Here is a 56,790-nt window from a genome sequence, read left to right as displayed (position 1 = left end):
CAGCCATGTCACTGGAGACCTGTGTAGAGGCCTGGGATGTCGTCAGAATGTTATGTGCGGCCTGGCCGATGCTGCTGATCATGTTGCGGATGGCCGCCAGGAATTGGTTGAACCAACTGGCCAACTGCGCCGTTTCATCATTGCCGCGGATGTGAAGACTTTGTGTGAGATCGCCATCGCCTTCGGCGATGCCCTGCAAGCCGCTGGCAACGCTGCGGATCGGCCGTACGATCAAGCCTGCGAAGCTCGCGCCAACCAGGGCAAACACCAGCGCCAGCACGCCGGCAATGATCGCAATCACCCATGCCAGGTGGGTCGCCGAGCTCATCACCTCCTGTTGTTTGATCAGGCCAACAAAGCTCCAGCCCAATAGCTCGGAGGGCCAAACGTTAGCCATGTAACGCTCACCGTTGAGCTCAACTTCAAACGCGCCTTTTCCAGACTTGGCCAACTGTTCATAGCCGTTGCCGATCTCCGTCAGGGTCTTGAAGTTATGCGCGGGTTGCTGAGGGTCAACCAAGACCTTGCCGTCGCGCTCGACAAGCATCAGGTAACCGCTCTCGCCGAGTTTGATGTGCTTGATGATTTCGGTGAGTTGCTGCAGTGACACGTCGATACTGATCACGCCGCTGTTGGTACCCAATTGGGTATCGATGCTGCGAACGACGCTGACATACACCGCATCTTTAGGCGCGTAGTAATAAGCATCGGTACGCAGGGTTTTGCCTGGATTGCTCAACGCAGACTTGTACCAAGGCCGCTCGCGAGGATCGTAATTGGCCCGGTTCGGATTGTCGGGCCAAGACACGAAACCGCCGGAGCTGTTACCGAAGATGATATTGGAGTAAGCCGAATGGCTATTGGCCAAGTGCGCATAAAAATCGAAGATCTGCTTATCCAATGCGCCTTGCGCAATGGTCGGGGCGTTGGCACCGCTGTAGTTTTTCAGGCTGCCGTCAGCGTTGCGCAATAACGGCTGAGAAGCGAGGTAGTCGACGTTCTGGCGAATACCTTCGAAATACAACTGCATGGCCGTGTCGACCTGCCTTATTTCGCGGCTGCTGCCTTCGATAAAATCATCGTGCGCATCGCTGCGCAAATCCAGCACGACCAATGTTGCAATCAGGCAGACAGGCAAGCAAGCAAGCGATGACCACAAACGCCCAGGTCAATTTCTGTTTGACGTTCATCTGCACTCCAGAATGGGATCGAGTCATTTTTATAAGAGGTGCGTAGAACGAAGTAGCCCTGGAAAGGAAGCGACATGGTTACGCGAGCATTAGGACAGTAACGGGCACTCGACAATAATAAAAACAATAATATTTACTGTTTTATACAAATAATATTGATCAGAAACTCACATCCAGGGACGTTGAAAATCAGCACTGTACGGATTCGAACATTGCGCTGTCGCACGATAGACAAGGCTTCGCCAGTCAGCGCACCACAGGCTCTTTGTCCCTCGGGTCTAACGCGCGAAGTCCCCGCCTTGTAGGTGCCCATAGCGCTGTAAAAACAGGTGCCCTGCGCGTAAACCTTTTGCGTCATGGTGTTCTCCCGCAGGTCCTCAGGTATTGGCCGTAAAGTACCGTCGAACGCCCACTTCGTACCCCGCCAACATCGACAGCAAATTACTTGACACTAACTGTAGTGATCGCTATAGAATGAATGCAATATGTAGCGACCGTTATTTAAATAGCCGTCTGTGATGCGCTGGACGGGTAGCATCCCGACCGACCGAGAAGAATGGGATAGGCAAAGTGATAGAGCTGGCCGTACACGACATCGCGCAATGGATCGAAATTATTCGCTCGCTCGGCGCCGTCGGGATTGCGCTCTATACCGCCATATTTGTGGTCGCCACTGTCGCGTTTGTGCCTGCCTCGATGCTCACGGCGCTTGCAGGTTTTTTGTATGGCCCGATGTGGGGAACCCTGCTCATCTCGCCCGCTGGCTTGCTATCTGCAACGGTCGCGTTCGCCTTGGGCAGATCGCTTCTGCGCCCTCGGGTCAAACGACACCTGGCTAACAGCCCCAAATCAGCGGCGGTCGACCGCGCTATCGCGTCAGGAGGTTTTCGGATTGTTTTCCTCTTACGCCTGGCGTCCATCGTGCCGTTCGCTCCGCTGAGCTATGGCCTCGGAGCCAGCCGAATCGCCCGCCGAGATTTCATGCTGGCGACTTGGTTCGGCCTGCTTCCTGGAACATTTCTGTACGCGTACCTGGGCTCTCTGGCGGCTGATGTCGCACAGATCATCAGTGGCGAGGTAACAACCAGTCGTTCGACTCAAGTGATGACTTGGGCGGGTTTGGTCGTTGCATTAATCGCACTGCTGACCATCGCTCGATATGCACGCAAAGCAATTAACCAAGCCCTTGTTCAACCCTTTTCAAACCAGGAGTAGCCCCATGAGCAATCCCACTTACGTCGAAGACTACAACGCCATCGTCGCGGTGCTTAACCACTATAACGAAGGTGGCAGGCAAGCCAAAAGCAGCCTCATGAAACCTGCCTTCAGCGAGCAGGCAACCATCTTTGGCGTGGATGGCGAAGGTCAACTGACCGGTGGCCCGATTCAGGGTCTGTTCGACATCATCGACAGCGCCTTCCGCCCTTCACCGGAAGCCAAAGGTGCCATCGTCAACGTCGATATCGTGGGCACCGCTGCCAGCGCACGTATCGATACCAATGACATTTCCGGCTTCTGCTTTACCGACTTCTTCAACCTGCTGAAGGTTGATGGAAAGTGGACTGTCGTCAGCAAGATCTACCACACCCACGTAGCTCCTTAACCCACCCGTTTGAACCGCGCCCCGGTGGCGCCACAAACATGCAAAGGAGTTTGACCATGAGCAAAAACATCAAAGCGGTACCGACCCAGGATTACAACGCAGTTGTCGCCGTGGCCCAGCAATACGCTGACGGCCTGCGTGTTGGCAGCCCGGAAATTCTGGAGCAGGCCTTCCACAAAGAAGCTGTGATGTACGGTTTCACCAACGGTGAATTGTTGGGCGGCCCTATCAGCAACCTGTTCGATTTCGTCCGCACGAATGGCAAGGCCCCGGATATCAGCACACGACTGAACGTGCTGGCGATCACCCCGACCACTGCCGTGGTTCGTGTGGACATGGAAAAGGACGCGATTGGTGCCGACTACAACGATTATCTGACGCTGATCAAAATCGACGGCACCTGGAAGGTAATCGCCAAGGTTTATCACCAGTTCGAAGGCTGATCAGCGCGGTCTGAAAGGTAATGATGTTTCTTAAGGTGGTGAATCATGGCAAAAGTTGAATACAGCGCCGTTGTAGACGGCGGCGCCGAGCGCGTTTGGGATGTACTCAAGCGCTTCGGGAAAATCAGCCAATGGCACCCGGCAATTTCGCAGAGCGTCATTGAAGACAATCAGCCTGACGGACTGGTCGGCTGCATCCGTCGTCTGACCTTGGAGGACGGCGCTATCCTGCGTGAACAGTTGTTGTCGGTGGACGCAGTCAATCTGCAGTTCTCCTACCGTTTCGTTGAGGCGCCGCTGCCCATAGACAACTACGTGTTGAGCGTCCGCCTGATCCCACTGACCGGCGAGCAAAAAACCGTGATTCTGTGGTCTGCGACCTTCGACACGCGCGAGCCTGACCCTCAGGGACAATGGACCTCGACCGTGGAATCGCTCATTGTTGGCGGGCATGAAAGCCTCCAGCTTTACCTGAACCAAACCGCCACGGCATAAATGTGCCCTACCCCGCCCCAGCAATGGGTGCGGGGCTTATTTTTTGGAGATGCGATGCACGACCACATTGCCGAAGTGCCACTTGAAAAAGCCTATCGGCTGATCAACCACGGCCCGACCGTCTTGGTGTCTGCACAACATGATGGGACCCGAAATGTAATGGCTGCCGCATGGGCTTGTGCGCTGGATTTCTCACCTCCCAAAGTCACCGTAGTGCTGGACAAGATCGCCAAGACCCGTGAACTGGTAGAGCGTAATGGCATGTTCGTGATCCAGGTTCCCACAGTGGCACAACTGCAATTGACCCGTGACGTCGGCAGCGTGAGCCTTCGGGAAGATCCCGACAAGCTGGCTCATAGCGGCACTGAGCTGTTCAGTATCAGCGGCTATGACGTGCCGTTCGTGGCAGGCTGCTCGGCCTGGCTGGCGTGCAAGCTGTTGCCCGAACCGCACAACCAGACGACCTACGACCTGTTTATCGGTGAGGTCGTCGGTGCCTGGGCCGACACGCGTGTATTCAGGGACGGACATTGGCACTTCGAGAGTGCTCATCCGGACTTCCGGAGCCTGCACTACATCGCAGGCGGCCACTTTTATGCGATTGGCGAAGCGCTGGACGTCGCTACAAAGAAAGACACGCAATGAACCCGTCTGAAACACGCAGGCTCGACTGATCGGGTGTTGAACTCAGTAACTTCGGCTTGGGCACGGTTCAGAGGGGTTACAACGCCCACATCAATAACGAGCAGACAGCGGCCATCAGCGAGCCTGCGGCCACCCCATGCCACAGCAGTTTCCAGATGTGGCTCAGGTTGGCGTCGATGAGGGTGATATGGGCGGTGCCGCGTTTGCCAAGGGTCTTGCCTAAACGCGCCGTAAGTTCCAGGCCGCCCGCGCCATCGCCGACAATCGAAATACGGTGTGCCATTGAAGGGTCTCATTGCTTTTACAGGGAAGACAGGACGAATCCTGTAGTGCCCAGGCGCACAGCAGTGCGCCAGCGCCTGGGCTTGATGGGTTCAGCGACTATCTGCTTACCAATCCTGACGGGTCGGCGAAATGATCAGGTCGTTGACGGTGACGTTTTCAGGCTGATTCAACGCGTACACCACGGCACGGCCGATATCATCCGGCGAGATCGCGATTTTGTTCAGTTCCTGGGCAGCTTTACGCCCGGCAGGATCGGTCACTTTATCGGCCCAACCGGTGTTGATCACACCTGGGCTGACCGTGTTGACACGGATGCCGTGTTGCACTCCCAGCTCCTTGCGCATCGACTCGGTCATGGCTTGGACGAAGAACTTGGTTGCGCTATAGATACCCGCAGCAGGTCCCACCTGGTGACCTGCAACCGAATCCATATTCAGGATCTGGCCCGACTTCTGTTTCAGCATGAATGGCAGCACGGCGGCGATGCCATGCATGTAGCCTTTGATGTTCACGTTGATCATCTTTTCCCAGTCATCGGTGGCCAGGTCAACCCAGTTGGAAAACAGCATCAGGCCCGCGTTGTTGATCAGGATATCTACCGAACCAAACGAGTCCTGGGCAAATTGCGCCAGCGCCTTCATATCGTCGGGGTTGGTAACGTCGCTGACGCGACCTACTGCTTCACCGCCATTGGCTTTCAACTCGCTGACGATGGCATCCAGACCTTGCTGGTCCAATGCTGCAGCGATAATTCGAACGCCTTTCTCGGACAGGGCACGGGCGGATGCAGCACCCAGGCCAGACGATGCGCCAGTGATGACCGCGGTTTTATTCTGCAGATAGTTCATGGGCGTTCCTCTCGAGAGTGACTGCCCGTCTGTGCGGGCAGTTGTTGGGGTTATCGCGGATATCAGTAGTTGCCGACAGGCCAGTCGGTGTAGCCCTTCGCGCCACCACCGTAATATGACTCGCGCGGTGCGATGGTCAGCTCAGCCCCACGACGCAGACGCTCGACCAGGTCCGGGTTGGAGATGAACAAGCGACCAAAGGCAACGGCGTCGATCTTGCCTTGGGCACGGCGCTCAATGGCCATGTCCAGGTCATAGTTGTTGTTGCCAATGAAGGGGCCTTTGAACTGCGCGCTCAATGCGTCCATGTCGACGCCTTCCGGAACTTCACGCGAGGTGGCAGTAGCGCCTTCGACGAAGTGCAGGTAAGCCAGGTCGAATGCGTTCAGCTGCTGGATCAGGTAGCCATACATCGCCATGACATTGCTGTCGGGCGGCGTATTGCCCGCGTCGGGCGTCACCGGCGACAAGCGGATGCCAACGCGGTCATTGCCCCAGATGTTGACGACCGCATCGGTGACTTCCAGGGTCAGGCGCGCACGGTTTTCGATCGAGCCGCCATATTGGTCGGTGCGGTGGTTAGTCGAGTCTCGCAGGAACTGGTCGAGCAGATAACTGTTGGCCGAGTGCACCTCTACACCGTCGAAACCAGCGCGTTTGGCGTTCTCGGCAGCACGTTTGTACTGCTCGATAATCCCTGGGATCTCATCGGTCTCGAGCGCCCGAGGCATCGACACTGGGACGAAACCGTTGACGGTGTAGGTGTCACCCTCGGCCTTGATGGCAGAAGGCGCGACCGGCGCGGCGCCGCCTGGTTGCAGCTCTACGCTGGAAAACCGCCCCACATGCCACAGCTGGCTGACGATCTTGCCGCCAGCGGCATGCACGGCATCCGTGACTTTCTTCCAACCGGCAACCTGTTCTTCGCTCCAGATGCCTGGTGTGGCGGCGTATCCGCGCCCCTGAGGGGAAATATTCGTGGCTTCGGCAACGATCAACCCGGCAGTGGCGCGCTGGGCGTAATACTCAGCGTGAAGCTCGTTGGGAACGCCATCTTCGGCAAAGCGGCTACGGGTAACGGGGGCCATCAAAATACGGTTGGCGAGTTGCATCGCGCCCAGGTTAATAGGAGTGAATAAGTCAGTACGAGCAGAGTTGTCTGTCATGATAGATCTCGATTAAATAGACCGGTCGTCTAGTTAGTTGGTAAAAAATATAGCTACGATAAAAGTCGCTTTGCCATGGTCAGGGAGTTTTCAAAGGCGTCGTCGCGCTTGCCGATTTTCATCATCAAAGAAGCGCCGAGCCAAACCTGATAGAGCGCTTGCGCAAGCGTCGCACTGGGAACGGTGGACGTGATCGATCCATCGACAAGCCCCTGCTCGATACAACGCTCAAGCTTTGCGTGGATGGCTTGCGTACCTCGATCGAGCACCAGGCGCATGCCCTCCGAGAGATCACACACCTCGGCGCCCAATTTGACGACGAGGCACTTGTCGGTCGGCAGATCGGAGCACTGGGTTTGCGCCCAATACTGGAAGTAACTCAGCAACCGTTGCGCCGCGGGGGCAGATCCCATCAAGAGGGTGTCGACCGTTTCCAGGTAGTCGGAAAAATACTGTTCAAGCAATGCCTGACCAAATTCGTCCTTGGATTTGAAGTAATGGTAGAACGACCCTTTCGGTACGGCCGCAGCAGCCACTACCTCAGCCAAACCGACGCTGGTATAGCCTTTGTGAGTCATCAACATCCTGGCGACATCCAGGATATGTTGGCGTGTTTCCGAATGATGCTTTTTCATAATGCAGTCACCCTAATAAAAACTAGACCGGTCGTCTAGTAAATTTTAGAATGACTTCGTTTTCTACGACCCATGGCAAAAGGTGACGAATGCCCTGCTCAAGGCAAGCAATCAAGCCATCTTATCCCTGCAAAAGAGGCAGGGTATCAATGCGTATCTGCGAGGAGGAAAAACCGGTTGTCAGCCCCCACTCCCACTTCACCGTTCGATACCGAGCCCCTCGCACAATTCAACCTGAATTGCCTGGTAATCTTCGCCGTGCTCTATGAGGAAAAAAGTGTCACTCGGACATCTGAGCGATTGAGTATCGGGCAACCAGCCGTCAGCAACAGCCTGTCCAAGCTCAGACTGAGTTTCCAGGACCCCCTGTTTTTTCGCAGGAACTCAAAGATGGTACCCACCGATGTCGCCGACGATATCGCGAAGCATCTGATACCGCTGTTGAGTGGCATTCGACACGTGCTGGATCGATACAACGTAACGACAACAGTAAACGCCTCACCAGTGAGCTGAGAACCCCAGGTTAGCCAGCATTCATGTCGCGCAACCGAAAATTTCATTTTGTGTATCATTGGAGCAGAACTCTCTTCCAGACGTGCTCGTCTGGCGATACGCCCTAAGGTGATGCGCTCAATGACCGACCCCGCCCCACTCTCTGCTCCACGCGCAAAAGGACGTCCGCGCGCGTTCGACCGCGACCAGGCCCTGCTGCATGCCCTGGCGGTGTTTTGGAAGCGTGGCTACGAGCCAGCCTCCGTGGCGGAGTTGTGTTCAGCGATGGCCATCAGCCCTCCCAGCCTTTACGCGGCTTTCGGCAATAAAGCCAAATTGTTCCTGGAAGCGGTTGCCTATTACGAGGCGACGTTTTGGGATGCTACATGGGAGCGCATGAACAGTGAGCCGGACATCGTGCGCGCCATCAGTGACTTCTTCCATACCTCAGCGTCGATCCTGACGGAGCCTGAGGCCCCGTGTGGATGCATGGTGGTACTCGCTGCAGTCAACGTCTCGGACGATGCAGGAGAAGTCACCGCTACCCTCAAGGCCTTGCGCCAAGAAGGTCGTGACTATTTGCAGCAGCGACTTGACCGCGCGGTCGAGGACGGCCAACTCCGCCACGACACGAATACCCGCCTGCTCGCCTCGGCCTTGAACACATTGCTCGAAGGCATGTCACTGCAAGCACATGACGCCGCCAGCCGCGAAGATCTGCAAGGCATTGGCGCAACAGCCGTATCGATGCTGACCCCTTCCCTCTCAGCTTGACTGGGACGTACTCCGCAAAACCAACCGCTGTGTTACGCGAGCTGTTCACATGCCTCTTTGATGCGTGTGCACGCCAGCTCCAGTAGCGCCGTTGAGGTAGCAAAGGAAATGCGGAAATACCCTTCCAATCCAAATGCGCTCCCCGGCACTACGGCCACTTGGGCGGCCTCAAGCAGGTACTGGCAGACATCCACGTCATTTGTCAGCACCATACCCGCTGGCGTTTTGCGCCCGAACAGTCCCGAGCATGAAGGGAAGAGATAGAAAGCGCCCTCCGGACGGCGACACACCAGACCGGGTGTGGTGTTAAAAGCGTCCAGGCAAAGGTCCCTACGCTGACGTAACACCTCATTCCGCTCAGACAGAAAATCGATAGGCCCATCCAGCGCTGCCACGGCGGCGGCTTGGGATATCGCGCAGGGGTTGCTGGTGGTCTGGGATTGAATGGTGGCCATGGCCGCAATCAACGGCTTGGGCCCGCCCGCATAACCAATGCGCCAGCCTGTCATCGAATAGGCTTTGGAAACGCCATTCACGGTCAACACACGATCGTGCAGGGCCGGAACCTGCGAAGCCATGGTGGAAAACACCCAACCGTCGTAACTCAAGTGCTCGTACATGTCATCCGTCAGCACGTAGACCTGCGGGTGATCCAACAGCACGGCCCCCAACTGTTGGAGCTCCGTCGCGCTATAGCCAGCACCGGTCGGGTTGCTTGGCGAATTCAAAATCAGCCACTTGGTGCGCGGCGTAATCGCCTGCTTGAGTTGCTCGGCCGTGATCCTGAAATGCTGATCTGCCGCGCAAGCAACTTCCACGGGTGTGCCCCCGGCCAGGCGCACCATGTCCGGATAGGAGACCCAATAAGGCGCAGGAATAATGACTTCATCCCCAGGGTTCAGGGTTGCCTGCAGTGCGTTGATCAGCACTTGCTTGCCGCCGGTGCCCACGCTGATTTCGTCGGTCGCGTAAGTGATGCCATTTTCACGCTGAAATTTGCGAACGATCGCTGCCTTGAGTTCAGGAGTGCCGTCCACATCGGTATAGCGGGTCTGGCCTGCATCGATGGCCGCTTTGGCGGCCGCGTTGATATGGTCGGGGGTTGGAAAGTCCGGCTCGCCCGTCGACAAGCTGATGATATCAGCCCCATTGCGGCGCAGCTCTGCCGCTATGCGTGTGATCGCCAGCGTTGGCGAGGGTTTAACCGCTTTCAGCAGATTTCCGAGCAATTGCATGGGACCACCCTTCAGCTTTCGTTGATAGTGCGTGAATGCTAGCGGCCCTAAGAAAACAATTAAAACAATATATAGGCATGCAAAAAATCAATTTTATTTGTTTATTGTTATGCGCTTCTGTTCCCCTGACGCCTTTTTAACTGGAACAAAGTAGCCGAGAGCAACCGCTCCAGACCCTTGACAATTTCTGTAGCGATCAATATAGAATATGGCTCAGCATGCATTCGTCAACAACGTTTGCAGGTTCGCTTGAGCGGGCCATTTTTGAAATATCGCCTGCTCTGGAGGAACCATGCGCTCAGTTTTCATCGTCGGTGGCTCGGGCAAAGTCGCCCGTAGTCTCGCCCAACAACTGGCAGAATGCGGTCACCAGCCACGTTCGTTATACCGTCATGCGGAACAAGCCGAGGGGCTGAAAGCACTCGGCGCCACTCCTGTAGCCGGTAACTTGCTTGAACTCGATACAGAAGCGCTGGCCAAGCTCATGGCGGGCAGTGATACCGTCGTATTCGCGGCCGGTGCCGCAGCGGCAAGGGTGGCGCGCAAATGACCGATGCCATTGATGGTCGCGGGTTGGAGCTGTCTGTGGCAGCGGCTCAACGGGCGGGCATTCGGCGTTTTATTCTGGTCTCGGCGTTTCCAGAGGCATCGCGTGGCAAAGCGGTTTCCGAGACATTCGAAAATTACATGGCCGTGAAAAAACGCGCCGACGTGCACCTGGCCGCAACAGACCTTGACTGGGTCATCCTGCGCCCTGGCACGTTGCTGGACTCGACTGGCACCGGCAAGGTCCACGCCGGCCTTGCCATCCCCTATGGGGACGTGCCTCGCGAAGATGTCGCGGCAGCCTTGTTGCAGATCATTGAGAAGCCGAGGGTGAATCGCGTCATCATCGAACTGACCCAAGGCGTCACGCCGGTCGATGAGGCTATTCAAAATTTTGTCCGGGAGTGCCCTCAGGCATGAACGAGCCAAAAACAGTCAAGCTGCTACTAGTTGGTGCAAGCGGGCTGGTCGGCAGTCATGTATTGGATCTGGCACTGTCGGATTCGCGCATCGGCGTCGTCTATGCGCCCACGCGCAAAGATTTGGCGGCGCACCCGAAACTCGTCGCCACGCTTACCGATTTTGAACGCCTGGATGAACAGGCAGACCTCCGGCAAGTGGATGCAGTGATCTGCACGCTGGGCACTACGCTGAAAACAGCGGGCTCCAGAGCAGCCTTCGAGCGGGTCGACCATACCTACCCATTGGCAGTGGCCAGGCTCGCGCGTGATCACGGAACGTCGACCTATGTGCTCAATTCGGCGATCGGCGCAGATGCCGGGTCTTCGTTTTTCTACAACCAGGTCAAAGGCCGTCTGGAAGAGGATCTGGCGAGGGTGGGGTTTGAATCGCTGACGTATGTGCGGCCCGGTGTCATCGGGGGTAAGCGTGAAGAAGTGCGATATGCCGAGCGCGCACTCATCCTCCTGTTGAAGCTTGCGTCGCCGCTGCTACCTAAACGTTGGCGCCTCAACCCTCCCGCGCTCATTGCTCGAGAGCTGCTGGAAGCCGCGATCAATCAGGCCCCAGGCATTCACGTGGTGACGTCGAGCAGCATGACAAAGCCTGCCGATCGAGATTAGGACAGCAAGCGTCGACTCATCTCAAGCGCCGCGTCAAAAGGCTCGCGCGTTCTGTTGACCTTGACCAGCAACGAGGCGCCCAACCACATCTGGTAGAGCGCTTCAGCCAGTATTGCTGCGTCGACGGACGCCTCGATGGAACCATCCGCTTTGCCTTGCTCAACACAACGAATCATTCGCTCAATGATCAGGGCAGTTCCCTTCTCGAGCACCCCGCGCATGTTTTCGGACAGATCACATACTTCCGCACCCAATTTGACCACCAGGCATTTTTGATCGGTGTGATCAAACGCGTGTGTCTCGGCCCAATAATGTAAATAGCTCAGCAGACGTTCGGCGCCGGAACCCGCACTGGCCAATTGCACATCGACCCTCGTGAGGTACTCTTCAAAGTACTCTTCGAGCAGCGCTTGGCCAAACTCGTCCTTGGAGCGGAAGTAGTGATAGAAAGACCCTTTAGGTACACCCGCGGCCGCGAGCAACTCGGTAAGGCCAACGGCGGTGTAACCTTTCTGGGTCATAAGCGACCTGGCGACATCAATGATGTGCTGGCGCATATCGTGGGCGGGTTTCTTCATAATGCGGCGCATGCTATCAAAAAAAACGATCACGCGTCAGGCGCCCGGCGGAGCAATTAATCCACAAAAATATAAATATATTTCCCATCGAAATATAATTATTATTTGCGCATGATCAAAGAACTTAAAACACTTATCGCGGTGGCGAGGGAAGGCACCTTTGCTGCAGCCGGCAGCAAGATAGGCCTTACCCAAGCAGCCGTCAGTGCCCAGATGCAGCGCCTTGAAGCAGAGCTTGGGGTAGAGTTGTTCGACCGCGAAGGACGTTCGGCCCAACTCAACAAGATGGGGCATCAAGTTCTATTGCAGGGTCAGGAACTGGTGCGCCAGTTTAACAATTTGGGCACAAGCCCGGTGGGCCTTCCGGCCAGTATCTTGGTCACGATCGGAGCGATTGCGTCCGTTCAACGCTCTTATTTGCCGGAAGCGCTCGCTGAATTCCACCAACGCTCTCCGGAATGTCGGACGCGTGTGGTACCCGGCCTTTCAATGGAACTGGTGAATCAGGTCGATTCAGGTGAAATAGACATGGCCGCGATCATCCGTCCACCCTTCTCTCTTCATAGCGATCTGCGATGGACAACGTTGGCGCGCGAGCCATATCGATTGATCGTCCCCGCCGATACGCCGGGAGAAGACTGGGCAGAGTTGATATCAAGCCAGCCCTTTATCCGCTATGACCGCTCATCATTTGGCGGACGCCAGGTTGATAGGTTCTTGCGACAAACCCATATTTCATTGCATGAAGTCTGCGAACTTGATGAGCTGGATGCGATCATCAAGCTCGTTGCAAACGGTGTCGGTGTAGCCTTGGTTCCGGAAACGACCACCCGCAAGGAGTGGCCTGCCGAAGTACGCGCCATCGATCTCAAACAACGTACATTTCATCGCGATATTGGCCTGGTTCATCGTGCACGCCGCAGCCTTACCGAGCCGGTAAAATTGCTGGCTCAACTGATAACCGAGCAGGCCGCGAAGAAACATTAGCATCAGGCACAGGCAGGATATTCGTCTGGCCTAGCCTTCGTATCAAGCCAGACTGATCCATAACGTGTATAGGCAGCAGGAATCTCAATAACTTCTTTCAGATCATCCGCGGCCGTGCGCCCATCGCCATATAGCGTTACCAAACCCGGAGTTTCGTCAACCGCGGGTTAGCGGGAAACAGCTCTGGAATTCGTACCTGACAGCACTTGATGTTGCCGATCGGCAAGAGACCATGTCTTCGAACCAAAAGCGGTGCGGCTGGAGGAGAAAATCGCCAAGCTGAAGACGCAAATGAAGGAGCTTCAGGCGATTGAAATCCAGCTCAAAGAATCGCGTTACTTCGCCAGTAACGTCACGCCTCTCCCCCGCGGGTCTGAAACGGGCTCAGGGACTCGTCCCTCAACCTTGATCGCCTGGACATCACCGTTGAAACCCTGATCAGCCAAGTTATAGCCCTTGGCTTCAAGGTCGGTTGCCAACTGCCCGGAGATAGGGGCATAAGGCTCCCAGAAAATGGTGTTCGCTGGCAGCAACTGGTGATGGAAGCGCATCGTTGAAATCGCATCCTTCAATGGAAGCTGAAAGTCATAGGTATTGCTGACCACCTGAAAGATTGAGGTAAAGATCCGCGACCCTCCGGGTGTACCAATAACGAGCGCGACTTTCCCGTCCTTCAGGAAAATCGTTGGCGTCATCGATGACAAGGGACGCTTCCCGGGCACAATGGCGTTGGTGTCATGGCCCACTACACCCAGTTGATTCGGTACGCCCGCCAGCGCGGAGAAGTCATCCATTACATCGTTAAGCAAAATGCCGGTTTTGCTGGCGACCACCCCTGAACCAAAGAACCCATTGAGCGAGTAAGTATTGGAGACCGCGTTTCCCCACTTGTCCACGATGGAAAAATGCGTGGTCTGCGGTTTTTCCAACGAAGCGATGTCCAAACCAGCGACCACGTTGTTGGTATCCGAGGGTTCTGAAACATTCACCTGGGCTGCGCGGCCGGACAGGTATTTGTCATCCAGCAACTGCTCCACGGGAACCTTGTAGAAGTCGGGATCACCCAGGTACTGAGCGCGATCGGCAAACACACGTTTCTCTATTTCAGCGATCAAATGCATGTAGCTGACGGAGTTGAGCGGCACGCCACGGAAATCTTCATGGCGCAATTCCTTCATCTTTAAAAGTTGAACCAAAGCGATCCCACCGGAACTGGGCGGTGGCGCAGTGACGATACGAAAGCCATTCCAATATGCCTGCAACGGCTCTCGCCAAATGGGCTCGTAGCCCTTTAGATCCGCTTCGCTGATCAAACCGCCATGAGCGCTCATATCCGCAGCGATCAGTTTGGCCGTCTTACCGGTATAAAACCCTCCAGGGCCTTGGGCGGCGATTCGCTTGAGTACCCTCTCCAACTCAGGCTGCTTGAACCTGGCCCCGGCATGCAGCTTGCCGAAATAGTCGGTGAAATTGGTTTTACCGGAGAATCGCTTTTCATTTTCTGTCACCGCCAGATTGGCGAGCGCTTCATCGACGACAAAACCTGCGTGGGCATAGCGAATCGCCGGTTCGATCAGATCTGCCCACTTGAGCTTTCCAAAACGCCGGTGAGCCTCCCACATACCCGCCACCGTGCCGGGCACACCCACAGCGCGGTAACCGACAACACTTCCAGCAGGATTATCGGCAGCGATTACTTGGCCGTTGCTGTCGACAAACATGTCTCGGGTGGCTTTGAGCGGCGCACGCTCGCGGTAATCGAGGAAGTAAGGTTTACCCTCGTGATAAATCGTCATGAACCCGCCACCGCCCAGGTTGCCCGCCTCGGGATAGGTAACGGCCAGCGAAAAAGCAATCGCGACTGCCGCATCAACAGCATTACCGCCTTTGGCAAAAATGGCATTGGCCGTCTCCGCGGCAAAGCGGTCAGGTACGGCGACTGCGGATTGGGCCAACTGAGGCTGCGGGCTCGCTGAGGCTGCTGGATTGACACTCACGATTAGAAACGACACGCACCAGGCATACCGACGCGCCCAGTCGAGTAAAGATTTTTTGCACATAAACCACCTGTCTTTTTATTAAAATTTGGCAGCAGAATTCGACGATTCAAGTTGTGCGCAACCGGAGTTCCAACCGCACAACTCAACACCGAAGAACAAAAATCGAATGTTTTTTATCTCTATTGCATAAACAAAAAAGAGCCTTCGACGCGGATAACATCGAAGGCTCTTTCAAGGTGTTAAACCTGTTGTCCGGTTCTCCCAGCACCTGAAGGTTCTAGGCCAACCTTTTCCCACTTGGCAATGACCAAGGGAGCAATCGCATTACCCAATACGTTCAACGTAGTGGTCCCGCTGTCAATAATCCTGAATATACCCGCGATCAAGGCGACCCCTTCCAGCGGAAGTCCGGCCGACGCCAAGGTGGCAGACAGAATAATGATGGCAAACCCGGGCACTCCAGCAGCGCCCTTCGACGTCAACACCATCGTGACCACCAGCAGTATTTGCTGAGTCAGGGACAGATCAATCCCGTAGAGCTGGGCAACAAAGATCGTCGCGACGCCGAGGAAAATGGATGCACCATCCAGATTGAAGGCATACCCCACCGGAACCACGAAGCTGACGATGCGTTGAGGGACGCCATAGTTTTCCAACTTCTTCATCAACTGCGGCATGACCGCCGCCGAGGCAGCGCTGGAGAACGCCAGAATCAGTTCATCCCTGAAGTACTTGATCAACTTGAAGACGTTTTCGCCAATCAGGTAGCAAATGCCTCCGAGAAAAACCAAGGCAAAGGCTATCAGCGCGAGGTAAACCACGCCAATCAACTTCAGCAACGGCAACAACGAGGCGAAGCCAAAGGTCGCAACGGTCGAGCCGATCATCCCGAATACGCCAATAGGCGCATACGCCATGACAAACGAGACCACCTTGAACATCGCATCCGATAAACCCTGGATAACGGAGATGACCGGTGCGCTTTTTGCTTTTGGCAGGGTGTTCAACGCCAGCCCTAGGAGCACAGCGAAAAACAGCACTGAGAGCAGCTTCCCTTCCGACATCGCCACAATCACATTATCGGGAACAATGTTTTGCAGGATGATCAGCGCACCTTTCGAGGGCTCGATATTGACCGTTGAGGTTCCGTGGGAGATACCCGCAACTTCGGTGCCCGCACCAGGCTCGAAGAAATTGGCAAAGCACAGTCCGAGGACAATGGCCAAACTGGTAATCGCGAAGAAATAAGCCAGCGATTTTGCCCCCATGCGTCCGAAGGACTTGTTATCACCGCCCCCGGCAATACCAAGGATCATGCAGCAGAAAACAATGGGAACAACAACCATCTTCATCATCTTGATGAAAATGTCGCCAAGGGGTTTAAGAATTTCGGTACTGACCCAAACCTGATTGTGTGGATGGGTATTGAAGTACCAACCGACGAGCACGCCAAGCAAAAGCCCAGCAACAATTTGCCAAACCAATGGTATACGTTTCATGTCTAGCCTTTTTGTTGGAATGAAAGGACTGCGTGAACGCAGTAGCTAGATTCATGAGCTTCCAGCTCATTTAAGTTTCTTGGCGCACTCTTTAACGTGCGCCAGATTTTTATTATTTAGCGAAGAGCTGACTCATATCTTTGAACGCTTTGAACTCCAGCGCGTTGCCGCACGGGTCGAACAGGAACATGGTGGCCTGCTCACCGACCTGGCCTTTGAAGCGAATGTAGGGTTCGATCACAAATTGGGTGCCAAAGGATTTCAGACGCTCAGCCAACGCTTCCCACTGAGCCCACTCCAGAATAATCCCGAAGTGCGGAACCGGTACGTCGTGGCCGTCTACCGGGTTGCTGTGCACGCTTTCCTGAGAAGCGGTCTTTGGGTGTTCATGGATGACCAACTGGTGGCCGTAAAAATCGAAATCCACCCACTGGGTGCTGGATCGGCCCTCGGCAAGGCCAAACACTTCACCGTAAAAGGTGCGCGTAGCGGCCAGGTCATACACAGGGATTGCGAGGTGGAAAGGAGAAAGACTCATCAGGACTCCGATAACAATTTTTTATTGGTTTGTGATGCCGGACACCGCGCTCGCTGCCCAGCGGTTTTTTTGAAGGTGGATTTATGCTAAAGCGGAGCCAATCAAAAAAAAATCAATATAATTTTTTCACGAACACAATTTTATTTTGTCAATTGAGCAATGCGTCCACCGCCTCTCTACGGCTCCCATCCCGCCTGAATGGCACGCGTCATTTGATCGACGAACAGGTTGGCGTTACTCAACCAGGTTTCGGCGATGCGCCGGAATCAAGCGCCGTTGGTAAACCTATTGAAAATGACTACCCTCTGCGCGAACAACCACATATGGATCTAGGTTCGACATGATCAGAGAATTGAAGACATTTATCTGCGTTGCGCAAAGGGGCACGTTCGCAGCGGCTGGCCAGCAGGTAGGGCTGACGCAGTCCGCCGTCAGCGCACAGATCAAAAGTCTCGAGGACACATTGGGCGTCAAACTGTTTGATCGCACCGGGCGCTCGGCCACGCTTAACTCAGCGGGCCAGCGTGCTATCCCCTTGGCCGAGGAAATCCTGCAGCTTTTCCTTCGAATGGGCACCGCCGACAGCGGTAATGACTTTCATGGGGCGCTGCGCATTGGCGCGATCGGCACGGTTCAGACCGGTCTCCTGCCTCAGGCGCTGGTGGCATTAAAGTCACAGGCACCTTTCATCGAAACGAACCTTGTACCTGGCGTGTCGTTGAATCTGCTCAGCCAAGTGGATGCCGGAGAGCTGGACTTGGCCATCATGATCAAACCGCCTTTTTCGCTGCCCAAGGATTTGCATGCCGAAGTCATCGCGCGCGAGGCGTTCGTATTGATCACGTCCAAAGATGTGCAAGGTGACGACCCGCTGGCGATTCTCGCAGAACAACCCTTCGTGCGGTATGACCGAGGATCTTTTGGGGGGCGCCTGGTCACCCAGTTTCTCAAGCAGCAAAAAATACATGTGCACCAGGCACTGGAGCTTGATGAACTGGATGCCATTGTGAAGATGGTGCGCAGTGGACTGGGTGTTTCGCTGGTGCCCAAGGCGGGTTTGTGGCTTGAACATGCCGAAGACGTCAGGGTGCTTGAATTGCACAAGCTCACGTTTTTCCGAGAAATCGTACTGGTATCTAAATATCGGCAAAAACATTCACCGCTTTTCAATATCTTCCGGGCCTGCGTTCTTGATGTGGTGTGATACCCATCGGGAGCATACCTGCATCGGAAAATCAATCGCGAGCTTTTCAACCGGAAAGCGAACCATTGTGGTGCACCATGAACAACCCTGGTGCAAAACCTTATATAACCACGCGACTCATCGAAATTATTCGTGCTCAGAACACAGAATTTCCGCTTTTACCTGCATGGTTTCCGGATAAGAATTGATTCAGATCAAAACAAATCAATAGGAAACCACCGTGAGCCTCTCTCCTTTCCACCTGGCAATTCCCGTCTACGATCTGGCCGCCACACGTCACTTCTACGGTGAGGTATTTGGTCTCGCCGAAGGCCGCTCGAGCGAGCAGTGGGTAGACTTCAACTTCTACGGCCATCAACTGGTCATCCACGAGCATCCTAAAACCGCTTCGCAGGAAAGCGTCCACAGCAACCCGGTAGACGGCCATGACGTACCGGTTCCGCACTTCGGGATTATTCTGGAGTGGGCGCAATGGGAAGCCTTGGCCGAGCGCTTGAAGGCGCGCGCGATCCAATTTGTGATCGAACCCTACATTCGCTTCAAAGGCCAGGTCGGCGAGCAGGCCACCATGTTCCTGTTCGACCCGTGCGGCAATGCACTGGAGTTCAAAGCGTTCAAGGATATGAGCCAGCTCTTCGCCAAGTAATACGTTGGTCAAGCGACCGTCGCCATTAGAGCGACGGCGCACTATCAAGCCGAGAAGCCTTGCTGTGTTGCGCCGGATACCTGCAGAAAGCCTGTGCTTTCTCTGTCCTGCTGCACGCGCCTGGCCGCTACTTAGCCTGCCGCATGAGGATAGAGAACACTATGTCCGACCTCAGTCGCACCCTGGATGAGCCGATAGCAGCGCCTCTTCACCCCGATAATACCGGCTACCAATGGCAGTTCGAGCCTTGCGGTGATCGCTGTGTAATCCTGATATTCGGCAACGTATTTTCCATTGACCTCAACCGTCAGGCCGCCTTGATCGGCAATCAATTACGTACTCTGGGTGCCCAAGGCCTGCTACCAGGCGTCACGGATGTTGTATCTGCGATGGTGACGGTAGGCGTTCATTACTCTCCTGAGTTAATTGCAGGCCACTTCCCCGATGTGTCGCCCTACGAATCGATCTGCAAGCTTGTGGCTGAACGTCTCAAGGATTCGCGAAGTGTTGCGGCAAAGATCGGTGCCTGCCTCGAAATCCCCGTGTGCTACGACCCGGAATATGCCCCGGACCTCGAGGACATCGCACAGGCCTGCCGCCTCACCGTCAACGAAGTCATCGCGGCTCACACGGCCGACTGGCTGGATGTATTGATGGTCGGTTTTGCACCTGGCCATCCGTACATCGGCATGCACGACAGCGCCCTGTCACTGCCGCGTCGCGCGACACCGCGCACGCTGGTCAAGCAAGGCAGTATCGGCATCGCCAACCGACAAAGCGTCATTTACCCGGCCGATCTCCCCGGAGGCTGGAACCTCATAGGGAGAACACCGCTGCAGATGTTCTCCTCCTTGAGCGAACCGCCCTGTCTTTTACAGGGCGGCGACAAGATTCAATTTGTACCCATTACCCGCCATGAGTTTGAGCTATTGGCTCGGGAGAACGCGAAGTGACCATCAAGGTGATCAAACCCGGCATGCTCTCAACCTTCCAGGACACCGGACGGCACGGGTTTCAGCATTGGGGCGTGCCTGTGACCGGCGTGATGGATGAGGATGCGCATGCCCTGTGCAACCTCCTCGTCGGTAATCCTCGCACCTTCAGCACCTTGGAGATGACCCTCCAAGGCCCGACGCTGCATTTTCAGGCCAAGGCAGTCATCGCACTCGCCGGCGCGGACCTCGGTGCCGAACTGGATGCAGTTCCGCTCCAGCCCGGCGTGCCCGCCCTGGTTTCCCCAGGCAGTATTTTGAGTTTCGGCAAACGGCGACACGGAGCCCGGAGTTACCTCGCGGTGGGCGGCGGTTTTTTGCTGCAACCGTTGATGAACAGCACCAGCACCTACTCGCGTGGCGGGTTCGGTGGGCTGCGGGGCCGGACACTTCAAACCGGAGATCTGATTCCGATCTGCTCCTCGTTTGCCAATCCACCACGCCTCAACCCAATGTCCAGCCTGGGGCTCTACGAAACCGGCGCGCTGGAACCAATAAGAGTGATCGCGGGGCGGGAATGGAAGGACTTTTGCGCTGAGTCCCAAGAGCACTTCTTGAGCCATGACTACACATTGACCGGTGACTCGGACCGTATGGGATACCGGCTCGACGGCACGCCACTGACACTGTCTTCACCCAAAGAACTGTTGTCGGAAAGTGTCGCGTTCGGCACCGTCCAAGTCCCCCCCAGCGGCAGGCCGCTGATATTGATGGCTGACCGCCAAACGACCGGCGGATACCCAAGGATTGCCCAAGTAGCCAGCGTCGATTTACCCCGTTTGGCGCAGTTGTTACCGGGCGACAAGTTGCAATTCTCCCTTATAGATTTAAGCGCTGCGCAAGCATTGCTGTTAACCCGTGCTCGCACACTCAAGGCGATGGAGGCTTTCCATGCCTGAAATAGATTTCAACAGTGACCTGGGGGAAGGCTTCAGTATTTATCGCGCAGGCGACGATGCGGCGATTCTTCCACACCTCACCTCAGCCAATATCGCCTGTGGCTTTCACGCCGGGGATTCGCGCTCCATGCGCTCAACCGTCGCGTTGGCTGCGAAGTTGGGCGTGGCAGTCGGTGCCCACCCGGGCTTTGACGACCTGCAAGGTTTCGGTCGCCGGATGATGACGCTGTCCGAGGATGAGGTTTACGAACTCATCGTTTACCAGGTGGGGGCCTTGCTGGGCTTTACCAAAGCGGCCAACGTCGAACTGCGCCACGTCAAGCCCCATGGTGCGCTTTACAACTTTGCCGCCGTCCACCGGCCCACAGCCGACGCGATCTGCAGGGCAGTCAAAGACGTTGATCCAGGCCTGATTCTTTTCGGGTTGTCGGGAAGCGCCTTGGTCACCGCCGCCGAACACTGCGGCTTGTCAGTGGTGCAGGAAGTGTTCGCTGATCGCAGCTACCAGGAGGACGGCACTCTGACGCCCCGTGGCCAGCCTGGCGCAATGATCGAAAGCCTCCACGATGCCATCGATCAAGTGATGAACATGCTGCATTTAGGCGAAGTGCGCACGTCCCAAGGGATCTGGATTCCTGTGAAGGCACATACCCTTTGCATACACGGCGATCAGCCTGGCGCCGCTGCTTTTGCCAGTGCGATCAGGCAGGCACTCCTCAAAGAGGGCATCACCATTCAAAAACCCGCGCGTCGCAATAACAGTGAGCGTGCTCTTACCTAATTCGCCCACCCGTCGCACACCCATAATAAAAAGGAAACTGACATGCCTCGTGAATCAAGCCCCTCGTTTTAACTGCCGAGCTTAAAACCTCGTCTGAAAGCTGAATAGTCAACCACGGATACGCCTGGGCGCCTGACCGCCCGGATGAGCTGTGCACTGTCGGTTTTCAGTACGTCACTTTCAAGGCAGCCCCGGCTGCCACTTAACTCTTTTGGCCATTGGCCAGAGTGGAAGGTATTTATGTCTCGTGTTCTTTCTGAAAATACGAACTCGCCGCAAATCGAGCTCGACACACAAGCCACTGCTGGCACAACGCAGTCAGCCCTCATTGCAAAGCGTGCAGCAATGGCTTCGGCCACGGGCACCGCCGTTGAATATTATGAGTTCAGTATCTACGGCTACATGGCAACCATCATCGCTCCTTTGTTTTTCCCCGGTGACAACCCCGCCGCCGCCCTGCTCGCCACATTGGCCGTATTCGGCATTGCCTTTGTCATCCGCCCTATAGGCGGGGTGCTGCTCGGTCGCCTGGCCGATCGAATCGGCCGCCGCCGAGTTCTGCTCAGCACCGTGATCGGAATGGGCACTGCAACTGCGCTGATTGGCGTGTTGCCTACCACCGCCCAGATCGGCCTGGCAGCGCCCATCCTGTTAGTGCTGTTACGACTGTCCCAAGGCTTCTTCGCTGGTGGCGAAGTGGTGGGCGCCGCGGCATTCGTGGCTGAATCCTCGCCAAACGGCCGACGCGGCTTCTTTGGTTCATTCACGCCACTGGGCGTCGCAGTCGGTGGTGCTACTGGCGCGATTGTCTGCGGTATCACCACAGGGCTTCTCAGTGCCGAGCAATTACAGGCATGGGGATGGCGCATTCCGTTCTTCCTGTCCATACCGCTGGTGTTGTTTTCGTTTTACATGCGGCACAACGTCGAGGAAACGCCGGAGTTCAAAGCGTTCCTTGCCAAGGAAAAGCCACCAATCGCACCGGTCAAAGAGGTTTTCAATAAGAATTTGCCCGCGCTGCTCCGGGTCATCGTGTTCGCGTCAGCTCAAAACGCGGGCTATTTCATCGGGATGGTGTTCATGAACATCTACCTGACGACGTATCTGCATTTTGAAAAATCCAAAGTCTACTGGGTAATTGCAGTGATCAGCCTGTGCATGGCGGCGATGATGCCGTTCTGGGGTGGTCTGTCAGATCGTATCGGTCGCAAGAAAGCGCTGAGCGTTGGCTTTTTAGGCTACGCCATTCTGGTGATTCCCATGATGATCCTGATGGACAGCGGCAGCCTCTGGATTGCTGCACTGGCCATGTTCGTCGCCACCCTGCCCATGCCGATCGTGCAATCGGTGGGCTACCCCACTTACGCGGAACAATTTCCGACACGTGTGCGCTATACGGCCATGGCGATCAGCATCAACCTCGGCGCGATCCTGGGTGGCGGAATCACCCCTTACGTGGTCACCTCGATTATCACCAAGACCGGCAATTTACTGGTACCGGGCTATTTCATGGCAGGTGCTGCGGTATGTGCCTTGCTGGCCATTCTCACATTGCGTGAGACGTCCAAGAGCGATCTTCTCAGGTAGCTCGACACTACGGCCAATACACATTCAAGACGCTGCCCATTACAAATGGTTGAAGCACCATGGACATCGAACAGGAGGACGTGAAGATCCATGGCCACTCCCTGGAGTGCCGGATCAACGCCGAAGACCCGAAAACCTTTATCCCGAGTCCTGGCCTGGTCAAGCATTTCCATGCTCCAGGCGGCAACGGCGTTCGCGTCGACTCGCACCTGTACAGCGGCTACAAGGTCCCGTCCAACTACGACTCACTGATCGGCAAGTTGATCACCTGGGGCACCACTCGCGACGAGGCCATGACCCGTATGCGTAATGCCCTGGACGAAATCGTGGTTGACGGCATCAAGACCAACATCCCACTACATCGGGACCTGGTTCGTGATGAAGGCTTCTGTGAAGGGGGTGTGAACATTCACCACTTGGAGCAGAAATTACAAAAACCACTCTATTGAGTGGCTTTTTCTTAATGTTTAGAGCGGAACACGAGATTCGTCTCGTGTCCGACTCATTGAACATCGCCTCAGTCATCGTTCCAAACAAAATGCATGATGCGCATTGGGCAACGACTTGACGGCAGTTCGCCAGTGAAACAGTCCCTTTGTCAATTGATGCGGGGCAAGAACTGTTCAGATGGTTTTTAAGGCGCTACATGCGTTTGGAAAATCTTGCTAACCACAGTCCACTTGCCTTCTACTTTCAGCAGATGGAAGAAGTCGGTGAAGGAGATGCCTGACATATCGTTGGCGTCGATGCGAGCGCTAGCCGCTGTACCGACAATCTCGATGCGGACTATGGCGGCCTGTGCGTTGGGAGATGGGCGGAAATCCTTATCGACTCCTTCGAACAGGATTGGAATGGCGCCGCCGGCAAGCTTGCCATCGGCGCCAACGCTGTACATCGTCGCATGTGGGTTGAAAGCGGGTTTCATGATACTGCTCTTGGCCTGCTTGCAGCCTTCAATGTACTTATTCAGCACCTCGGTGATAGCTTGGTACTCTTGTACGTACGTAGGTTCGCTTATGGTTTTATTACTTATAACCTGTTGGTCACGCGGAAGATCTTCTGCTTGAGCAATCGAGCCAAAGCCCGCAATTACTGCCACAAAAAACAAACTCTTGATAAAAGTAGTTTTCACTTAGTCGCTCTTAATAAAGATCGCAATTATGATTGACGCTCGACTGTAAAAGCACAGCAGACATTGGGGAAATTTCGATGCCGCTGTAGCCAAGCAATAAAATGAACGGCATGTTTCTATAATGAGCCCCGCAGTTTCACCGTGACCTACGGGTTCCATTTCTTGGAAATTACTTGCTCAGGTAGCTCTTGAGTTCTTGCGAGGCCTGCGCGATCGCGCTGCGGGGCGTCGGCAGATGGCTGAACGCGTTCGATAACCCAAAATCGTGAATCATGCCGTTGTAGCGCACCAACTTCACATGTACACCCGCAGCGTCGAGCTTGCGGCCGTACGCTTCAGCTTCATCGCGCAGGACATCGAATTCGGCGGTCTGGATCAGCGTCGGCGGCAAGCCCTTCAACTGCTCGGTCGTCGCCTGCAGCGGCGAAGCGTAAATCTGTTTGCGTGCCTCGGCGTCGCGCGTGTAATTGTCCCAGAACCACACCATCAGGTCCTTCGTCAGAAAGTAGCCGTTGGCAAACTCCTTGTAGGACGGTGTGTCGAAGTTCGCATCCGTCACCGGACACAGCAATACTTGCGAACGCAATACAGGTGCGCCCTTCTCGTTCGCCATCAAGGCAACCACAGCGGCGATGTTGCCGCCTGCGCTGTTGCCAGCTACTGCGAGGCGCTTGCCGTCTACCTTGATCTCTTCGCCATGCTCGGCCACCCATTTTGTCGCGGCATAGGCTTGCTCGATGGCGACGCCGTATCCCGCCTCAGGCGACAGGCTGTAGTTGACGAAGACTGCCACCGCGCCCGAGCCTACTACCAGATCACGCACCAGCCGTTCGTGGGTCGGAAAGTCGCCCAGGACCCAGCCGCCGCCATGGAAGTACATGAACACGGGTAGAGTCTTCTGGTTGCTGCCGGCCGGGCGCACGATGGTCAGCTTCAGGTCGCTGCCATTGACTCGGATCGTCTTCTCGCTGACGTCTGCTGCCGGCAAGGCCACTTGAGGGGCAGCTTGAGCAGCCACCAGCGCGGCGCGGGCATCGACCGGCGTCATCGAGTCCAGCGTCTCGCCGCCTTCAAGGGATTGCAAGAATTTCGCCGTGTTGTGTTCAACGCCGGGCTGGTCGGCTGCAGATGCATTACCAAGCGATAGCGTCACGACGGAAAGGGCGAATGCGGAGGTGAGGGTTTTCATGATCTTTCCTTTGTATTGCCTCAGTGTGTGCATCATTAAATAGCGAGCCACTTTATAAGTTCGTTGCGTCTTCAATCAGGCGGTCGAAGGCTGCGTCTCCAGACGGCGGGCCGGACGCACAGTTCCAGCGCCGTTCGCCTGCAAGGAAAAACACTGCAGGCATGCCGGGAAGCCTAATCTGCCGCGTACCTAAGGAAGACAGAGGTTCAAGACGCGACGTGGGTGTGGAAGATCTTGCTGACTACCGTCCACTTGCCATCGACTTTCAACAGATGGAAAAAGTCGGTGAAGGAGATGCCTGACATGTCGTTGGCGTCGATGCGGGCGCTAGCCGCCGTACCGACGACCTCAATGCGGACGATCGCTGCCGGTGCATCAGGGGATGGGCGGAACCCCGTGTCGATGCCATTGAACAGGATTGGAATCGCGCCTCCGGCAAGCTTACCGTCGCCATCGACGCTAAACATCGTTGCTTGCTCACTGAAAGCAGGCTTCATGATGCTACTTTTGGCCTGTTTGCAGCCCTCGATGTACTGGTTCAGCACCTCGGCTATGGCTTGGTATTCTTGTACGTAAGTAGGTTTGCTCATGGTTTATTCCTGCTTCATTGGATTGCTGATCACTGATTTGGCGTGATGAAGTACTTGATGCACCACTATAGGGATCTGTGATAATGAAGAAAATGATCACAAGCATGGATACCGTATGAGCAATAAAGTCATAATAAAGAGCCCGGCACACACGGATGCTCAGAAAGGCGAAATCGCCCCCCCACCCGTGCACCTTCCCGGCCTGTTAACGTTCGAGGCTGCAGCCAGGCATTTGAATTTTGCTCGCGCTGCCGTCGAATTAGGGGTCACGCCTACAGCGGTATCACGCACCATCAAAAGCGTGGAAGCGCAGCTAAATGCGCGACTGTTTAATCGTACAACTCGCAGTGTCAGTTTGACCGAGGCTGGCGACTCCTTGAACGCCGCATTAGTACCTGCACTTGCACTGATCAAGGATGCCTTGTCTCAAGCCTTGCTCGCGACCGACCAACCGTCTGGCACAGTGCGCCTCAACTCTTCGTACGTCGCATACCGTATCTTTATCGAACCGCATCTAACCGCCTTCATGGAAAAATTCCCACTTATCAATGTCGAGGTATCACTGGATAACCGGCTTAGTGATATAGTCAACGCCGGTTTTGATATCGGCATACGCATGGGAAAAAGAGTGCAAAACGATATGATTTCCGTGCAGTTGGGAGCGGCACAAAAACGAATTGTGGTGGCTGCAGCGGATTACTTCCGCGAACGGAGTGAACCAGAAACCATTGAGGAACTGCTAAAGCACAACTGCATACGCCAGCGCTATTCCGTTGGAGGCAGGTTGTTTGAATGGAAGTTCGAAGTTCGACGCCAAATGGTTCAAGTCGATGTTCAAGGACGCTTTATTTTCGACGAAATGAGATCCGTTCTAGATGCAGCGATACAAGGCCAGGGCATCGGTTTCGTCTTCGAGGATTTCGCAAAGCAAGAGTTGGTTAGCGGAAGGCTGCGGCAGATACTGAAACGGCACAGCGCACTGGACGACGCGTTTCATCTTTACTATCCGCATCGCAAGCACATGCCTGGAAAGCTGCGTGCGTTTGTCGACTTCATGCGTAGTGCAAATAGGGTGGAAACCGATTGATCGAATGCTTCTCAATGAAGTAGGTATGGATTCTTCAAACTGGTCAGCATTGACCAGGCTCAAGCTCCGCACATGCGATAGCGACTGGGCACACATGGCATCAGGCGTGGAACCTGACGAAGCTTTTGACCGGGACAACCCGCAATCTCCAGCCGCCCAGAAGAAAGCCGGGAGTTCCCGTTCATTAAATTTTTTTCTGAAAGTCCGGTCCTATTAACAACGAATGTAACTTAGACAAGCTCACCCTGGACACAGAAGTCCATATAGAAAGAAGCGTCTCGCCTCAGCTATTTGGACGCCTTAGCTTCTGATGCCAGGATTAGCATTCTCCAGACGCCCGCTTACGACGCGGACAAATTCAGGCTTTGGTATCAAGCCAGACTGAACCGTAGCGTGTGTAGGCTACAGGAATCTCAATGATTTCTTTCAGGTCATCTGCCGCAGTACGCACCCAAAATGGATCACGCAGCATTTGCCGCCCGACAAACACCAAGTCAGCTCGGCCGTTTTGCAGGATTTCTTCGGCCTGACGACCACTCTGGATTACACCCACCGCCCCCGTCGCAATATGCAGCTCCTTGCGCAGCAACTCAGCCGCCGGGACTTGGTAACCTGGATAGGTCTGAACCTTGATCATCTTGATCCCGCCGGAGCTGCAGTCGATCAGATCGACGCCCTGCTCTTTCATCCAGCGACCGTATTCAAGGAACGACTCGGGCGTGTTTCCGCCGTCGGCGTAATCAGAGCTGGAGATACGAACAAACAGAGGACGATCGCCCCAATGGGTTTTGACTTCCTCCAGCACTTCGCGCAGGAAACGATAGCGACGCTTGGCATCACCGCCATATTCGTCGTCGCGGGTATTGGCGAGTGGGGAGAGGAACTCATTCAGCAAATAACCATGTGCGGCATGGATCTCAAGCACATCGAAGCCCGCTTCACTGGCGCGTCGTGCGGCATCGCCGTAGAGCTTTACCAAACCCGGAATTTCATCAGCCGCGAGTGCGCGAGGCACAGGGCTGGTTTCCGTGAACGGAATCGCCGATGGCGCGATGTGAATGAGATTGGGCAGGTCAGCATTGCGCCCTGCATGGCCAATCTGAGCGCCGGCTTTTGCACCAAAGCTGTGAAGCAGTTCAGTCAGCGCCTTCAAGCCGCCAACGTGGGCGTCGCTCCAAATACCAAGGTCACCAGCCCCGATACGGCCGTCGGCGTGGACGGCCAGCGTTTCGGGGAAAATCAGCGCCGCCTGGCCCAAGGCGCGAGCACCGTAATGCACTCGGTGCCACTCAGTGACAAAGCCATCATCCGCGGCCATGTGCATGCACATGGGCGACATAACGACTCGATTTTTCAGTTTGAGGCCTTTGATTTCATAAGGGGATAGCAGCAAGCTCATCTACGCAATTCCATAGTGATTGATATGGAATGATGGTAACGTACACAGCACTACTACATAAGTACGCACATTTTTGTGCTGTAGGCACATTTTTTATACCAAGGAGATTCCCGGTGAAAAAATGCATCCCTCAGGGGGAAATCGAGGCGTTTGCTTGTCCGGTCGCCTTTACTGTTGACGTCATTGGTGGGAAGTGGAAATCGCTCATTCTGTTCCACCTGATGTCAGGGACGAAGCGGTTCAACGAGTTGCGCAGACTGATACCAGATGTGACTCAGAGGATGCTCACGCTGCAATTGAGAGAGCTGGAGACAGACGGGGTTATACATCGCGAAATCTATCGTGAGGTTCCGCCCAAGGTGGAGTATTCGCTCACAGAATTAGGCAACACGCTTACGCCTTTGATCAGCGCGATGCGGGAATGGGGGGCGACGCATGAGAGTAAGATCTTCGAGTTCAGGCAGTCTGCGATCGACGATCAATTTGAATCGCTGGCCTAGCTTTAGATCACGCTGCTCAAGCGCTTTAAATTTGCCAAGCGAAGCGAGCAGCTAAGTCCGGATCAGGCTAGCTTGCTCGACGACTTGATCAATTTGCCCCCATTCAGAGAGCCCACCATGCGCGAGCTTTTTGTTGTCAGCCATTCCCGCAGCTAAACTCCCCACTCTCTCGAATGGAGTCGAAGCTATGCCCCCCCCCCGAATACTCACTGCCTAATGTCCTTGAGCGCCTGTACCAAAACCAGCTCGCCTTAGAGGCGGCCGTGTTGGAGTTGACCTTAAGGATTGAACGCCAAGGTGCGACAGATACTGGCGACAATGCCCGTGGCGCGCCTCACACGATCGGTGAGAACGCCGGACACATCAAACAGGGCCTGGCCAAGCTGAGAACCCAAGACGCACACTGATCAAACGGCCCCGATGCCCCGCCTGCAACACCCTTCTGTGCATTTGCAAATGCCCTCCGGAGCCAGCACGCGCTGTTCGGCGCGAAGGATGCCCCCGTACGACCCAGTTCGTCAGATACAAATCCCAAACTATGTGTTCGCGGGTAAAATGGCATAAATGGCATAATATGCCAATGGTCGAAATAACCTGTTTGCCCAGAGCTGGAGTTAATTATGGCGACGCGAAACGTTGTGCTCACCCCTCACCAGGAACAAGTTATCCATGACCTGGTTCAGTCCGGCCGTTATCAGAATGCCAGCGAAGTGATGCGAGAAGGTTTGCGGCTATTGGAGCAACGCGTCGCCGAAGACACCGCCAAAATTGAGGCCCTGCGTCAGGCGACCTCGATCGGCATCATGGACCTTGAGCACGGGCGCTTCACGCAGTTGAACGAAGGGGATCTGGAGCACTACCTCGAGGGCTTGAGTCTGGAGGCAACCCTCCCCGCGAGTGAGAAACACTGAGCATGCCGCAGTATCGGATTTCCAACGCGGCGCGCGCCGACATTGTCGATATTCTCAGGCTCTCCCAGACGCAGTTCGGCGATCAAGCACGCCAGCGCTACCAGGCACTGATCCTCGCGGCGCTGCAAGCGATTGCCAACACGCCTTATCGCGTTGGCAGCCACGACCGCGATGAGCTTGCACCGGGCCTTCGCAGCTATCACCTCGTCTATTCACGCCAGCAGGCCAAACAACTTCATGGAGTGGTCAAAAGTCCGCGACATATCGTGTTCTATCGTGTGGGAGACGGCGACGTGATTGAGATCGTCCGACTCCTCCATGACGCCATGGAGGTGCAGTTGCATCTGCCCAACGATTGATCACAAACGCTAAAGGCCGACGCCTCCTGCACATAAATCTCAGGCAAAAAAAAGCCACTCATCTGAGTGGCTTTTTTTCTGAATCTTGGAGCGGGAAACGAGACTCGAACTCGCGACCCCGACCTTGGCAAGGTCGTGCTCTACCAACTGAGCTATTCCCGCGTCTTGGTGTGGCGCATTCTATAGATTCCCAACACGCCGTCAACCCTTTGATTCAAAAAAGTTTTATTTCGGATCAACATCGGTCCGCAGGTGCGGCCAGGCGGCGCGCAGGTATTGGACCATCGACCACAGCGTCAGGCCGGCGGACACCAGCAGCAAGGCATAACCCAACAGGACCCAGAAACTGAAGTCCGAGGGATTCGCCAGCAGGATCACCAGCGCGAGCATTTGTGCGGCGGTTTTCCATTTGCCGAGGTTCGACACGGCGACCTGGGCGCGGGCGCCCAGCTCGGCCATCCATTCGCGCAGGGCCGAGACGACGATTTCGCGGCCGATGATCACCGCCGCGCGGCAAGGTCAGCCAGAGGTTGCCATGTTCCTGTACCAGCAGCACCAGGGCCACCGCGACCATCAGTTTGTCGGCCACCGGATCGAGGAACGCGCCGAACGGCGTGCTCTGCTCCAAGCGTCGGGCCAGGTAACCATCCAGCCAGTCCGTCGCGGCGGCGAAGGCAAAGACCGAGGCGGAGGCCACGTAACTCCAGTGATACGGCAAATAGAACAACAAAATGAAGATCGGGATGAGCAGGACGCGTAGGACGGTAATCAGGTTTGGGATATTCATCGGCACAACTGGCTACGAGGTTGACGGGCATTCTACTCGCTATGCAGGTTTGCATAAATCGACTCTGCAAGCTTTTTACTGATACCGGGTGCTTTGGCTATCTCCTCGATGCTGGCACGAGACAGCTCCTGCAAGCCACCAAAATGTTTCAACAGATCACGCCGGCGCGTGGGCCCGACCCCTGCCACGCCTTCCAGCGTAGAAGTGCGGCGGGTCTTGCCGCGGCGGGCACGGTGGCCGGTGATAGCGAAACGGTGGGCTTCGTCGCGGATCTGCTGGATCAGGTGCAGGGCCGGCGAATCCCCTTTGAGGGTGAACTCATGGGCCGCGTCGTTCAGGTACAGGGTCTCGAAACCGGCCTTGCGCGTCGCTCCTTTGGCCACGCCGAGCAGGATCAGGTCCGGGACCGCCAATTCATTGAGCACGTCGCGGGCCATGGACAATTGGCCTTTGCCGCCGTCCACCAGCAGGATATCCGGCAGCTTGCCCTCCCCGTCCTTGATCTTGCCGAAGCGCCGCATCAGCGCCTGGTGCATCGCCGCATAGTCATCGCCGGGGGTAACGCCCTCGATGTTGTAGCGCCGGTAATCGGACTTGATCGGGCCTTCCGGGCCGAACACTACGCAGGAGGCAACGGTTGCCTCGCCGCTTGAGTGGCTGATGTCGTAGCACTCGAGCCGCTGCGGTGGCTCGTCCAGATTCAAGACGTCAGCCAGGGCATCGAAGCGTGCCGCAACGTGCTGGCGGTTGGCCAAACGTGCACCGAGGGCCTGTTCGGCGTTGGTCACGGCCAGTTGTTGCCAGCGCGCGCGGGTTCCGCGCACACGGTGGCTGATGGTCAATTCGCGACCGCGTAGCTTGTCGATGGCTTCGATCAGGGCTGGGAAATCTTCATGGACCACGTTGACGATCAATTCGCTGGGCAAGTCGCGTTCAGGGCTGCTGATGTAGTACTGCCCCAGGAAAGCGGCCATGACTTCCGCCACGTCTTCCTCGATACCAACCTGGGGGAAGAAGTTCTTGCTGCCCAAGACGCGGCCGCCCCGCACGTTGATCAAGTGCACACAGGCGCCGCCCGGGTTGATGAACGCCGCCACGATATCGACGTCGCCGCTGCCGCCTTCCATGCTTTGCTGATCCTGAACCCGGCGCAGCAGCCCGATCTGGTCGCGAAGCTCGGCGGCGCGTTCGAATTCGAGGTTGATCGAAGCCTCTTCCATGGCGGCGGACAGCTCATCGGTCAACGCATTGCTGCGCCCTTCCAGGAACATCACGGAGTGACGCACGTCCTCGGCATACACCTCGGGCTCGACCAGCCCGACACACGGTGCCTTGCAACGTTTGATCTGGTATTGCAGGCACGGCCGGGTGCGGTTCTTGTAGTAACTGTCTTCGCATTGGCGAACGAAGAAGGTTTTCTGCAGCAGGCTCAGGCTTTCACGAATCGCCCCGGCGCTGGGGTAAGGACCGAAGTACCGCCCCTTCGCCTTCTTGGCTCCGCGATGAATGCTCAGGCGCGGAAACGCCCCGTCGGACAGGAACACGTACGGGTAGGATTTGTCGTCGCGCAGCAGGATGTTGTACGGCGGGCGCCACTCCTTGATCAGCGTCTGCTCAAGCAGCAACGCCTCGGTTTCGTTGGCCGTGATCGTGGTTTCGATTTGCGCGATACGCCCCACCAGGGCGGAGGTCTTCGGTGCGAGGCCGGTCTTGCGGAAATAACTGGCCAGGCGCTTCTTGAGGTTCTTGGCCTTGCCTACATAAAGCAGGCGCGCATCGCTGTCGAACATGCGGTACACGCCAGGGCGGCCGCTGCAGGTCGACAGGAAGGCACTTGGATCAAACTGTTCAGTCATTATCAGGCGCTGGCATCGACCATGCCATGACGCACCGCCAGCAGCGTCAACTCGACGTCACTGCTGATCGAAAGCTTTTCGAAGATACGGTAACGGTAGGTATTGACGGTCTTGGGCGACAGGCAGAGTTTGTCGGAGATGATCTGGACCTTCTGGCAGCCGACAATCATCAAGGCAATCTGGATTTCTCGCTCGGAAAGCGCATCGAAGGGCGAATCGTTGGTCGGCTGGAACGACTTGATCGCCAGCTGCTGGGCAATCTGCGGGCTGATGTAGCGTTGCCCGGCAAACACCAGGCGGATCGCCTGGACCATCTCGTTCAGGCCGGCGCCCTTGGTGAGGTAGCCCGCCGCGCCTGCCTGCAACAACCGGGTCGGGAATGGATCTTCCTCACACACCGTTACCGCGACGACCTTGATATCAGGATGGCTGCGCAACAGCTTACGCGTGGCTTCAAGGCCGCCGATGCCCGGCATCTTGACGTCCATCAGAACCACGTCGGGTTTCAATTCCCGCGCCTTGATCAGGGATTCCTCCCCGGACTCGGCCTGGCCAACTACCTGCAGGCCATCGATGTCAGCCAGCATCCGCGTAATGCCCGTACGGACGAGATCATGGTCATCGACCACTAACACCCTAATCAAGCAGACACCTCACGATTTTGGTCTTGTATGGGTTGCCCCACACCTTAGCAAAAAAGCACTCGGCAGACCTAGCGCAAACAGGCAGATAAAAGTTACAACACATCTTCTCGGCCCGACACTCGAAGCCTCAAGCACCTACGTCTCGCTGCATCCTCAGGAAACACTCGTCTTCGCCGACCACCTGCAGCCCCATGCGCTCATAAAGGGCCCTGGCCGGATTATCCTTGAAGACCGTCAGGCGCAATGCCGGTCGATGTTCAAGTGCCACCATCCGCCAGACCTGTCCGATCGCCCAGGTTCCGGCACCCTGCCGACGAAACGCCTGGTCTATCTGCAGCTCGCGGATATACAAGGCGCGAGCGTCACGGCTAAGGCTGACAAAACCCAGCGCCTGGTCATCACGGTGGATGATCCAGTTCTGGCGGATGACCCAGGCCAGGTCGAACGCTTCGTCCTGCCACAGCAAATCATGGCGCAGATAATAGGGAAGCATGTTGCGGCAAGTCAGTTGCCGGGCGAAATCGATGTCGCCGACCTCAGCCAGGCGCCATTGGAAACTCATGGAAACCTCGTCAAAGCGGCACGACCTGCCCGGCCCAGCCATCGCCACTGCGACGGGCGATAACCAACGACTCGCCAACGCCGGGTGCCGCTGCGATCAGCGAACCGCCGGGGCCCCAGATCGCGCTGCGACCCGCTGACTCCCAGCCCCCGGTGGCGCCACCATGATTGGCCATCAGGACCGTCATGGCGTGTTGCCGGGCATAACCTTGCAGCAACGTCGTGTCCGGCAGGTAGCCGCCTTCGGTGATCAACACACCCGCCGCATACACCGTGGCGCCCCGCTCCGCGGCTGCGGCGGCATGGCTGGCGTGGCAGAAATCGGCACACACCGCCCAGGCGACGCGATCCGTCCCCATCCGCAGCAACGAACCGCCATGACCAGGCGCAAAGGCGACCTCTTCGCCAGGGTGCAAGTGCTGTTTGCTGTAGACCCCAAGGGAGCCATCCGCCCCCAGGATCAATGCGCCGATCATCACGGGTGCGCCTGCCAACAGGCGGATCGGCATGCCGACCACAGTGGTCAAACGCAACTCGTGCGCCAGGTCGCGCAGCGGCTGCAAGATAGCGTCGTCAGGCAGTATCGCCAACTCCTCGGCCAGATCCCGCTCATAACCGGTGAGTGACAACTCGGGAAATACCAGCATTTGCACGTCCTGCTCGGCAGCGGCCTGCATGAAAGACTGGTGGCGCAGTCGATTGGCGCTGACGTCCCCGGCAATGGATATGGCCTGTGCGGCAGCAAAGACTGAAGCGTTCATGGTTCGTCCGAAAGAGTCAGAACAAGGCTGGAGTTTGTCATAAAGCCGGCCGGACTCAAGCGAGGCGAATGTTTTTAAACGCCTGATAGAATTTTCTTATTGAACGGCTGCGTCGCGCTCTAGTAAGCTCGGGACCATTCATCGGAGACAGACCATGTTCAACGCCCTCTCACCGCTTCAACCTGCCAGCGCCCTGCGCTCGCTTGCGGTTGCCTGGGCGAACAAGGTGCAGACTCCGGTCAGCTTTTATTTTGGGTATTGGTTTAGCCACTGGCGCGCCTGATACCCAACCGGCGCCCATGAAAAACGGGTCGCCTTCCAGAGTTTTCCAAACCCCCGGTCGGCCTCCCGACCGGGGGTTTTGTTTTTCAGGCCCCAGACATTCGCAGTACCAGACAACTTGAGGATTGAGCCATGAACTACGCCACTTATTACCGTTACGACAGTTTTTCCGCCTGGCGATTTACCAGCCACCGCTCGGGACAGCCTGCCGCCTCCGATCGGTCACCTACCGGTGGCATGCCTACGTTGCGGGCCATTACGGCCAATTGTCGAACACCCCAATAGGGCCGACGCGCGGGACTGAACCCGCTGCCCGTCCAGGAAGCCAGATCATGAATTCGTCCGTCTCCGCTTTGCCGCTGTCCACGCTCAATCCTGCCAATGAAGCCTTGACCCTGCGCTTGCCAAGCGCGTTGCAGCTCAAGCAACAATTGCCACTTGATGCGGCGTTGAGTCACCAAGTCGGCGTCCATCGCCAAGCGATCCGCGCAATCCTCAATGGCGAGGATTCCCGCCTGTTGGTCATCGTCGGCCCTTGCTCCATCCACGACCCGAAATCCGCTCTCGAATACGCCGCCAACCTGGCCCGTCTTGCCCGGGAGGTGAGCGACAGCATGCTGCTGGTGATGCGTGCCTACGTCGAGAAGCCGCGCACCACCATTGGCTGGAAAGGCCTGGCCTACGATCCTCACCTCGACGGCAGTGATGACATGGCCGCCGGTCTCGGCCTGTCTCGGGAATTGATGCGTGAAATGCTGCGACTCGGCCTGCCCGTCGCCACGGAGTTGTTGCAGCCCATGGCTGCCGGTTACTTCGACGACTTGCTAAGTTGGGTAGCGATCGGCGCCCGCACCACCGAATCGCAGATTCACCGGGAGATGGCCAGCGGCCTGGGCATGCCGGTAGGGTTCAAGAACGGCACGGACGGCGGCGTCGGCATCGCCTGTGACGCCATGCGCTCCGCGGCTCACCCTCATCGGCATTTCGGCGTCGACAGCCAGGGACATCCGGCGATCATCCAGACCCCGGGCAACCCCGACACGCATTTGGTGCTGCGCGGCGGCCATCGCGGTCCGAACTACGATCGCCAGAGCGTGGCCCAGATACACGACGACCTGGCTCGCCTCAAAATCCCGCCCCGCATCATGGTCGATTGCAGCCACGCCAACAGCGGCAAGGACCCACTGCGCCAACCCCAGGTGTTCAATGACGTTTTGGAACAACGGCTACTGGGCAATCACGCGCTCATCGGCATGATGCTTGAAAGCCATCTGTTCGAGGGCTGCCAGCCATTGGGCCCGGCGATGCGCTACGGGGTGTCAGTCACCGATGGGTGTCTCGGCTGGGAGTCCACCGAGCAGCTATTACGCCAGGCTCACGGCAGGTTGCAATCGCTGGCGTGAACGCCTTGAACCATCGGCAAGCCCTCATTCGGCGCGGGGCTTGCCGCCGCCAGGCAGCCCGGAACGCACCTGAAGGGTCTCGGTGGCAGACCGCTGGCTGACATCATCCAGGCGCTCTACCTGATAAAAGAAATAGACCGGACGGTCGAGTTGATCCCGCCAATAAGCGGCGGGCACCTTGAAGACCACCGGCTGGCCTGCCGTCTCCTCGGTAATCAAACAGTCGCGGACGGTGAAATAAGTGCCATCGCACTGAAACCAGACCAGTTCCCCCGCCTCCAGTCCAACCCCGTCGATGACCACTGTCGCCGCGTCATCAAGCGCGTCGACATCAAGCCAACCATCATGCGCCTCCAGGATGACCGGCGCCTTCAGCGCGGGGCGCACCAGCGGACCTATGTGGATCGACAACGATTCGGCCCGGCGCACCAGGTGCCCTCGCCTGACAACATAGGTCAAGCTCAGCGAATGCCCCAAATGGGGAATGATATTGGCGTGTTCAATCCAGAACGAAACTTCACGGCCCACCGCGTGGGCTTCGATATCGAGTTCATCTCGCCATAACGGCTTCGAATCACGGCTGGCAATGAGAATGATTCGATCGCCTGCCGCCATTCTTGAATATGGCCGCACGGTGAGCAGCGTGCCCACGGGTACTCGCCCTGGATCGAGACTCCCACCCACCGCATCGTTGGCGATGGGCGGCAACAAATGCGTCGGTACATCTCCGATCACCAACTGCAAGGGGTCCGAAACCAGCCCGGCAGTCAGTTGCTTGCCGGTTACCCGGTACGAAAGTTCCAACGAGCCACCCTCCAACTCGGCAAGGTGAGGTTCGCGCACGACAAAAACGACGTCGCGCCCTACCTGCCGTCCCGTGACAAACCGGCGGACTTCATGACGGTATGGCTCGCCATCGTTATTGAGGCCATGCCAACACAACAGCACTTCATCGCCACAAGCCATCATCGGGTATGGCACGACCGTGACGACAACCTTGCTCCAGGCGGGATTGATCACGCCTCCCTGAGCCCTTGCCAGCACAGGCGCCGGCAGTTTGTGCGGCGAACGCCTTGTTTTGGCAACAGATGATTCAACAGTCATTTCCTGGCTCCAATCCTTGGACAAAGGCACCGCCTGATGCGACGGTGCCGGATGAAGCCATTGAAATTGCTTGGGCCCAGACAGGCAATCAGACAACACGACGCGAAGAGTAGTCTCCAGCAACTGAGGTTGTAGCTTTGAAGTGCGCTCGCTATCAGACGCATCTCTTGGTCCTAGGCATCATCCCGCCTCGCAAGAAACTTCTCGCGTTCTTTATTCCGGTTTCCGCAGCTCGCAGCGGTCTTGTCCTACACCGCCCGCTCATCGCCTCGATTAGAGTGGCGCTGGCAACACAACATGAACCTCTTCGAAAAAGGTATGAACATGCAACGGAATGCAACTACGCGCTTTCCCATCTTATTGGTCCATGGTTTGTTCGGGTTCGAAAAGGTTGGGCAATCCGAACTTTTCCGTGACATCAAAGAAGCCCTACGTACGGCCGGTGCCCGAGTGTTCATCCCGTACGTATCAGTCACGCACTGCAATGAGGCCCGTGGCGAGCAGTTACTGGCGCAGATTGAGCGGGTCCTTGATGGGACCGGTGCCCCCAGGGTCAACCTGATCGGTCACGGCCAAGGCGCGCTGGCCGCCCGCTATGCTGCGGCGATGGCACCGGACCTTGTCGCCTCGGTCACTTCGGTCAACGGGCCCAATCAGGGTTCGGAACTGGCGGACTTCCTGCGCAAGGCGTTGACCCCAGGCCGTCTGCCGGAGAATGTCGCGAGTCGGGTCGCGACGCTTTTTGCCGACTTCATTTCATCGCTCAGCGGCCAGGCACAGCTCCCGCAACATGCCATCGCGGCACTGGCAGCGCTGACCACCGAAGGCGTGGGCGCGTTCAATGACAAATACCCCCAAGGCCTGCCCCGTAGCTGGGGAGGCAACGGCCCGCAAGAGGTCAACGGCGTGCGCTATTACTCGTGGAGCGGGACGGTGCGAGACACCGCGGATACCGCGCACGGTTTCTGCCAGGCCTTCTCCGAATATTTCATCACCGAGGCTGGGCAGAACGACGGCATCGTCGGGCGCTACAGCTCGCATCTGGGCAAGGTCATTCGCTCCGATTACCCCATGGACCACTTGGACGCGATCAACCAATCGGTCGGCGGCGAACGGTGCAAGGGAACCGATCCGGTGGCGCTCTACCTGAGGCACGCCGAGCGCCTGCGAATCGTCGGGCTTTGACGCATTTTTGACAACAAACCCGTACCAATTCCGGTAGGCTGACCACTTTTAAAGACATTGAAAGGATTTTTCCCATGGCCAAAGCCACTGCCCGCCACATCCTGGTTTCCAGCGAAGACAAGTGCAACGAACTCAAGGCCCAGATCGAAGGTGGCGCCGATTTCGCTGAAGTCGCCAAGGCCAACTCCTCCTGCCCATCCAGCCGCCAGGGCGGCGACCTGGGTTCGTTCGGTCCAGGCCAGATGGTCAAGGAATTCGACACCGTGGTCTTCAGCGCCCCCATCAATGTGGTCCAGGGCCCGGTCAAGACCCAGTTCGGCTATCACCTGCTGGAAGTGACCAGCCGCCAGGACTGATCCCGGTCTATCGACATGACGGCCCGCCTTTTGGTGGGCCGTCATGTTTGGGTCATGCGAGGGACTGGCGATCGACACGTCGCTCGCGTACAAATCGTGGTCATCGATCACCCGGCGTTAAGGCTGACAATGCGACTGGCGTTTCCCTCCTGGCTGTTCACTGCCGTGCTCCTGCTGACAGGCGCCGCAACGGTGAATGCCACCCCCCAACATGCCCTGACCGTTTACGGCGAACCGGCCAAGTACGCCGAAGGTTTCGGTCATTTCGCCTATGCCAATCCCCAGGCCCCCAAGGGCGGCACGATGCGCCGCTCAGCCATGGAGATCGGCCATTTCGACCACGTACTGCCTTATATCGACAAAGGCATCGGCGTCAGCCAGGTCGATGGCATGCTCTATTCGCCACTGGCCCAGCGCTCGCTGGACGAGCCCTATACCGTCTACGGGCTGGTTGCCGAGAAAATGGAACGCGCCGAGGACGGCCTGTCGATACGTTTCTACCTCAATCCCAAGGCACGTTTTGCCGATGGCAAACCCATCACCGCGCAAGATGTGCGCTACAGCTTCAATCTGCTGATGACCCAGGGCAGCCTGCGCTATCGCACCCAATTCGCCGCCGTCAAGGGTGTCGAGGTGGAGTCGGAACGCACCGTTCGCTTCGACTTCAAGAACAACGAAAGCCGCACCCTGCCCCTGGACATCGCCACCCTGCCGGTTTTTCCCGAGCACTGGTGGAAAACCCGCGACTTCGCCAACGGCGGCGGCTACGAGCCGCCCCTGGGCAGCGGTCCATACCGGGTGAGCAAGGTCGACTCGGGCCGCAGCATCACCTTCGAGCGCAACGCCGACTGGTGGGGCAAGGATCTGCCGGTCAGCCGCGGCCTCTATAATTTCGACCACTTCAGCATCGAGTACTTCGGGGACACCGACGTGGCCCGGCAAGTCCTGCGCGGCGGCGCGTACGACTACAACCGTGAGTTCTCCGCCACCGGCTATTCCATTGGCTACGACAGCCCCGCCCTGCGCGACGGTCGCCTGCAAAAGGCCCACCTCGCCACCGAGGCGCCCCAGCCGGCCCAGGGCTTCGTGTTCAATCTGCAACGACCACAGTTCCAGGACCGCCGCGTACGCCAGGCGCTGGCCATGCTCTGGGATTTCGAGTGGAGCAATCGCCAGATGATGCGCAACCTCTACGTGCGTCAACAGAGCTATTTCTCCAACACCGACCTCGCCGCCCGGCAACTGCCCGATGCAGGCGAACTGGCAATTCTGGAACCGTTGCGCGGCAAGGTACCCGAGGAGGTCTTCAACCAGGTCTTCGAGGCGCCGAAAACCGACGGCAGCGGCATCATCCGTGACAAGCAACTGCAAGCCCTGGCATTGCTGGAACAGGCCGGCTGGAAACCTGACGGCGATCGCCTGGTGAACGCCGAAGGCGAGGCCCTGAGCTTCACCTTCCTGGTGACCCAGAACGGTATCGATCGCCTCCTGCTCCCCTATAAGCGGACCCTGGCGCAGATCGGCATCGACATGAACATCCGGCGCATCGACTCGTCCCAGTATGTCAACCGCCTGATGAGCCGCGACTACGACATGATCATCACTGGCTATCCCGTCAGCACTTCGCCGGGCACGGAACTCTACAACTACTTTGGCTCGGCGGCGGCCACCGACCCCGGCGCGAACAACTACATGGTCTTGCAGAACCCCGCCGTGGATGCCCTCATCGACGGCCTGGTCAAGGCCACCACCCAGGGCGATATGCTCCGCCATGCCCATGCGCTGGACCGGGTGCTGCAATGGAATTACTACTGGATTCCCAACTATTACCCACCCGGCAGCTCCACCGTGTGGTGGAATCGCTTCGGCATGCCGAAAGTCCAGGCGAGCAATGACGAAGCCATCGAGAGCTGGTGGGAAGTCAGCACCACGCCGCTGACCAACGAGCAGATGACCGCCGAACGCATCAAGCGCGGCTCGCCTGGAGGGCATCACTGATGTGGACTTACATTGCGCGGCGCCTGCTGCTGATCATTCCCACGCTGGTGATTATCCTGCTGGTGAACTTCGTCATCGTCCAGGCCGCGCCGGGCGGACCGGTGGAACAGGCGATCGCTCACCTGCAGGGCATCGGCGGGGCCGGCGTCGGCAGTTCGGGCGATGCCATGACCGGCAGCTCCCGCGCCAGCCGTGGGCTGGACCCGCAACTGATCAAGGACATCGAGAAACAGTACGGCTTCGACAAACCCGCCCACGAGCGCCTGTGGCTGATGCTCACCAGCTACGCCCGCCTGGACTTCGGCAAGAGCTTTTTCCGCGGCGCCACGGTCACCGACCTGATCCTGGAAAAAATGCCGGTGACGATTTCCCTCGGGCTCTGGGCGACATTGATCACCTACCTGGTGTCGATCCCCCTGGGCATTCGCAAAGCGGTGCACCACGGTTCGGCCTTCGATGTGTGGAGCAGCACCGCGATCATCATCGGCTACGCCATGCCGGCGTTCCTGTTCGCGATGTTCCTGATCGTGGTGTTCGCCGCAGCGGCACTTCGCTCAACTGGTTCCCGGTGCGCGGCCTGGTCTCGGACAACTTTGAATCCCTGTCGACCCTGGGCAAGATCGCCGATTACTTCTGGCACCTGGTGCTGCCGGTCACGTCGTTGGTGATCGGCGGCTTCGCCACCCTGACGATCCTGACCAAGAACTCGTTCCTCAACGAAATCACCCGGCAATACGTAGTGACCGCGCGGGCCAAGGGCATGAGCGAACGCCGGGTGCTGTACGGCCACGTGTTCCGCAACGCGATGCTGCTGGTGGTGTCGGGCATTCCCCAGGCATTCATCAGCGTGTTTTTCGCCGGCTCGTTGCTGATCGAGGTGATCTTCTCCCTCGACGGCCTGGGCCGCATGAGCTATGAAGCCGCCGTGTCCCGGGACTATCCGGTGGTGTTCGGCTCGCTGTTCATCTTTACGCTGTTCGGCCTGCTGATCAAACTCATCGGCGACCTCTGCTACACCCTGGTGGACCCGCGCATCGACTTCGCCGCGAGGAACGCCTGATGTTCAAGCTTTCCCCCTTGGGCCGCCGCCGGTTCGAGCGCTTCAAGAAGAACCGTCGCGGCTGGTGGTCGCTGTGGTTGTTCATCGGTCTGTTCATCCTGACGTTGGGCGGTGAACTGATCGCCAACGACAAACCCCTGGTGGTGAGCTACCAGGACTCGCTGTACTTCCCGGTGTTCAAGCGCCACACCGAACAGGAGTTTGGCGGCCAGTTGCCGTTCCAGGCCGACTATCGCAGCAGTTATGTCCAGGACCTGATTCACAAGGGCGGCGGCTGGCTGCTGTTTCCGCCCATCCCGTTCAGCGATGACACGCCCAACTACGACCTCAACCAACCGGCGCCAAGCCCTCCGTCGAGCGTCAACTGGCTGGGCACCGACGACCAGGCGCGGGACGTCCTGGCGCGGGTCATCTTCGGCGCGCGGGTGTCGATCCTGTTTGCCCTGGCCTTGACCGCCATCAGCGCGTTGATCGGCATCGCCGCCGGGGCCTTGCAAGGTTATTACGGCGGCTGGGTGGACCTGCTTGGGCAACGCCTGCTGGAAGTCTGGTCCGGGCTGCCGGTGCTCTACCTGCTGATCATCCTGTCCGGTTTCGTCGAGCCGAATTTCTGGTGGCTGCTGGGGATCATGGCGCTGTTTTCCTGGCTGGCCCTGGTGGATGTGGTACGCGCCGAGTTCCTGCGCGGGCGCAACCTCGAATACGTCAAGGCCGCCAGGGCCCTGGGCCTGACCGACCGCAAAGTCATCGTGCGGCATATCCTGCCCAACGCGATGAACGCCACCCTGAGCTACCTGCCCTTTATTCTCACCGGGGCGATCTCCACACTGACGGCCCTGGACTTCCTCGGATTCGGCATGCCGGCCGGCAGCGCATCCCTGGGTGAGCTGATCGCCCAGGGCAAGCAGAACCTGCAGGCGCCGTGGCTGGGGCTGACGGCGTTTTTCACCTTGGCGCTGATTCTTTCTCTATTGGTGTTTATCGGTGAAGCGTTGCGAGACGCGTTCGACCCACGGTCATGAGCGGAACCTTGAGATGAGCGACAACCTGATCGAAATTCGCGACCTGAGCGTGGCCTTCAACGACCAGACGGTGGTGCGCAACCTGTGCCTGGACATTCGCCCCGGCGAGTGCCTGGCACTGGTGGGCGAGTCGGGTTCCGGCAAGTCGGTCACGGCGCATTCGATCCTGCAACTGCTGCCGGAAACCGGCACGCGCACCACCGGCAGCATTCGCTATCGCGGCGAGGAACTGGTGGGTGCCGAGGCCAAGACTTTGCGCGAACTGCGCGGCAACCGGATCGCCATGATCTTCCAGGAGCCGATGACCTCGCTGAACCCGCTGCACAGCGTCGAAAAGCAGATCGGCGAAACCCTGATGCTGCATCGAGGCCTGGGTGGCAAGGCCGCGCGCCAGCGCATCCTGGAACTGCTGGCCCTGGTCGGCATCCAGAAACCCGCCGAACGCCTCAAGGCCTATCCGCATCAGCTTTCCGGCGGCCAGCGCCAACGCGTGATGATCGCCATGGCCCTAGCTTGCGAGCCGGAACTGCTGATCGCCGACGAACCGACCACCGCCCTGGACGTCACGGTGCAGCGCAAGATCCTGCTGCTGCTCAAGTCGCTGCAGCAGCGCCTTGGCATGTCCCTGCTGCTGATCAGCCACGACCTCAACCTGGTACGCAGCATCGCCCAACGGGTGTGCGTGATGAAGGCCGGGGAAATCGTCGAGCAGGCGCCGTGCGAGACGCTGTTCAGCGCACCGAAACACCCCTATAGCTGCGAGTTGCTGCATGCCGAACCGGAAGGCGAAGCCCTGCCCCGGGATGAACGCGAAGAAGTCCTGCAAGTCGAGGACCTGCGGGTCAGCTTCCCCCTCGGCGGTGGGTTGTTCCGGCGCAAGGAATATCTGCGCGCCGTGGACGGCATCAGCCTGAGCATCCAGCGCGGCAAGACCCTGGGCATCGTCGGCGAGTCCGGCTCCGGCAAATCCACGCTCGGCCAGGCGATCCTGCGGCTGATCGAATCCGAAGGCAGCATCCGTTTCCAGGGCCATGCGCTTGATCATCTGTCGCACAAGGAACTGCAGCCCTGGCGCAAACAGATGCAAATCGTTTTCCAGGACCCGTTCGGCAGCCTCAGCCCGCGCATGTCGGTGCAACAGATCATCAGCGAAGGCTTGGAAGTCCATAGCCCCTCCAGCGCCGCGCAGTGCGAAGCGCGGGTGATCCAGGCACTCAAGGAAGTCGGCCTCGATCCACAGAGCCGGCATCGCTATCCCCACGAGTTTTCCGGCGGCCAGCGCCAGCGCATCGCCATCGCCCGGGCGCTGGTACTCAAGCCAGCGTTGATCCTGCTGGACGAACCCACCTCAGCCCTCGACCGCACCGTGCAGAAACAAGTGGTCGCCCTGCTCCGCGACCTTCAGCAAAAGCACGGCCTGACTTACCTGTTCATCAGCCACGACCTGGCGGTGGTGCGCGCCCTGGCCCACGACATGCTCGTGATCAAGGACGGCAAGGTGGTCGAACAAGGCGCCAGCCATGACGTGTTCGACTCACCCCAGCATCCGTATACCAAGGAGTTGTTGGCGGCGGCGCATCCGGGGTCAGCCTGACGCGATCAGGCGTCGCCTCGCTGATCCATGGCTTGTGCAAACTCGCCAATCACCTCGACCACCTGCTGCGCGCCGCGATGAATGTCCAGGATCACCGTGCCTGCCTGGTTCGCCAGCTTCACGCCTTGCTCTGCCTTGAGCGTACTGGATTGCATGCTGGTCACCGCCTGCCTGGCCAGCTCGCGGTTCTTGCCGACCACGTCGGAGATGGCCACGGTGGCCTGGCTGGTGCGACGCGCCAGGTTGCGCACCTCATCGGCGACCACCGCGAAACCACGCCCCTGCTCCCCGGCCCGGGCTGCTTCGATGGCGGCATTGAGCGCCAGCAGGTTGGTCTGCTCCGCGATCCCCCGAATGGCATCGACGATGCTGCCGATTTCTTCGGACTGGGCACTCAAGGCACCAATGCCCAGGGCGACCTGCTGCAGTTCATCGGCAATGCTCTGCACCACCGTCACGGTTTGCTGGACAACCGAGGTGCCCATTTGCGTGTGCTCATCGGTTTTTCGCGATGTTTCGAAGGCCAGTCGCGCCGCTTTTGATTCAGTCTGGCGCTGCTCGACCTCGCGAGTGCTGTCGGTGGCGAACTTGACCACGCCATACAAGCGGCCATTGGCGTCGTAGAGAGGGTTGTACGTTGCTTGCAGCCAGACCGTCGCGCCTCGTTTATCGACGCGCTGGAACAGCCCGCTCATGTATTGGCCACGGTTCAACGCGGCCCAAAAGCCGCGATAGGCTTCGTCCTGCACTTCGTTGGGCTTGCAGAACAGGCGGTGGTGCTGGCCGAGCACGTCTTCGCGTCGATACCCCATGACCTTGAGGAAATTGTCGTTGGCCCGCAGCACGGTACCGCTCAGGTCGAACTCGATGACCGCCATGGAACGGTCGATCGCCTGCATGACACTGGATTCTGCCTGGGCGCGCAGCACACGCTCATGGCGGTCGCGCACTATCTGGATAACGCTTTGCATGCCTGAGCCCTGACCGCGCACCGCCACATAGCTGGCCTCCACCCAGATCCCATCGCCCTCGCGCCGCCGGTGCAGAAACTGCGCCTCGGCGCTTTCGCCACGCCCCAACTGCTGCCACAACGCTGCGTTTTCCTGGCTGTGGGCGTAGGCAGGTTCGTAGAACATGGAATGATGCTGGCCCACGATCTCGTCGAGAGAATAACCGGTCATCTTCAGAAAAAGCGCACTGGCGCCAAGCACCTCGCCCGTTGCGCTGAACTCGACCATCGCCATGGCGTCATGGAGCGCCACCCGCTCCGCTTCAAGAATCGCCTGCCTGGCCTGGATGTCTTGCAAAGCGTCCTGATGCTTGCGAGTGCGAATGAACATGGTACCGCTCCCCGAGACGTTGACTGGACAGCATTAAGCCATTACCCAACAAAACTTGTACAGTTTTATATTTCTGTACAAGTTAAAGAGTTTTTCTCTTTGCACAGCTTGGTCATCAGCTCCAGCCCATCTTCCAACGCCTGCTGTCCCGTAGCGCCTGCCAGTCCAAAAGCTCGCTGCGTGCGCTGTGAACAGCCTGCAACTCGACCTGGGTCGGTGCTCCCTGATCGTCGCAAAGCAATTGGATGACGAGAAAATGCTTCTCCCGATTGACCGGCTCGCAGGCCGTCCACTTGGAAAGCTTGAGCTTCCGAGGATTGAATTTGTTCATGGTTCGTTCGCAACTTTTATGTACAGAGTCGCTCAACTGTACAAGTTTATCGATCACCTCACCACGACGATTCAGAAGGGAGTGTTGATCAACCTTCGTGCCTCGGCATAATGCCGCCAAACGACCGGCTTCCTACCGCAAGCCTGCCTTCCCTGGAAATGGCCGATGAACCCCACCGAAAGCCTCAAGGATTACAAGCGCGTGCGCACGCTGGCGATCCGCTCGTTGTTCGAGATCATCGAGCAGTCCAGTGAAGGCACGGTGATCGTCGACCGTGACGCCAATATCGTCTGGATGAACGAACGCTATGCCCGTCGCTTCGGCCTGAATTCGGCGCAGGAAGCCATCGGCCGGGCGTGCGAAAGCGTCATCCCGGGCAGCCTGTTGCGTGAAGTGGTGCGCACCGGGCGGCCGATCCTGCTGGACATGCAGGACACCCCCAAGGAACCGCTGGTGGTGATGCGCCTGCCGATCCATGACAACAGCCGGCGCGGTGATCGGCGCCATCGGCTTTGCCCTGTTCGACGAACTGCGCAGCCTGTCACCGATGCTCAAGCGCTACCTGAGCATGCAGGAAGAACTGGCCTCCACCCGCTCGTTGCTGCGGGCGCGGCAGACCAAGTACAACTTTGCTCATTTCATTGGCACCAGCAGCGCCGGCCTTGAGGTCAAGCGCCGGGCCCGACGCAGCGCCAGCACCGATTCGCCGGTGCTGCTGCTCGGTGAAACCGGCACCGGCAAGGAATTGCTGGCCCAGGCGATCCACAGTGCCTCGCCACGTGCGCACAAGGCCTTTGTCAGCATCAATAGCGCCGCGATACCGGAATCGCTGCTGGAGGCCGAATTCTTCGGCACCGCGCCCGGCGCTTTCACCGGTGCCGACCGCAAGGGCCGCGCTGGCAAGCTGCAAATCGCCCAGGGTGGGACGCTGTTCCTCGACGAAATCGGCGATATGCCGCTGCCCTTGCAAAGCAAACTGCTGCGCGTGTTGCAGGAAAAAGAATACGAACCGGTCGGCTCCAACGAGGTGCTGCAAAGCGACGTCCGGGTGATCGCCGCGACATCCACCGACCTGGAAGCCGCGATCAAGCGCGGCGAATTCCGTGCGGATCTGTATTACCGCCTCAATGTGTTGCCGATCCAGGTCCCGCCGCTGCGCGAACGCCTGGATGACCTGCCCGCCCTGAGCGAGGCGATCCTCGAAGAACTGCGCAGCCAACACGAACTGCACCGCGACGCCCTCGACCTGCTAGGCCAGCATGCGTGGCCGGGCAACATCCGGGAATTGCGCAACGTGCTGGAACGCGCGGCGCTGCTCAGTGACGACCTGCTGCTCACCGCCGCCGACATTCGCGCGGCCATTGGGACTTTCACTCCGGTCGTGCGGGCGACGATCCCCAGCCTGGAGCCGTTGCCCCAGGAAACCTTCAGCCAGGCCCGGGCCCGATTCGATCGACATCTGATCGAAACCACCCTCGCGCAATGCGATGGGCGGGTAATCGAGGCTGCCGAGCGGTTGGGGCTGGGCAGGTCGACGCTGTACAAGAAGATGGTGGCGTTGGGGATTGCAGAGTCTCAATAAAGAGACTCAATTCTCTATAAATAGACTTCTAATTTGGAGCGCTTTGCGCTCATCGCGAGCAAGCTCGCTCCCAGAGGAATTGGCGTTCTTCCTGATACCGAGATCACCTGTGGGAGCGAGCTTGCCCGCGATGAGATCAGCAATCCCAATAAAAATCTCAAAACAGAGACAAAGTTCTCAAGCTCTCCTCACAACTCTCAATAAATCCCTTATATTTCAGCCACTTAATCATCTGGCACAAAACTCGCTATAGCCCTCCCCACGCATCACCCCACAAAAATAACAATCCAGGAGACACACCATGAGTGTGATCATTGCCTTGGCAGCCCTCACGCTGCTGATGGTTGCCGCCTACCGTGGCTACAGCGTTATCCTCTTCGCCCCCATCGCCGCCCTCGGCGCGGTCCTGCTCACCGATCCGTCCGCCGTCGCCCCCGCGTTCACCGGGGTGTTCATGGACAAGATGGTCGGCTTCATCAAACTCTATTTCCCGGTGTTCCTGCTCGGCGCGGTGTTCGGCAAGCTGATCGAGCTGTCGGGTTTCTCCCGCTCCATCGTCGCGGCGGCGATTCGCCTCTTGGGCACACGCCAGGCCATGTTGGTGATCGTGCTGGTCTGCGCGCTGCTCACTTATGGCGGCGTGTCGCTGTTCGTCGTGGTCTTCGCGGTGTACCCGTTCGCAGCCGAGATGTTCCGCCAGAGCAATATCCCCAAGCGGTTGATCCCGGCCACCATCGCCCTCGGCGCCTTCTCGTTCACCATGGACGCCCTGCCCGGCACGCCGCAGATCCAGAACATCATCCCGAGTACCTTCTTCAACACCACCGCCTGGGCGGCACCGTGGCTGGGGGTGATCGGTACGCTGTTCGTGTTCAGCATCGGCATGCTGTTCTTGCAGCGCCAGCGCAACAAGGCCCTGCGCCTGGGCGAAGGCTACGGCACCGAGCTGCGCAACGAGCCGGAGACCGCCGAAGACATCAAGCTGCCCAATCCCTGGATCGCCGTCTCGCCGCTGCTGGCGGTGGGGATCATGAACCTGCTGTTCACCCAGTGGATTCCCCAGTGGTACGGCAAGACCCATAGCCTGGCGTTGCCGGGCATGGCGGCACCGGTGACCAGCGACGTCGCCAAGCTCACCGCGATCTGGGCCGTGCAAGCGGCCTTGCTGGTGGGCATCGTCATGGTGCTGCTGTTCGGTTTCCGGGCCATTCGCAGCAAACTCGCCGAAGGCAGCAAGAGCGCGGTGGGCGGTGCGTTGCTCGCGGCGATGAACACCGCCTCGGAATACGGTTTCGGTGCGGTGATCGCCTCCTTGCCGGGCTTCCTGGTACTGGCCGACTGGCTCAAGAGCATCCCTAATCCGCTGGTCAACGAAGCCGTGACCGTAACGCTGCTGGCGGGCATTACCGGCTCCGCGTCGGGTGGCATGAGCATCGCCCTGGCGGCGATGTCGCAAACCTTCATCAACGCTGCCAATGCCGCCAACATCCCGCTGGAAGTGCTGCACCGGGTGGCCGCCATGGCCAGCGGCGGCATGGACACCCTGCCCCACAACGGCGCGGTGATCACCTTGCTGGCGGTGACCGGGCTGACCCACCGCGAAGCCTACAAAGACATTTTCTGCATTACGCTGATCAAGACCCTCGCGGTGTTCTTCGTGATCGGTGTGTTCTACGCCACTGGCATTGTGTGAGGTTCCCTATGACAACCACTCTTGCGGGCAAGACCGCCCTGGTCACCGGCTCCACCAGCGGCATCGGCCTGGGCATCGCCCTGAGCCTGGCCAAGGCCGGCGCCAACCTGATCCTCAACGGCTTTGGCGATGCGTCGGCGGTAGTCGCCGAAGTCGCGCAACACGGTGTAAAAGTTGGCCATCATCCGGCCGACGTCAGCGACCCGGCACAGATCGCCGACATGTTCGCCTACGCCGAGCGCGAATTTGGCGGCGTCGACATTTTGGTGAACAACGCCGGCATCCAGCATGTGGCCGCCGTGGAGGATTTTCCGGTGGAGCGCTGGGATTCGATCATCGCCATCAACCTGTCCTCGGTGTTCCACGCTACCCGCCTGAGCCTGCCGGGCATGCGCGCCAAGGGCTGGGGACGGATCGTCAACATCGCCTCGGTGCACGGCCAGGTCGGTTCCGTGGGCAAGGCGGCGTACGTCGCGGCCAAGCATGGGGTGATCGGCCTGACCAAAGTGGTCGGCCTGGAAACCGCCACCAGCAACGTCACCTGCAACGCGATCTGCCCGGGCTGGGTGCTGACGCCGCTGGTGCAGAAGCAGATCGACGACCGCATCGCCACGGGTGTGGACCCGCAACAGGCCCAGCATGATTTGCTGGCCGAGAAGCAGCCGTCCCTGGAGTTCGTCACCCCGCCGCAACTGGGTGAACTGGTGCTGTTCCTCTGCAGCGAAGCCGGGAGCCAGGTGCGCGGCGCGGCGTGGAATATTGATGGCGGGTGGTTGGCTCAATAACCCCCTCCCAATCCCTCTGTGGCGAGGGGATTTATCCCCGCTGGGCTGCGAAGCGGCCCCGATTGCCGACAGCTCAATCTGCCTGGCGCAACGCATACTCTGTTTTGGGCCGCTTCGCGGCCAGCGGGGATAAATCCCCTCGCCACAAGATTGGGTCGCTCTATAGTTTGTGTATACATAAGACAAGAGGCAAACCATGTCCGACATCCTCTGGCAACCCAGCCCCGAACGCATCGCCCAGTCGCGAATGGACGCCTTTCGCCGGTTCGTCAACGAACGGTACTTGCTGCAACTCAACGACTACCCAACCCTGCACGCCTGGAGCATCGAGCAGCGCGAAGCCTTCTGGCTGGCCATCGTCGACTTCTTCGAGATTCGCTTCCAGCAAGCGCCTAGTGCGGTGCTCGAAGAAGGTCCGCAAATGCCCAGCGCCCGCTGGTTTCCTGGGGCGACGCTGAATTTTGCCGAACACCTGCTGCGCCGCCGCGACAGTGCCGTGGCGGTGGTAGCCGTCAGTGAAAACGGCGACAAAGAGCAGCTGACCTGGGCCGATCTCGCCGCCCATGTCGCCGGCCTGCAACAGAGCCTGAAAGCCGCCGGCGTGACCCAGGGCGATCGGGTCGCCGCCTGCATGCCCAACACCTGGCAAACGTTGGTGGGCATGCTCGCCACCACCAGCCTGGGCGCCATCTGGTCGTGCTCGTCGCCGGACTTCGGCACCCAGGGCGTAATCGACCGGTTCGGCCAGATCGAACCCAAGGTGCTGATCACCTGCGCCGGTTATCGCTACAGCCGGCAAAACCATCGACCAGCGGCCCAAGGTCAACGAAATCCTCGAACGACTACCGTCGCTGCGACAATTGATCGTGCTGCCCTACGCCCAGCCCGATGCCCGCGTCGAAGACTTCAAGACCCCGGCCCGCGTGGCGCTGTGGAACGGTTTCTACCAACGGGGCGGCGAGCCGGTGTTCACACCCGTGCCGTTCGATCACCCGCTGTACATCCTGTATTCCAGTGGCACCACCGGCGTGCCGAAGTGCATCGTCCACGGCACCGGCGGCGTGCTGCTGCAACATGCCAAGGAACACGGTTTGCACGTGGACCTGGGCCCCGAAGACCGGCTGTTTTACTACACCACTTGCGGTTGGATGATGTGGAACTGGCTGGTGTCTGCGCTGGCCGTGGGCAGCGCGGTGGTGCTGTATGACGGCTCGCCGTTCCACCCCGGACCGGAACGCCTGCTCGACCTGATCGACCGACAACGCGTCAGCGTCTTCGGCACCAGCCCCAAATACCTGGCCGCCCTGGAAAGCCAGGGCATCAAGCCACGCCAGACCCACGACCTGGGCAGCCTCAGGACCATCCTGTCCACCGGCTCGGCCTTGGCGCCCCACAGTTACGATTATGTCTACCGCGACTTCAAGGCCGACGTGTGCCTGGCCTCGATGTCCGGCGGCACCGACATCGTGTCGTGCTTCGTCAACGGCAACCCGCTGGCCCCCGTGCGCCGGGGCGAAATGCAGGGGAAGAGCCTGGGTATGGCGGTGCAGGTCTGGAACGAGGCCGGCGAAGCGGTGGTGGGCGAAAAAGGCGAACTGGTCTGCACCCGGCATTTCCCGGCGATGCCCATCGGGCTGTGGAACGATCCCCACCAGGAAAAGCTTCACGCCTCCTACTTCAGCCAGTTCCCCGGCGTCTGGGCCCAAGGGGACTACGCCGAAGAACTACCCCACGGCGGCCTGCTGATCCACGGACGCTCCGACGCGGTGCTCAACCCTGGTGGCGTGCGCATCGGTACGGCGGAAATCTATCGGCAGGTGGAAAAAGTCGCAGAGGTCCTCGACAGCGTCGCCATCGGCCAGCAATGGCAAGGGGATGTGCGGGTGGTGCTGTTCGTGCGCCTGCGCGAAGGCGTGGCGCTGGATGACGAACTGGAGCAGAAGATTCGCCAGGTCATCCGCGCCAACACCACACCGCGTCATGTGCCAGCGAAGATCCTCGCGGTCAGCGATATTCCGCGGACCATCAGCGGCAAGGTGGTGGAGCTGGCAGTGCGCAACGTGGTGCATGGCGAGGCGGTAAAAAACACCGATGCACTGGCTAACCCCGAGGCGTTGGAGCAGTTTCGTGGGCGGGTGGAGCTGGCTAGCTGATCGCACATTCCAAGTATGTGGCGAGGGGATTTATCCCCGCTGGGCTGCGAAGCAGCCCTAAAACCTGACAATGCGATGTTAAGGGTTGATTGAGGCCGCTTGATTTGGGACTGCTCCGCAGTCCAGCGGGGATAAATCCCCTCGCCACAGTGGGGCCCGACGATCAGTCCATAAGCCCCCATTCCCCGCCCGCAGGCGGCTCAGCCGGTGGCGCCGCCCCCGACTCCGCATGCAACTTCAGGCGCAAGCGCAAATTGTTCGCCGAATCGGCATTTTTCAACGCCTCTTCTTCATCGATCGCCCCTTCCACCACCAGGTTGAACAACGCCTGGTCAAACGTCTGCATCCCCAGCTCTTCGGATTTCTCCATGATGCCCTTGAGCTCACCCAGCTCGTTGCGCCGGATCAGGTCGGCCACCGTGGGCGAACCGAGCATGACTTCCACCGCCGCCCGCCGCTGGCCGGTGCGGGTGCGTACCAGGCGCTGGGAGACAAAGGCCTTGAGGTTGTTGCCCAGGTCTTGAAGCAGTTGCGCCCGGCGTTCCTCCGGAAAAAAATTGATCACCCGGTCCAGGGCCTGGTTGGCATTGTGGGCATGCAAGGTGGAGATCACCAGATGGCCGGTGTCGGCGAAGGCCAGGGCATGTTCCATGGTTTCACGGTCGCGAATTTCGCCGATCAGCACCACATCCGGCGCCTGGCGCAAGGTGTTCTTGAGGGCGGCGTGGAAGCTGCGGGTATCCACGCCCACTTCCCGCTGGTTGACGATGGATTTCTTGTGCCGGTGAATATATTCCACCGGGTCCTCGATGGTGATGATGTGGCCGCTGCTGTTGCGGTTGCGGTAATCGATCAGCGCCGCCAGCGACGTCGATTTGCCCGAACCCGTGGCGCCGACGAACAGCATCAACCCTTGCTTGTGCATGATGGTCTCAAGCAGCACCTTGGGCAGTTTCAGGTCTTCGAAGCGCGGAATGTCCAGCTTGACGTTACGTATGACCATGGACACGTCATTGCGCTGCTTGAAGATGTTGACGCGGAACCGTCCGACGCCGGCCAGGGAAATCGCCAGGTTCATTTCCAGTTCCCGATCGAACTCAAGGCGCTGTTCGGCGTCCATCAATGACTCGGCAAGCCCGGCGATGTCGCCGACCTTGAACGCCTGGTTGCTCAGCGGCTTGAGCACACCTTCGAAACGCGCGCAGGGCGGCGCGCCGGTGGACATATAGAGGTCGGAGCCGTCCTGGCTTGCCAGGATTCGTAACAAAGGATCAATTTCCATGGCCATAAAAACATCCGCGAACTTCAATGGACACGCTGACCCGAGCCAGAAAAACTTCAGATCAACCCGCGCTTAACTTCTTCAGAGGATAGTAGAAGCCGCAGCATCGACATGACATCCAGGGACTCCCGTGATGAACGCAATACCCGCCAGCAGCGACACACAGCAGTTGATCGCCCGCCTGGACTGGACCACCAGCCCGCTGGGCGCCAGCGAAACCTGGCCCCAGAGCCTGCGCACCGCCGTGGACATCGTGCTCCATTCGCCCATGCCGATGGCGGTGCTGTGGGGGCCGCAGCTGATCCATCTGTACAACGACGCCTACGCCCGCCTGGTCGGCGACAAGCACCCCAGGGCGTTCGGCCTGCCCACCCACACGGCCTGGCCGGAGCTACGGGGCGAAACCGAAAGGATTTATCACGGCGTGTTGCAAGGCCGCATGCGCACCTGCCGCGACCAGCGCTGGCGCATGCCGTTTGGCGGCCGCCTCTGTGATGTCTGGCTGGACCTGACCTACAGCCCCGTGCACGACGAACGTGGCAGCGTGGCCGGCATCCTGGTCACTGCCATCGAGACCAGCGAACGGCGACGCCTGGCCCAGGAATTCGAACGGCGCTCCGAAGCCAGCCTCAAGGCCCAGCAGGAAAGCGAAGAACGCCTGCAACTGGCCCTGGCGGCCACCGATGCGCTGGGCACCTGGGATTGGGACATCAGCGAGGATCGCTTCATTGCCGACGCGCATTTCGCCCTGCTCCATGGCGTCGACCCGAACCTGTCGCGCCAGTTGCCCATCAGCGCCTATCTCGAAGGCGTCCACCCCGAAGACCGGGCGATGGTCGCGCGCAGCATCAAGCATTGCATCACCCATGGCACCGAATACGCCGAGGAGTATCGCCTGCTGCAGCCCAACGGCGAGTTGCGCTGGGTATTCGTGCGCGGGCGCTGCTACAAGGACCGCCATGGCCGGCCCAAGCGCTTTCTCGGCGCGGCCCTGGACCTGACCGAGCGCAAACGCACCGAACACGCCCTGCGCCAGAGCCAGACCGAGCTGCAACTGATCATCAACGCGATGCCGATACTCATCAGTTATGTCGACCGCGAAGAACGTTTCCGGCTGAACAATAGTGCCTACCTGAACTGGTATGGCCTGACCCCGCAGGAGCTTTACGGCAAGACCGTTCGCGAAGTCATCGGCGAGGAAGCCTACGCCGCCCGCGCCGTACAGATCGCCGACGCCCTGGCAGGCAAGCCGTGCAGCTTCACCGCTGAGTCGGCCCACCGCGACGGGCGGCCGCGTCATGCGCTGATCAATTACCTGCCGCGCCGGGGCGGTGACGGGTCGGTGAATGGCTTCTACATCTTTGTAATCGACGAGACCGAGCGCAAGAAAACCGAGGAAGCCCTGCGCAACCTCAACGAAACGCTGGAGGAGAGGGTAATCGCCCGCACCCAGCAACTCGCCGAGGCCAACCACCGCTTGCAAAGCGAGATGTTCGAGCGCGAGCGGGCCGAGGAAGCGCTGCGCCATGCGCAGAAAATGGAAGCGGTGGGCCAGCTCACCGGCGGCATCGCCCATGACTTCAACAACATGCTCACCGGCATCCTCGGCAGCCTCGACCTGATGCAACGCTACATCGCCGCCGGTCGTGCCGCCGAGATCGGTCGTTTTACCGAAGCGGCCATTTCATCGGCCAACCGCGCCGCCGCCCTCACCCATCGCTTGCTGGCCTTCTCCCGACGCCAGTCGCTGGATCGCAAGCCACTGGATGCCAACACGCTGGTGCGCTCGCTCGAAGACCTGCTGAGCCGCACCACCGGCGACCACATCGTGCTACGGCTGCAATTGGCCGGCGAGCTATGGCCCGTGAGCACCGACGCCAGCCAGTTGGAAAACGCCCTGCTCAACCTGGTGATCAATGCCCGGGACGCGATGCCCGACGGTGGCGAGTTGACCATCGAAACCGCCAACGTCTACCTCGACGGCAGCGACATCAGCACGCTGGAACCGGTGAAGGCTGGCGACTACGTGATGATCGCGGTGCGCGACAACGGCAGCGGCATGACCCCCGCCGTGCTGGCAAAAGCCTTCGATCCATTCTTCACCACCAAGCCCATCGGCCAGGGCACCGGTCTCGGATTGTCGATGATTTATGGCTTTGCCCAGCAGTCCGGCGGACACCTGAGCCTGGACAGCGTGCCGGGCCAAGGCACCCGGGTGCAGTTGTACCTGCCACGCCTGCGCGTCGCACCGACTGAGCAAGCCACGGAACCCTCAGTCACCGACGCACCCGCGGCCATCGCCGGAGAAACCGTGTTGCTGGTGGAAGACGAACCGGCGGTGCGCATGCTGGTGCTCGACCTGCTCGCCACCCTGGGCTATACCGCTCTCGAAGCCGAGGACGCCAAGCGGGCCCTGGTATTGCTGGAGTCCGGGCAACGCATCGACTTGCTGGTGACCGACGTCGGCCTGCCGGGCATGAACGGCCGCCAACTGGCGGAGATTGCCCGTCAGCACCGGCCCGATCTGAAAGTGCTGTTCATGACCGGTTACGCGCAGAAGGCCACCGAGCGCCAAGGGTTCCTTGACCAGGGCATGGACATGGTCGCCAAGCCGTTCACCCTTGATCTGCTGGCGAACAAGATTCGAACGATGATCAACCATGACCACTGACTTGAGGCATAATCGCCGCCCTT

The 56,790-nt window shown here is 58.4% G+C and carries 51 protein-coding genes, 1 tRNA gene and 10 pseudogenes; 37 read left to right on the top strand and 25 right to left on the bottom strand.

Features of this window, described 5'->3' with window-relative positions:
* Positions 1-145: 145 nt before the first annotated feature.
* Positions 146-1,030: pseudogene (locus AB4N42_RS14475) on the bottom strand (cache domain-containing protein); the annotation flags it as partial.
* A gap of 730 nt (positions 1,031-1,760) precedes the next feature.
* On the opposite strand from AB4N42_RS14475, the gene AB4N42_RS14470 reads away from it, so the two are divergent.
* From AB4N42_RS14470 to AB4N42_RS14450, 5 genes are read left to right on the top strand one after another with little or no spacing between them, the layout of a single operon-like run.
* Positions 1,761-2,405 (top strand): TVP38/TMEM64 family protein, encoded by a 645-nt coding sequence (locus AB4N42_RS14470; protein WP_460116354.1) that lies wholly within the window; start codon positions 1,761-1,763, stop codon positions 2,403-2,405.
* 4 nt (positions 2,406-2,409) lie between these two features.
* Positions 2,410-2,793 (top strand): nuclear transport factor 2 family protein, encoded by a 384-nt coding sequence (locus AB4N42_RS14465; RefSeq protein WP_354336474.1) that lies wholly within the window; start codon positions 2,410-2,412, stop codon positions 2,791-2,793.
* A 56-nt stretch (positions 2,794-2,849) separates the two neighbouring features.
* Positions 2,850-3,236: a nuclear transport factor 2 family protein gene (locus AB4N42_RS14460; RefSeq protein ID WP_460116353.1), complete on the top strand. Its 387-nt coding sequence runs from the start codon at positions 2,850-2,852 to the stop codon at positions 3,234-3,236.
* 45 nt (positions 3,237-3,281) lie between these two features.
* Positions 3,282-3,731 carry an SRPBCC family protein gene (locus AB4N42_RS14455; RefSeq protein ID WP_354336472.1) on the top strand — a complete coding sequence of 150 codons (450 nt, stop codon included), beginning with the start codon at positions 3,282-3,284 and terminating at the stop codon, positions 3,729-3,731.
* Positions 3,732-3,785: 54 nt separating this feature from the next.
* Positions 3,786-4,376 (top strand): flavin reductase family protein, encoded by a 591-nt coding sequence (locus AB4N42_RS14450; protein WP_258690862.1) that lies wholly within the window; start codon positions 3,786-3,788, stop codon positions 4,374-4,376.
* A gap of 115 nt (positions 4,377-4,491) precedes the next feature.
* On the opposite strand, the pseudogene AB4N42_RS14445 reads toward AB4N42_RS14450, so the two are convergent.
* From AB4N42_RS14445 to AB4N42_RS14430, 4 genes and pseudogenes are all read right to left on the bottom strand, one after another.
* Positions 4,492-4,659: pseudogene (locus AB4N42_RS14445) on the bottom strand (FAD-dependent oxidoreductase); the annotation flags it as partial.
* Positions 4,660-4,765: 106 nt separating this feature from the next.
* Complete coding sequence (locus tag AB4N42_RS14440) at positions 4,766-5,509, bottom strand: SDR family oxidoreductase (RefSeq protein ID WP_460116352.1); 744 nt, start codon at positions 5,507-5,509, stop codon at positions 4,766-4,768.
* A gap of 62 nt (positions 5,510-5,571) precedes the next feature.
* Positions 5,572-6,675 carry an alkene reductase gene (locus tag AB4N42_RS14435; protein WP_354336468.1) on the bottom strand — a complete coding sequence of 368 codons (1,104 nt, stop codon included), beginning with the start codon at positions 6,673-6,675 and terminating at the stop codon, positions 5,572-5,574.
* Between the two features lie 53 nt (positions 6,676-6,728).
* A complete protein-coding gene (locus AB4N42_RS14430; RefSeq protein ID WP_354336467.1) occupies positions 6,729-7,310 on the bottom strand; it encodes a TetR/AcrR family transcriptional regulator in 582 nt (193 codons plus the stop codon).
* A gap of 72 nt (positions 7,311-7,382) precedes the next feature.
* On the opposite strand from AB4N42_RS14430, the gene AB4N42_RS14425 reads away from it, so the two are divergent.
* Both AB4N42_RS14425 and AB4N42_RS14420 read left to right on the top strand, forming a co-directional pair.
* A complete protein-coding gene (locus AB4N42_RS14425; RefSeq protein WP_460116351.1) occupies positions 7,383-7,823 on the top strand; it encodes a LysR family transcriptional regulator in 441 nt (146 codons plus the stop codon).
* Positions 7,824-7,943: 120 nt separating this feature from the next.
* Entirely contained in the window at positions 7,944-8,576 is a 633-nt protein-coding gene (locus tag AB4N42_RS14420; protein WP_258690857.1) for a TetR/AcrR family transcriptional regulator, read from the top strand.
* 32 nt (positions 8,577-8,608) lie between these two features.
* Here the strand turns inward: AB4N42_RS14420 and AB4N42_RS14415 are convergent, their stop codons facing one another.
* Positions 8,609-9,811 carry a pyridoxal phosphate-dependent aminotransferase gene (locus tag AB4N42_RS14415; RefSeq protein ID WP_460116350.1) on the bottom strand — a complete coding sequence of 401 codons (1,203 nt, stop codon included), beginning with the start codon at positions 9,809-9,811 and terminating at the stop codon, positions 8,609-8,611.
* A 292-nt stretch (positions 9,812-10,103) separates the two neighbouring features.
* Here AB4N42_RS14415 and AB4N42_RS14410 point away from each other — a divergent pair.
* Positions 10,104-10,777, top strand: a pseudogene (locus AB4N42_RS14410) (NAD(P)-binding oxidoreductase).
* Positions 10,774-11,439 (top strand): NAD(P)H-binding protein, encoded by a 666-nt coding sequence (locus tag AB4N42_RS14405; RefSeq protein WP_354336463.1) that lies wholly within the window; start codon positions 10,774-10,776, stop codon positions 11,437-11,439. The pseudogene AB4N42_RS14410 and the gene AB4N42_RS14405 overlap by 4 nt, the downstream one beginning before the upstream one ends.
* On the opposite strand, the gene AB4N42_RS14400 is transcribed toward AB4N42_RS14405, so the two are convergent.
* Positions 11,436-12,017, bottom strand: coding sequence for a TetR/AcrR family transcriptional regulator (locus AB4N42_RS14400; RefSeq protein WP_460116391.1), 582 nt, complete (start codon positions 12,015-12,017; stop codon positions 11,436-11,438). The genes AB4N42_RS14405 and AB4N42_RS14400 overlap by 4 nt on opposite strands.
* Before the next feature lie 111 nt (positions 12,018-12,128).
* On the opposite strand from AB4N42_RS14400, the gene AB4N42_RS14395 reads away from it, so the two are divergent.
* Positions 12,129-13,004: a LysR family transcriptional regulator gene (locus tag AB4N42_RS14395; protein ID WP_258690852.1), complete on the top strand. Its 876-nt coding sequence runs from the start codon at positions 12,129-12,131 to the stop codon at positions 13,002-13,004.
* Positions 13,005-13,339: 335 nt separating this feature from the next.
* Here AB4N42_RS14395 and ggt read toward each other — a convergent pair whose 3' ends face one another.
* The 3 genes from ggt to AB4N42_RS14380 form a co-directional block, all read right to left on the bottom strand.
* Positions 13,340-15,064 carry a gamma-glutamyltransferase gene (gene ggt, locus AB4N42_RS14390; protein WP_460116349.1) on the bottom strand — a complete coding sequence of 575 codons (1,725 nt, stop codon included), beginning with the start codon at positions 15,062-15,064 and terminating at the stop codon, positions 13,340-13,342.
* A gap of 179 nt (positions 15,065-15,243) precedes the next feature.
* Positions 15,244-16,503, bottom strand: a complete 1,260-nt coding sequence (locus tag AB4N42_RS14385) for a cation:dicarboxylate symporter family transporter (protein ID WP_258690850.1) — start codon at positions 16,501-16,503, stop codon at positions 15,244-15,246.
* A gap of 112 nt (positions 16,504-16,615) precedes the next feature.
* Positions 16,616-17,041 carry a VOC family protein gene (locus AB4N42_RS14380; protein WP_102592082.1) on the bottom strand — a complete coding sequence of 142 codons (426 nt, stop codon included), beginning with the start codon at positions 17,039-17,041 and terminating at the stop codon, positions 16,616-16,618.
* Between the two features lie 340 nt (positions 17,042-17,381).
* Here AB4N42_RS14380 and AB4N42_RS14375 point away from each other — a divergent pair, with 340 nt between their 5' ends.
* The 7 genes and pseudogenes from AB4N42_RS14375 to AB4N42_RS14345 form a co-directional block, all read left to right on the top strand.
* Positions 17,382-18,245, top strand: coding sequence for a LysR family transcriptional regulator (locus AB4N42_RS14375; protein WP_460116348.1), 864 nt, complete (start codon positions 17,382-17,384; stop codon positions 18,243-18,245).
* Between the two features lie 220 nt (positions 18,246-18,465).
* Positions 18,466-18,891, top strand: coding sequence for a VOC family protein (locus tag AB4N42_RS14370; protein ID WP_258690848.1), 426 nt, complete (start codon positions 18,466-18,468; stop codon positions 18,889-18,891).
* 161 nt (positions 18,892-19,052) lie between these two features.
* Positions 19,053-19,844: a 5-oxoprolinase subunit B family protein gene (locus tag AB4N42_RS14365; protein ID WP_460116347.1), complete on the top strand. Its 792-nt coding sequence runs from the start codon at positions 19,053-19,055 to the stop codon at positions 19,842-19,844.
* Complete coding sequence (locus AB4N42_RS14360; RefSeq protein ID WP_460116346.1) at positions 19,841-20,782, top strand: 5-oxoprolinase subunit C family protein; 942 nt, start codon at positions 19,841-19,843, stop codon at positions 20,780-20,782. Before AB4N42_RS14365 ends, AB4N42_RS14360 begins: the two co-directional genes overlap by 4 nt.
* Complete coding sequence (locus AB4N42_RS14355) at positions 20,775-21,563, top strand: LamB/YcsF family protein (RefSeq protein ID WP_460116345.1); 789 nt, start codon at positions 20,775-20,777, stop codon at positions 21,561-21,563. The genes AB4N42_RS14360 and AB4N42_RS14355 overlap by 8 nt, the downstream gene beginning before the upstream one ends.
* Before the next feature lie 240 nt (positions 21,564-21,803).
* On the top strand, positions 21,804-23,150 hold the full coding sequence (locus AB4N42_RS14350) for an MFS transporter (protein ID WP_258690844.1): 1,347 nt from the start codon (positions 21,804-21,806) through the stop codon (positions 23,148-23,150).
* A 59-nt stretch (positions 23,151-23,209) separates the two neighbouring features.
* Positions 23,210-23,599: pseudogene (locus tag AB4N42_RS14345) on the top strand (acetyl-CoA carboxylase biotin carboxylase subunit); the annotation flags it as partial.
* Between the two features lie 185 nt (positions 23,600-23,784).
* On the opposite strand, the gene AB4N42_RS14340 reads toward AB4N42_RS14345, so the two are convergent.
* The 3 genes from AB4N42_RS14340 to AB4N42_RS14330 form a co-directional block, all read right to left on the bottom strand.
* Positions 23,785-24,168 carry a nuclear transport factor 2 family protein gene (locus AB4N42_RS14340; protein WP_258691224.1) on the bottom strand — a complete coding sequence of 128 codons (384 nt, stop codon included), beginning with the start codon at positions 24,166-24,168 and terminating at the stop codon, positions 23,785-23,787.
* A gap of 283 nt (positions 24,169-24,451) precedes the next feature.
* Entirely contained in the window at positions 24,452-25,471 is a 1,020-nt protein-coding gene (locus AB4N42_RS14335) for an alpha/beta hydrolase (protein ID WP_258690843.1), read from the bottom strand.
* A gap of 206 nt (positions 25,472-25,677) precedes the next feature.
* Positions 25,678-26,061, bottom strand: coding sequence for a nuclear transport factor 2 family protein (locus AB4N42_RS14330; RefSeq protein WP_460116344.1), 384 nt, complete (start codon positions 26,059-26,061; stop codon positions 25,678-25,680).
* Positions 26,062-26,176: 115 nt separating this feature from the next.
* Here AB4N42_RS14330 and AB4N42_RS14325 point away from each other — a divergent pair, with 115 nt between their 5' ends.
* Positions 26,177-27,148: a LysR family transcriptional regulator gene (locus tag AB4N42_RS14325; protein WP_460116343.1), complete on the top strand. Its 972-nt coding sequence runs from the start codon at positions 26,177-26,179 to the stop codon at positions 27,146-27,148.
* 358 nt (positions 27,149-27,506) lie between these two features.
* On the opposite strand, the gene namA is transcribed toward AB4N42_RS14325, so the two are convergent.
* A complete protein-coding gene (gene namA / locus AB4N42_RS14320; RefSeq protein WP_258690840.1) occupies positions 27,507-28,547 on the bottom strand; it encodes an NADPH dehydrogenase NamA in 1,041 nt (346 codons plus the stop codon).
* Between the two features lie 113 nt (positions 28,548-28,660).
* Between namA and AB4N42_RS14315 the strand changes: the two genes are divergently transcribed.
* The 4 genes from AB4N42_RS14315 to AB4N42_RS14300 all read left to right on the top strand — a co-directional run bounded on the left by AB4N42_RS14315 (position 28,661) and on the right by AB4N42_RS14300 (position 30,317).
* Complete coding sequence (locus AB4N42_RS14315; RefSeq protein ID WP_258690839.1) at positions 28,661-29,047, top strand: winged helix-turn-helix transcriptional regulator; 387 nt, start codon at positions 28,661-28,663, stop codon at positions 29,045-29,047.
* A 173-nt stretch (positions 29,048-29,220) separates the two neighbouring features.
* Complete coding sequence (locus tag AB4N42_RS14310; RefSeq protein ID WP_460116342.1) at positions 29,221-29,454, top strand: hypothetical protein; 234 nt, start codon at positions 29,221-29,223, stop codon at positions 29,452-29,454.
* 213 nt (positions 29,455-29,667) lie between these two features.
* Positions 29,668-29,958: a type II toxin-antitoxin system ParD family antitoxin gene (locus tag AB4N42_RS14305; protein WP_092221617.1), complete on the top strand. Its 291-nt coding sequence runs from the start codon at positions 29,668-29,670 to the stop codon at positions 29,956-29,958.
* Positions 29,959-29,960: 2 nt separating this feature from the next.
* Positions 29,961-30,317, top strand: coding sequence for a type II toxin-antitoxin system RelE/ParE family toxin (locus tag AB4N42_RS14300; RefSeq protein WP_258690838.1), 357 nt, complete (start codon positions 29,961-29,963; stop codon positions 30,315-30,317).
* A gap of 86 nt (positions 30,318-30,403) precedes the next feature.
* Here the strand turns inward: AB4N42_RS14300 and AB4N42_RS14295 are convergent.
* The 6 genes and pseudogenes from AB4N42_RS14295 to AB4N42_RS14270 form a co-directional block, all read right to left on the bottom strand.
* Positions 30,404-30,479 (bottom strand) — tRNA-Gly (locus AB4N42_RS14295).
* Positions 30,480-30,542: 63 nt separating this feature from the next.
* Positions 30,543-31,104: pseudogene (pgsA, locus tag AB4N42_RS14290) on the bottom strand (CDP-diacylglycerol--glycerol-3-phosphate 3-phosphatidyltransferase).
* 32 nt (positions 31,105-31,136) lie between these two features.
* On the bottom strand, positions 31,137-32,960 hold the full coding sequence (uvrC, locus tag AB4N42_RS14285) for an excinuclease ABC subunit UvrC (RefSeq protein WP_217859854.1): 1,824 nt from the start codon (positions 32,958-32,960) through the stop codon (positions 31,137-31,139).
* Positions 32,961-32,962: 2 nt separating this feature from the next.
* Positions 32,963-33,604, bottom strand: a complete 642-nt coding sequence (gene gacA / locus AB4N42_RS14280; RefSeq protein WP_003200277.1) for a response regulator transcription factor GacA — start codon at positions 33,602-33,604, stop codon at positions 32,963-32,965.
* A 127-nt stretch (positions 33,605-33,731) separates the two neighbouring features.
* Positions 33,732-34,166, bottom strand: a complete 435-nt coding sequence (locus AB4N42_RS14275) for a GNAT family N-acetyltransferase (RefSeq protein WP_030141407.1) — start codon at positions 34,164-34,166, stop codon at positions 33,732-33,734.
* Between the two features lie 10 nt (positions 34,167-34,176).
* Positions 34,177-34,926 (bottom strand): carbon-nitrogen hydrolase family protein, encoded by a 750-nt coding sequence (locus tag AB4N42_RS14270; RefSeq protein WP_030141406.1) that lies wholly within the window; start codon positions 34,924-34,926, stop codon positions 34,177-34,179.
* Between the two features lie 154 nt (positions 34,927-35,080).
* Between AB4N42_RS14270 and AB4N42_RS14265 the strand changes: the two genes are divergently transcribed.
* The 3 genes from AB4N42_RS14265 (at position 35,081) to AB4N42_RS14255 (ending at position 36,611) form a co-directional block, all read left to right on the top strand.
* A complete protein-coding gene (locus AB4N42_RS14265; RefSeq protein WP_258647863.1) occupies positions 35,081-35,209 on the top strand; it encodes a hypothetical protein in 129 nt (42 codons plus the stop codon).
* Positions 35,210-35,340: 131 nt separating this feature from the next.
* Positions 35,341-35,493, top strand: a complete 153-nt coding sequence (locus tag AB4N42_RS14260) for a hypothetical protein (protein ID WP_258647865.1) — start codon at positions 35,341-35,343, stop codon at positions 35,491-35,493.
* Between the two features lie 47 nt (positions 35,494-35,540).
* Entirely contained in the window at positions 35,541-36,611 is a 1,071-nt protein-coding gene (locus AB4N42_RS14255) for a 3-deoxy-7-phosphoheptulonate synthase (protein ID WP_030140555.1), read from the top strand.
* A gap of 24 nt (positions 36,612-36,635) precedes the next feature.
* Here the strand turns inward: AB4N42_RS14255 and AB4N42_RS14250 are convergent, their stop codons facing one another.
* On the bottom strand, positions 36,636-37,715 hold the full coding sequence (locus AB4N42_RS14250; RefSeq protein ID WP_460116341.1) for a hypothetical protein: 1,080 nt from the start codon (positions 37,713-37,715) through the stop codon (positions 36,636-36,638).
* 324 nt (positions 37,716-38,039) lie between these two features.
* Here AB4N42_RS14250 and AB4N42_RS14245 point away from each other — a divergent pair, with 324 nt between their 5' ends.
* The 6 genes and pseudogenes from AB4N42_RS14245 to AB4N42_RS14220 all read left to right on the top strand — a co-directional run bounded on the left by AB4N42_RS14245 (position 38,040) and on the right by AB4N42_RS14220 (position 44,930).
* The gene (locus AB4N42_RS14245) at positions 38,040-38,900 is read left to right on the top strand and encodes a lipase family alpha/beta hydrolase (RefSeq protein ID WP_460116340.1); all 861 of its coding nucleotides are present in this window, start codon (positions 38,040-38,042) and stop codon (positions 38,898-38,900) included.
* A gap of 74 nt (positions 38,901-38,974) precedes the next feature.
* On the top strand, positions 38,975-39,256 hold the full coding sequence (locus tag AB4N42_RS14240; protein WP_039758565.1) for a peptidylprolyl isomerase: 282 nt from the start codon (positions 38,975-38,977) through the stop codon (positions 39,254-39,256).
* Between the two features lie 129 nt (positions 39,257-39,385).
* Positions 39,386-41,254, top strand: a complete 1,869-nt coding sequence (locus AB4N42_RS14235) for an extracellular solute-binding protein (protein ID WP_334598800.1) — start codon at positions 39,386-39,388, stop codon at positions 41,252-41,254.
* Positions 41,254-42,314, top strand: a pseudogene (locus tag AB4N42_RS14230) (microcin C ABC transporter permease YejB). The gene AB4N42_RS14235 and the pseudogene AB4N42_RS14230 overlap by 1 nt, the downstream one beginning before the upstream one ends.
* Positions 42,314-43,336 carry an ABC transporter permease gene (locus tag AB4N42_RS14225; protein WP_030140549.1) on the top strand — a complete coding sequence of 341 codons (1,023 nt, stop codon included), beginning with the start codon at positions 42,314-42,316 and terminating at the stop codon, positions 43,334-43,336. Before AB4N42_RS14230 ends, AB4N42_RS14225 begins: the two are co-directional and overlap by 1 nt.
* Positions 43,337-43,349: 13 nt before the next feature.
* Positions 43,350-44,930, top strand: a complete 1,581-nt coding sequence (locus tag AB4N42_RS14220; RefSeq protein ID WP_460116339.1) for an ABC transporter ATP-binding protein — start codon at positions 43,350-43,352, stop codon at positions 44,928-44,930.
* 5 nt (positions 44,931-44,935) lie between these two features.
* Here the strand turns inward: AB4N42_RS14220 and AB4N42_RS14215 are convergent.
* From AB4N42_RS14215 to AB4N42_RS14205, 3 genes and pseudogenes are all read right to left on the bottom strand, one after another.
* Positions 44,936-45,385, bottom strand: a pseudogene (locus AB4N42_RS14215) (methyl-accepting chemotaxis protein); the annotation flags it as partial.
* A 105-nt stretch (positions 45,386-45,490) separates the two neighbouring features.
* Positions 45,491-46,270, bottom strand: a pseudogene (locus tag AB4N42_RS14210) (PAS domain-containing protein); the annotation flags it as partial.
* Positions 46,271-46,385: 115 nt separating this feature from the next.
* Positions 46,386-46,601 carry a TIGR02450 family Trp-rich protein gene (locus tag AB4N42_RS14205; RefSeq protein ID WP_460116338.1) on the bottom strand — a complete coding sequence of 72 codons (216 nt, stop codon included), beginning with the start codon at positions 46,599-46,601 and terminating at the stop codon, positions 46,386-46,388.
* 165 nt (positions 46,602-46,766) lie between these two features.
* Here AB4N42_RS14205 and AB4N42_RS14200 point away from each other — a divergent pair.
* From AB4N42_RS14200 to AB4N42_RS14180, 5 genes and pseudogenes are all read left to right on the top strand, one after another.
* A pseudogene (locus tag AB4N42_RS14200) lies at positions 46,767-48,183 on the top strand (sigma-54 interaction domain-containing protein).
* Between the two features lie 301 nt (positions 48,184-48,484).
* On the top strand, positions 48,485-49,876 hold the full coding sequence (locus AB4N42_RS14195; protein ID WP_030141405.1) for a GntP family permease: 1,392 nt from the start codon (positions 48,485-48,487) through the stop codon (positions 49,874-49,876).
* Positions 49,877-49,884: 8 nt separating this feature from the next.
* Entirely contained in the window at positions 49,885-50,661 is a 777-nt protein-coding gene (gene hbdH / locus AB4N42_RS14190; RefSeq protein ID WP_198795718.1) for a 3-hydroxybutyrate dehydrogenase, read from the top strand.
* Positions 50,662-50,857: 196 nt separating this feature from the next.
* Positions 50,858-51,478: pseudogene (locus AB4N42_RS14185) on the top strand (AMP-binding protein); the annotation flags it as partial.
* Positions 51,444-52,814, top strand: a complete 1,371-nt coding sequence (locus tag AB4N42_RS14180) for an acetoacetate--CoA ligase (protein ID WP_460116390.1) — start codon at positions 51,444-51,446, stop codon at positions 52,812-52,814. The pseudogene AB4N42_RS14185 and the gene AB4N42_RS14180, both read left to right, overlap by 35 nt.
* Positions 52,815-52,977: 163 nt before the next feature.
* Here AB4N42_RS14180 and AB4N42_RS14175 read toward each other — a convergent pair whose 3' ends face one another.
* Positions 52,978-54,096, bottom strand: a complete 1,119-nt coding sequence (locus AB4N42_RS14175) for a PilT/PilU family type 4a pilus ATPase (protein ID WP_460116389.1) — start codon at positions 54,094-54,096, stop codon at positions 52,978-52,980.
* Between the two features lie 133 nt (positions 54,097-54,229).
* On the opposite strand from AB4N42_RS14175, the gene AB4N42_RS14170 reads away from it, so the two are divergent.
* A complete protein-coding gene (locus AB4N42_RS14170) occupies positions 54,230-56,767 on the top strand; it encodes a PAS domain-containing protein (RefSeq protein WP_030141401.1) in 2,538 nt (845 codons plus the stop codon).
* Positions 56,768-56,790: the final 23 nt, after the last annotated feature.

It is taken from the genome of Pseudomonas sp. H2_D02, assembly GCF_054677635.1.
This window is presented reverse-complemented; position numbering and strand designations above follow the sequence as displayed.

Coding starts and splice junctions, on each gene's coding strand:
- AB4N42_RS14465 (WP_354336474.1), top strand. CDS start 2,410: ATGAGCAATCCCACTTACGTCGAAGACTACAACGCCATCGTCGCGGTG.
- AB4N42_RS14460 (WP_460116353.1), top strand. CDS start 2,850: ATGAGCAAAAACATCAAAGCGGTACCGACCCAGGATTACAACGCAGTT.
- AB4N42_RS14455 (WP_354336472.1), top strand. CDS start 3,282: ATGGCAAAAGTTGAATACAGCGCCGTTGTAGACGGCGGCGCCGAGCGC.
- AB4N42_RS14450 (WP_258690862.1), top strand. CDS start 3,786: ATGCACGACCACATTGCCGAAGTGCCACTTGAAAAAGCCTATCGGCTG.
- AB4N42_RS14440 (WP_460116352.1), bottom strand. CDS start 5,509: ATGAACTATCTGCAGAATAAAACCGCGGTCATCACTGGCGCATCGTCT.
- AB4N42_RS14435 (WP_354336468.1), bottom strand. CDS start 6,675: ATGACAGACAACTCTGCTCGTACTGACTTATTCACTCCTATTAACCTG.
- AB4N42_RS14430 (WP_354336467.1), bottom strand. CDS start 7,310: ATGAAAAAGCATCATTCGGAAACACGCCAACATATCCTGGATGTCGCC.
- AB4N42_RS14425 (WP_460116351.1), top strand. CDS start 7,383: ATGGCAAAAGGTGACGAATGCCCTGCTCAAGGCAAGCAATCAAGCCAT.
- AB4N42_RS14420 (WP_258690857.1), top strand. CDS start 7,944: ATGACCGACCCCGCCCCACTCTCTGCTCCACGCGCAAAAGGACGTCCG.
- AB4N42_RS14415 (WP_460116350.1), bottom strand. CDS start 9,811: ATGCAATTGCTCGGAAATCTGCTGAAAGCGGTTAAACCCTCGCCAACG.
- AB4N42_RS14405 (WP_354336463.1), top strand. CDS start 10,774: ATGAACGAGCCAAAAACAGTCAAGCTGCTACTAGTTGGTGCAAGCGGG.
- AB4N42_RS14400 (WP_460116391.1), bottom strand. CDS start 12,017: ATGAAGAAACCCGCCCACGATATGCGCCAGCACATCATTGATGTCGCC.
- AB4N42_RS14395 (WP_258690852.1), top strand. CDS start 12,129: ATGATCAAAGAACTTAAAACACTTATCGCGGTGGCGAGGGAAGGCACC.
- ggt (WP_460116349.1), bottom strand. CDS start 15,064: ATGTGCAAAAAATCTTTACTCGACTGGGCGCGTCGGTATGCCTGGTGC.
- AB4N42_RS14385 (WP_258690850.1), bottom strand. CDS start 16,503: ATGAAACGTATACCATTGGTTTGGCAAATTGTTGCTGGGCTTTTGCTT.
- AB4N42_RS14380 (WP_102592082.1), bottom strand. CDS start 17,041: ATGAGTCTTTCTCCTTTCCACCTCGCAATCCCTGTGTATGACCTGGCC.
- AB4N42_RS14375 (WP_460116348.1), top strand. CDS start 17,382: ATGATCAGAGAATTGAAGACATTTATCTGCGTTGCGCAAAGGGGCACG.
- AB4N42_RS14365 (WP_460116347.1), top strand. CDS start 19,053: ATGTCCGACCTCAGTCGCACCCTGGATGAGCCGATAGCAGCGCCTCTT.
- AB4N42_RS14355 (WP_460116345.1), top strand. CDS start 20,775: ATGCCTGAAATAGATTTCAACAGTGACCTGGGGGAAGGCTTCAGTATT.
- AB4N42_RS14350 (WP_258690844.1), top strand. CDS start 21,804: ATGTCTCGTGTTCTTTCTGAAAATACGAACTCGCCGCAAATCGAGCTC.
- AB4N42_RS14335 (WP_258690843.1), bottom strand. CDS start 25,471: ATGAAAACCCTCACCTCCGCATTCGCCCTTTCCGTCGTGACGCTATCG.
- AB4N42_RS14330 (WP_460116344.1), bottom strand. CDS start 26,061: ATGAGCAAACCTACTTACGTACAAGAATACCAAGCCATAGCCGAGGTG.
- AB4N42_RS14325 (WP_460116343.1), top strand. CDS start 26,177: ATGAGCAATAAAGTCATAATAAAGAGCCCGGCACACACGGATGCTCAG.
- namA (WP_258690840.1), bottom strand. CDS start 28,547: ATGAGCTTGCTGCTATCCCCTTATGAAATCAAAGGCCTCAAACTGAAA.
- AB4N42_RS14310 (WP_460116342.1), top strand. CDS start 29,221: ATGGAGTCGAAGCTATGCCCCCCCCCCGAATACTCACTGCCTAATGTC.
- AB4N42_RS14305 (WP_092221617.1), top strand. CDS start 29,668: ATGGCGACGCGAAACGTTGTGCTCACCCCTCACCAGGAACAAGTTATC.
- AB4N42_RS14300 (WP_258690838.1), top strand. CDS start 29,961: ATGCCGCAGTATCGGATTTCCAACGCGGCGCGCGCCGACATTGTCGAT.
- uvrC (WP_217859854.1), bottom strand. CDS start 32,960: ATGACTGAACAGTTTGATCCAAGTGCCTTCCTGTCGACCTGCAGCGGC.
- AB4N42_RS14275 (WP_030141407.1), bottom strand. CDS start 34,166: ATGAGTTTCCAATGGCGCCTGGCTGAGGTCGGCGACATCGATTTCGCC.
- AB4N42_RS14270 (WP_030141406.1), bottom strand. CDS start 34,926: ATGAACGCTTCAGTCTTTGCTGCCGCACAGGCCATATCCATTGCCGGG.
- AB4N42_RS14265 (WP_258647863.1), top strand. CDS start 35,081: ATGTTCAACGCCCTCTCACCGCTTCAACCTGCCAGCGCCCTGCGCTCG.
- AB4N42_RS14260 (WP_258647865.1), top strand. CDS start 35,341: ATGAACTACGCCACTTATTACCGTTACGACAGTTTTTCCGCCTGGCGA.
- AB4N42_RS14255 (WP_030140555.1), top strand. CDS start 35,541: ATGAATTCGTCCGTCTCCGCTTTGCCGCTGTCCACGCTCAATCCTGCC.
- AB4N42_RS14250 (WP_460116341.1), bottom strand. CDS start 37,715: ATGACTGTTGAATCATCTGTTGCCAAAACAAGGCGTTCGCCGCACAAA.
- AB4N42_RS14245 (WP_460116340.1), top strand. CDS start 38,040: ATGCAACGGAATGCAACTACGCGCTTTCCCATCTTATTGGTCCATGGT.
- AB4N42_RS14240 (WP_039758565.1), top strand. CDS start 38,975: ATGGCCAAAGCCACTGCCCGCCACATCCTGGTTTCCAGCGAAGACAAG.
- AB4N42_RS14235 (WP_334598800.1), top strand. CDS start 39,386: ATGCGACTGGCGTTTCCCTCCTGGCTGTTCACTGCCGTGCTCCTGCTG.
- AB4N42_RS14225 (WP_030140549.1), top strand. CDS start 42,314: ATGTTCAAGCTTTCCCCCTTGGGCCGCCGCCGGTTCGAGCGCTTCAAG.
- AB4N42_RS14220 (WP_460116339.1), top strand. CDS start 43,350: ATGAGCGACAACCTGATCGAAATTCGCGACCTGAGCGTGGCCTTCAAC.
- AB4N42_RS14205 (WP_460116338.1), bottom strand. CDS start 46,601: ATGAACAAATTCAATCCTCGGAAGCTCAAGCTTTCCAAGTGGACGGCC.
- AB4N42_RS14195 (WP_030141405.1), top strand. CDS start 48,485: ATGAGTGTGATCATTGCCTTGGCAGCCCTCACGCTGCTGATGGTTGCC.
- hbdH (WP_198795718.1), top strand. CDS start 49,885: ATGACAACCACTCTTGCGGGCAAGACCGCCCTGGTCACCGGCTCCACC.
- AB4N42_RS14175 (WP_460116389.1), bottom strand. CDS start 54,096: ATGGAAATTGATCCTTTGTTACGAATCCTGGCAAGCCAGGACGGCTCC.
- AB4N42_RS14170 (WP_030141401.1), top strand. CDS start 54,230: ATGAACGCAATACCCGCCAGCAGCGACACACAGCAGTTGATCGCCCGC.